A 57,671-nucleotide genomic window follows, 5' to 3' on the forward strand; every position below is an offset into this window, starting at 1 on the left:
GAACACAGAAGTTAAGCTCCTTAACGTCGATGATACTTGGTGGGTGACTGCCTGGGAAAGTAGAAAGTTGCCGGAACGAAGAATGCTGAAGATAACGACAAAAGTCGTTATCTTTGGTGTTTAAAGAAAAAATTAGCGAAAGCTAAAGAAGATATTCCTCTATAGCTCAGTTGGCAGAGCGCATGACTGTTAATCATGATGTCGCTGGTTCGAGCCCAGCTGGAGGAGCCAATTTGATGACCTACTTTTGTAGGTCATTTTTTATTTACTTTTCAAAATTAGGGAGTAATAGTAAACGATGTAAGCGTACATCTGATACTATTGCTCCCTTTTTTGTTACAAACTTTTATATCAAAATGATAGATTAGAAATGTCTTTCAGACGTTTCTAATGTGTCCTTTTGAATAATCGAACACATCATATAAAACTGAAGAAAAGGTAATTAAGTAAACAAGATTTTCGACGAGCCGTCTGCTGTACACGCATTGGCGAATAATGTACAAGAAGAAAAAGAATGTGGGAAACTCTTTGCCACAACTCGAAAATCGGTAATAATGATACTTCGGTAATTCGCCGCTCGGTCACAATGAAGACGGAGTATATCTCAAGATATAATGTGACGTCCCACGTCTTACTTAATTTCCGGAAAATACAAATTTTTTAAAGGAGGGTTGAATATGCAATTTGATTATTTTTATGGCAATGAGGCAGAGCAATTTACTTTTTACAGAATACCAAAAATTCTTATAACGTCGCCTCACTTCAAAAAAATATCCGACAGTGCTAAGCTACTTTACGGTCTTATGCTTGACCGAATGAGTTTATCAATTCGTAATGGCTGGCTTGATGATGATAACAGAGCATATATTTTCTTTACTACGAATGATGTTATGGAGCAGATGTGCTGCGGAACAGAAAAAGCTACAAAAATGCTTACAGAACTTGATAGTGAAAAAGGTATCGGACTTATTGAAAGAGTAAAACAAGGACAAGGCAAACCTGCAATAATATATCTTAAAAAGTTTTATGAGCTTGAAGATACTGCACGTTCAACAAAACTTTCGGAAATTGAAAGTCAAGACTTTCAAGAATCGAAAGTCAAGACTTTCGAAAATCGAAAAACAAGACTTTCGAAAATCGAAAGTCAAGACTTTTGGAAATCGAAAAATAAGACTTTTGAAAATCGAAAGTCAGGACTTTCGGAAATCGAAAAACAAGACTTTCGAAAATCGAAATGTAATAATACTGATATTAATAATACTGATATTAATTATATCTATCCTATCAATCAAGATAATTATAATATACAGAATAGTGATACTCAAACTGAAGAAGAATGGATTGATAGATATACAAAAACAGTAGATGAAATAAAAAAGCAAATTGATTATGACTATCTCATTAATCACGCTGAACGTGATATTGTTGATGAAGTTGTAAATATTATGGCTGAAGTTATGACTGTATATCGTCCGAAATACAAAATTGAGGGTGACTTTATTGAGTATAATGCGGTTGTAAATAGATTTCGGCAAATAACGGCACAAAAACTTGAAATATGCTTGCTTGCATATTCTCGTAAAATTCAGAGAATTAAAAATCCAAAAGCATATTGGATAAGCACATTATACAATATTCCGCTTACCTCAGAAATAGTATTACAAAATATGATAAACAGTGATATATACGAGTCAGGAGGTTAAAAGCAATGCAAATAAAAAAAGATTATACAAAAATGATTGAACAATTTGAAAAAATGGAAAAAGAAAAACAAGCGGCTATACCAACAATCAGCTTTGATAATAACAAGATTGTCCATTTGCCTGTTGATTTACTAAAACCGTTTCCAAATCACCCTTTTGAGCTTTATAGCGGTGAAAGATTTGAAGATTTAGCAGACAGTATTAAAGCTTGCGGAATGATTACACCATTGCTCATTAGAATGCTTGATGATAATACATATCAAATTTTAGCAGGTCATAACCGTAATAACGCCGCTAAAGCAATAGGGCTTGAAACAGTGCCTTGCATTGTATTAACCGATTTAACTGATGATGACGCATTGATGATAATGCTTGATAGTAATACTAATCAACGTAGCATTTCTGAAATGTCAATATCTCAACAGGCTCATATATACGCACTTGATGTAGCCGTAAACAAGCGACAAGGTAAGCGTTCGGATTTGATAAAAAACATAGAACAAAATCTTAAAATATTCAGTAATGGTGCGGATTTAGAAACTTGTACCCCAGTGGGGAACAAGTTAAAAACGGTCGAAATAGTTGGAGATAAATATGGGGTATCAAAGAATACTATTGCAAGACTAATCCGCATTGATACACTGTTACCGCAATTAAAAAAATTTATTGACAATAAACAAATTCCGGTGCGTGCCGGAGTTGAAATGTCTTACTTATCTTCCTTTGAACAAGAGCTTATTGCTAAAATCATAGATGAATACAGCTATCATCTTGACGAACATAAAGCCCAACAGCTTAGAGAACTCTCAAAAGCCCATAAACTTGACAGAATTAACGCAGTTGAAGTTTTTGAGGGGAGATATGGAAAGTCAGTGACACAAAAGCTAAAGTCATTTACAATAAAGCCTAAATTTCTGTCAAAATATTATCCGCCGACTGTTTCTCAAGATGTAATTGCTTCAGATGTTGAGGCAAGTATGGACGTATGGCAAGAAATAAAGACTTTTTATCCCGATAAGTCTGTTTATGATATTAAAAATAATATAATAAATTTGCTAAATAATCAAAAATAGCGGTGAATTTATCTATTTATTTTCTGCTATTTTACAGACCGCTTTTTAACTCAATTTTGAGTTAAAAATGGTATGGCAAGATACGCCTTTGTATGTACAAAGGCAAAAAACACAATATAAAATTGTGTGAAAATTGGGCATAGCCCAAACCCAAAAAACAGATATGATTGAATAAAAGAGGAGTTGATTTAAAGTGGGAAAATATCCGGCATTTTTGAAAATGAGAGTAGCACAGGAGGACCTCGAGATAATAGAGGAAAAGGCGGCACTATTAAAGATTACAAAAAGTGAATTTGTAAGACGTGCAATACGAAATTCACACGTTTATATATTGCCGAGTAAAGAAATCAAAGAATTTACATCTGAACTTAGACACATCGGTGTAAATGTTAATCAAATTGCTATACTTTGCAATATGGGTAAGCTTGAGTGTGTAAATCTTGAAGAAACAAAAGAGGCTATTACAAAGGCTTGGAAAGAACTATACAAGTTAAGAGAGGCAATAAGGAATAAGAATAATCGAGGTGGATTGAGTTTTGAAAAACGCATTTAGCTTAAAAAAACCAGCTTTTTCGGGCATTGGTTTTATAACTGCAATATTCATTTTTGGAATAGCCTTGTTTATAACAATGGAGTATTATCACATATTCACGATTAAGGAAAGTGTAGAAACCGATATATCTCGAGCTTTAAATATATCGGTTACTATGGCTGTTCAAGATATGGATTGGGTGCAGCATAACTCTGTTATGGATACGCAGAAAGCACAGAGAGAATTCAAAACATATCTGACCGAAGATATGAAATTGAATGATGAATATGAGAAATATGCCGATGACGGAAGTTTTCAATATCAGATAATCATTGATGAAACAGATATACAAAAATCACCGGCTAAATATTCGATTACCGGCAGAATAAGAATGCAACCTGTTACTGTTAGAAGTATTCTTCCAAAAAGCTTTGATATTCCGTTTAAACTAAGTTCAAACAACATAAGAACAGATGATTGAATATGTCAGAAAAAGAAAGCAAAATCAGTCGAAAAACAAGATAAAAACCAGAAAAACATCTTGACAGAATAACACAAATATGGCATAATATAGTTAATAAAAGATATAGAACAAAGGAGGATTTTATTATGAAAAAGAGAATTTTAGCAACATTTCTATCTGCAGTAACGCTTATATCTTGTAGTTCTGCATTAGCGGCAGATTACTCTGATGTAAACCAATCGGCTTGGTATGCAAGCTATGTAAATAAGATTTCTGAACTTAATGCGTTTTCAGGATATGAAGATGGTACGTTCAGACCTGATAATCAAATTACACAAGAAGAATTTATAAAAACAGTTGTTTGTTTAATATGCGGAGAGCTTAACGAAAGTAATGCACCGACAGTTAAAAATACTTGGAACAGTAAGTGGAGCTCTTGGGCTGTTCCGTATCTTGACAAGGCATTTGAACTGGGCTTAATAACAGAACAAGATACAATGTTCAAACTTGTAGGAATTCCTTGTAATCGTGGTGAAATGGCTAAGGTTATTACTCGTGCGGTTGAATATCTCAAGGAAGATTCAGTAGCCGATACTTCAACCTACATTACAAAACTTAAAGATTATAGCAGAATGAAAGAAGAATATAAGCCTTATGTTCTTCAAGCTTATGCAAAAGGTATTTTAAGCGGTTATGATGACGGCACTTTCAGAGATGACGGATTGCTTACGAGAGCGGAAGCGTCATCGGTACTTGTACGATTAATTGATAAAAATGAGAGAATTAATTCCGATGAAACGCTATATGACTATTTCGGAAGAAAGGTTACTTGGACAGAGCCGTTGAGAACAGACGTTCCGGAGCAGTATCAAGTAAGTATGTCAGATATAAGTATTTCTCAAGCAATATATGATGAGGCTGTTGTGAATGGTGGTAATATTTCAACAAAAACATTAAGTCGTTCAAAAGCTATGATGTTTGAAGATTTGGTATTACAGTCAATCAAATATGACGGCGATACAATAACGCTTACAGTTCCTGATTATCTTCCTGAAAGTCAAAGATGGGCTATTGAGATTGCCTATTGGGACATTGATAAAGATTATGATTTTACAATGATGAAGAGCTATTATATAGATAAATCGGGAACATATGAATTTAATGATATAAAGGTTTTAGAGCAAATTTCAATAAAAGTATTGCCGCTTAATAGCAATAGCTTTACATCTGGTATATTTATTGATAATGGTGCTAATCTTTCGTTAGAAAGACTTGATAAACCTGAAGTATCATTCAATAATATTCGTACTAATTTTGAATGGGTACAAGGTCAAGGTTATAAGGATTATATAAAGGACTTTGATGGAGAAATTCGATATACGGTTGAATGGTAAAAGTATTGTATTAATCATTGACAAAATGAAATAATAGATATATAATGATAATAGAAAAAGGCAAGACTTCAAACGGTTATGCCAAAGAGTTTATTTTTGAAAAATAACGCTGCTTTAGCGGGCTGGCGTTATTTTTTTATGGAAACTACCAAGAGTAGAAGAATAATCATAAAAGAAATTATGAATTCATTATCCATATCAACCACCTCCTCTCCCGACCGATAATGTGGGATAGTTGGTGGCATAACCGTCCAGCTTTTACACTGTTTTCTGTCTTGCCTTTAACTGCGGATTACTCCGACAAGAGCATTATATATTAAAAACATACAACATTCAACAATTCAAAGCAAACGTAACATAAAAGTAAAATCAAAGTGCAGTATTCATATCTGCACTTTTTTTATTACAGAGAAAGGAAAAATGAATATGAAAAGAAAAACAATAATATTTTTAACAATGATATTTACGGTTGTCTTTTCTGCCATAGCCTCAAGTTATATTGTAAATGCAGATGAACTTGACGGATATACAAAGGTAGATTGGTCTTGGAACAGAGATATGGAAACCACTGATGTCAATTCTGTAATTGTGGGCGGAAATATTCCGTTTTGGCGATATGTAAATAAAACATCTCCGGCAAATAATAATGCGATATGGAAAAGTATATATGGTGATGAATTATCAGATGATGATGTCATAAAAATATGGCGTGGTGATATGGACAAAAAATATGTAGTGGCAAGTGTTGATGTTGTAAACATTCCTGATGAAAACATACGTCAATACATATACGACCATATAGATGAAGATTTACCTGACTTGAAATTCAAGTTTGACATCGATGCGGATGTTGAGGGCGATTCAAACAGTGAAAAAGCAGAAAAGCTATTTGATGGCGATATAGGTTATCGTGTATATCGAGATGGTGACACTTGCCGAATTGAAATGAAATTCAGTCCTAAATTCCATTTGATTGATGGAGAAGATAATGACTTGAATATTGAAGAAAAAGTATTGCCTAATATGCCAAATAAAAAATTACCTAAAGCGTGCTATCCGTATAGCTCCGTTATATTCTCTATGTGGGGATATGAAGGCGGCTCTAATGAGCATTACGGAGCTTTGGAAGTGGTTGAGGGTAACGACCCGAAATATATTTACGGTCAAAGTTTTGGTTACGGTGATATATTAGAAAAAGGAAAAATACCAAACAATATGGTTTATCCAAACTTTGAGGCTGGAGAAATTAATCAAGAGGGAACGTGGGTAGGCACAGTTGAAAGTGATACGCTTGACAGTAATCTTATTCGTATAGGACAACAATATAAGCAAAAAGGTGATTTATGGTATTACAGTTATGGCGGAGCAGTCGGATATAATTTTAAGTTTCCGTTTAAGGTGTCGCTTGGATTGGACTTGCACGGAACAGTAACAAAAAGATTTATAAACAGTATCACAGGTGAAGTGATTTTTGAAGATACTGAATCAATACCTTTTGGAGAGTCTGATAGTATAACCAAAACATATGTATTGGCTGATAATTCGGGTAAAGCAATCATTGATAATTCGGAAACAGAATACATATATGAGCGATATAGAGTCATAAACGGCTCAAATAGTGAAAAAATAATCGAAGATACATCAGCATATGCCAACATAGATTTATCACCAAATACACCGAATAAAACGCTTGAAATATACGTCAGACCTGATACACCTATTGAAACTCCGACTGAAACACCTAATCCTGATAGTGAAAATCGTCCTCCGAGTAATGATGAAGTACCTGATGATGAAATAGAAACAGTGCCTATTGACCCGTCTATTTGTGATAGTGATACAAATACTATTGTTTGGCAAGAACAGACAAAGCATACCGTTTCAACTACTGACGGAAAAAGTCACACTTGTTATCACACATACACATATAAGGCAAAATTAAAAGTAGACAGTATTAAATTATCGCCTGACCCAATAAAAAGCGGTTATGGACTTGACGCAGAAATCAAAACGAGTATAAGCTATGAGCAAACCAATGCACAGAAAAGCTATTCCTGTTCTCAACGCTTAGGAACACGAACACCATCGGACAAACCAAAACCACCGGCTAAAGCCACCGCTCGTCTTGGTTGGACATCAAAAACCTTTGACGGTGATTTTATTCAAGGTAGTATGGTTGATATGAATAAAGTATCAAGTAATAGTACATCTGCTACATTCTCTGCTCCTTATAATAACATTGTAAACGAAAGTAAACTATATACGGACTTATGGTTAAGCGGAACAAAAGAAGAGCCTAAAAGGCATAAAATTGCTTTTGATATTTATGGTGGCGGTGTAGACGGTACTGAATGGTGTACAACCGTTGAAAAAACTTTTATTATAAATGGTGATATGTATGAGGACGCTTATACTACATCAACATACTAATATTAAGAATTAGTGAGAATGGTCTATCGGACTATTCTCACTTTTTCAAAAATTCAAAGGAGGAAAATTAAGATGAAAGTAGAAAGAACAATAGTGATAAAAGAAAATGAAATTTCTGAAGAAGTAGGACAATATGAAAAAGAAATTACTAAACTTTTGGCAGAAATATTAATGAAAACAGAAAATATAATGGTTGACAAAAGTGATAGTTTAGGATATACTTCATAGTATACAAGAGTAGGGACAATAGAATATATCAGATGTACACTCAAAAGGAGTGTGGATTATGATAGAAAACTATTTAGAAAAAATTAAACAAAGATTGAAAGTTGTAGTTCTTCATGCAGTTATATATACTCGATATTCTTCGGACAATCAGAGAAGTGAATCTATTGACGCACAAATAAGATTGATAAGAAAATGGGCTCAAGAGTATAATATTATTATTGATAAAGTTTATGCCGATGAGGCACAAAGTGCAAAGCGAGATGATAGACAACAATTTCAACAAATGATAGCTGATTAAAAAAAACAAAAAGGTTGGCAACTTGTCTTAGTACATAAATTAGACAGGTTTGCCAGAAATAGAATGGATAGTGTAGCATATCGTGTGGAATTGAGAAAAAACAAAAAATATCTGATTAGCACTACGGAACAATTTGATGATACGCCTGAAAGTTGTTTGCTGGAAGGTATCATTGAATCAATGGCAGAGTTTTATTCAAAGAATTTGGCTCGTGAAACAATGAAAGGCTTAACCGAAAATGCCTTGAAAGCAAAACATTGCGGAGGAACTCCACCGTTGGGCTATGAACTGGACGCATTAAATTTCTACAAGATAAATGAATTTGAAGCACAAGGTGTAAAACTCATTTATCAGTGGTTTCTTGAGGGAAAATCATACACTGATATTATAGCGGGAATTAATTCATTGGGTTATCGTACTAAGCGTAAAAGAATGTTTACTCGTAATTCACTGTATGAAATTTTGAGAAATGAAAAATATACAGGAACTTTTGTCTATAACAAGATGGAAAGTAGAGATGAATTTACTGGAGCACGTTCACGCCATAAGTATAAACCTGAAAGTGAAATAATAAAAGTAGAAAATATGATTCCAGAGATTATATCAAAAGAAGATTGGAACAATGTTCAAATAATCTTGAACAGTAGAAAAAATGCCCATACTAATCGTGCTAAAGAAGAATACTTGCTTTCCGGTAAGGTTCAATGCGGTGAATGTGGAGGGAGCTATGTCGGCAAGCGAACAACCAATAGCAGAGGAAATGTGTATTTATCCTATATATGTTGTCGAAAACGAAATTCTAACTATAAATGCAAAAATCATTGTGTAAATCGTGATTGGTTAGAAGAGTATGTATTGAAAATTGTAGATAACTATATATCACATCTCAGTCATAAACAACAACATTGTATTTATAAATTGTGTTTGGAACGTGTAGAAAATTCTCATCAATCAGAAATAGAGGTTCTGAAAAAAGAAGTAAGAAATATAGATAAAGAACTTTTTAGAATTGCAGACGTTATTACAATAGCCAGTTCTTCAACATTGATAGAGAAACTTACATCATTAGAACAACAGAAAGCCGAAATTCAATTACAAATTGAAAATTTGGCAAAAGAAAAACGTAAAAGTTTATCTGAACAAGAAATAGGTTTATTTTTGATAAACTTCAGAAAAATGTTAAAAGAGAGGTCAGCTCCTTACTTAAAAGAGTTGGTGTATCTTATAGTAAATAAAATAATAGTAAATCAAGAAAATGTAATCGTTTACTTGAATGTACCTAATGTAAAAGTAAATAAATAGTAACACTATCAAAAGAGTGTCCTTCAAAATGGCTCCGCACTGGAGGAGCCATTTTGATATCCACAAACAAGAAATGTTTGTGGATGTTTTTTTTCTATGTCAATAGTTGTGGTGAAATCTGTGGAATGGGAAATCACCCATATATGAATGTATATCAACGACCTTGTTTTGCAAGGTCGTTTTTGTAGCTGAACATATGCAGGATACGATTGCGAAACCTTATTTTAAAATTGTGGTATCCGTAAGCATTACGCTTGAGGACCTTGATTTTGTTGTTACAGCCTTTGGTAAAATTGTTTGAATAAGCGGACGTCAAAGGAGTTTAGTATTTCGGTCTGCCAATTCAGCAGTGTTTTAGCGCAATACTTATATTCTTCAATATTACAGCTTTCAGCGGATGAAATCCAGTCAGACATAAGTTGCTTTGCTGTTTGACGGTCATTGGCATCCATAATTTTATAGAATTGCTCCTTAAGATAGTACGCCTGAAGCATTTCATCAGATATGTAAAGCAGAGAATTTGACCGTTCTTTTTTCCAATCCTTAAGCTTGACATTTCGCTTTATGAGAAGCCGTTTTGAGTGTTTGAATAAAAGGCGGTACTTTTTGCCGTAGATTTGTTGTATCCGTTTTCTTACCTTATCGAAAGCCCAGACCATTTGACGGATAAAGTGGTAACGGTCAATAACTTGAGTGCCGTTTTTGAAGAAGGCAAAGGTAATATCGGTGTATTGCTACTACATATCGCTTACAAAATACTTGGCTTCTGTTAGGGAGAAGATCAAGAACTCTGTGAATATCAATGAGAGCAAGACAGTGAGAAGAAGTGATTTTTTTTACTAAAATTCTTTGAAAACCCAAGATATTTTGAGTATAATTTATGTAGAGCATAACAAATTCCTCATTAAATGGTTGGGTGATAATTCCATTATACAGGATATGAAGCTGTTATGCTTTTATTTATCACAACTTTTATAATACAGCCTATTTTTCTTCATACAACAAGTATAATATTTTTGTTGAATTTGTTAATATTAAGTTAACGTCTGTGTGTCACAGACCGCATAGGAACTAGAATTTTCGCAATCTTATTACTAATTTCCGTTTTTTCTTATAGCGTATTATATTAGAATTTTATATAATTAGAATATGAAAAACAAGATTGGAAAGAGGCGATAAAACATGAAACAAAAACATCTCAAAAGAAGAATTGGAACGGTGATTGTCGCATGGATAATGTTATTATCAGGAAGCTTGCCGGTATCGGCGGCGATGCTGGAAATCACAGGCACATTTGGGGACAGGAATGTAGGGAAATGGCTGACTGCTATGGTACTGTCAAATAATGATACGGCTGTCGACCCAATTCCTGAGAATATCACTTACATAACACAGGAAAAAATAAAATCAGATGGTAGTTTTAGCTTGAAACTTCCGATAATGCAGGAAACGGACACTTTCCGTTCCAATTTGCCGATAAATGCAGATACGGGAAAATATTTTTATGTATCAAGCATGAATGGAAGCTCAGACGGAACGGGAAGCGCAGCTTCGCCTGTAAACACAATGCAAAAGGCATTTGAACTTGTGGAGGACGGAGATACAATAGTATTGCTTGACACAGTTCGTGTTTCAAGCTGGGATACCTCAAAAAGTCTGACCGTAACAGGACAAAATCCGATTACGGGAGTTACTGAGGGAGGTATTGACTTAACTGAAATCGTATCTTTAAGGATTTGCGGTCCGGTAAAATTTGAAAAATTGAAGTTTGTTACAAAGGCTGCAGCGAGCATGGATGAAAAGGCGAACCGAATATTTGCCTGCGGAAATTCTCTTGTAATGGGTGAAGGTCTGACCATGACAGAGCCAATTGATATTCTTGGAGGCAATTCGATTGGGAATACTGCAGAGAGTACCGATTTGACACTTCTTAGCGGACGTTATCGTCGCATTTACGGCGGTGGCTGGAATTCTCCTGTAAACGGCGATACTCATATTGTAATCGGAGGCACGGTAAACAGTGAATATTCCGTAGAGGACAGCTCGCAAAATTATTATGATTCAAGAGTGTTCGGTGGAGGTGCGTACAGCGGTTCCGAAGTAGCAGGAGAAACCTATATAACAATTAAGGATAATGCGGCGATTGCGTATGTAGTCGGTGGCGGTTCGGGAAAAGGAACGGACATAAAAGGCGGAGCTACACACATAAGTATTGACGGTGGCAGAGTTATGAATGTGTATGGCGGTACTGTGGATAAAACTACAGTATATGAAGGCGATACTTACATAAATATGAGCGGTGGAAGCGTTGAAGGAATATTCGGTGGCTCAATGAGTCAGACTATGACAGGAAATACTCGTATTGCCGTATCAGGCGGACAGGTGACACGACGCATTTACGGCGGCTGCTATAATGATTGGTCAGGTTCATGGAATTCAAATTTTCATGTTGACGGCACAACTGCCGTTTGGGTTGGCGGTGATGCACGTCTGATTACAGGCGAGGGCTTAAGCAGCGGGAACAAGGACAATTCGGGAATTTTTGCTGCCAGCCGTGCATCAAGCAATTTAACAACAGAAAACTCGTATTTGATTTTTGCTGATGGTACTTATGATAAATGGAAGGATAAAATAGGAGATGTAAGCGGCTGGAGCGGTACTTTTAAGCCGTATAATGATTATTTGGTAAAGGCCGGAAATGGCGGTACTGCTATATTGGACAATAATACTATAGGAGCGCTTGATCTGACAGCAGAGGAAGGGAAAATAGCATTCTGCAACGGACAGCAGACAGAAAACGGAATTTACAATATTAAAGATGCGGAAACCGTCATTGAATTTTCACAGATAGCTGAAGTAACTCCGACACCAACGGCAAGCCCGACGGCAAGTCCAACGACAAGCCCGACAGCAGGACCGATAACAGAGCCAACGGCAAGCCCAACGGCAAGCCCGACAGCAGGACCGATAACAGAGCCAACGGCAAGTCCAACGGCAAGCCCGACAGCAGGACCGATAACAGAGCCAACGGCAACTCCGACAGTAAGTTCGACACCCGAACAGTCGGCAAAACTGACAGAAAACGGAGCAGAGGTTTCGGCAGACATTGCACTGGAAAAATTTGAGGGCGGCGAGCGCGTTTTAGCCGCTGTCTATAATTCAGACAGACAGCTTGTCACGGCAAAAATTATGGAAATTACAGAAAACGGTAATTATAAATTAAACCTTGATTTTACACCTATTCCTACGGAGAGATATACAATTAAACTGTTTGTGTGGAAATTGCACGAAATGAAACCGCTTAACAACGGTTATTCGTTCGGACCTCTCGGCGGTGAATAAGTAAGATAAATAACAAATTTTCATTTATGAAAGGATGGAGAATTATGAAAAAGATTTGTAAATTGCTATCATTTTTATTGATTTGCACTCTCGGAGCTACGGTTCTTAGCGGCTGCGGAGAGAAAAAGAATGTTGCTACAACAACGAACGAAGCTTATGTGATGGACGAAAATCTTAATCCACCGGGAGAATTTCCTGTTTGCAAAGAAAAAATTACTCTGACAGTAGGTATTCCCAAAGATGCATTAGTTACAGATTATGACGAAAATCTTTATACCAAAGCACTTGAAGAAAAAATGAATTGTGATATTGAATTTGTTTATCTGCCGTCAACTGTCGCAGAGGCAAAGCAAAAGGTAGAACTGATGATTGCAGCAGACGGTAAGGATTTGCCGGATATAATTGTGAATGTTCCTATGGAGGACAGTTCTATTTTGAGATATGGTTCAAGAGGTTTCATCAAATCTTTGAATCAATACTATGATAATTCCGCTTATTATTTGAATGATGTTTTAAAAGCAGAAACTAATCTTAAGGATATGATTACTATGGCTGATGGCAATATCTATGTAATACCGCGTTATCAGAAAATCCTGCAAAACGAGCTGGGATATCGTATGTGGATTTACAAGCCGTGGCTTGAAAAGCTAAATCTTTCAGAACCGAAAACTTTGGACGAATTTTATAATGTTTTAAAGGCGTTTAAGGAGAAAGACCCAAATGGTAACGGATTAGCAGATGAGATTCCGTTTATCGGCGCTACAAGCGGCGGAGAAAACTGGTTCTGTGACTTTATTGCAGCAGCGTTCCAACCAATTGATATTCAAAGCAATTATCTATATCCTGAGAATGGAAAAATTAAAGCGGCTTATGTTGAGCCTGAGTATAAAGAGGCATTAAAGTATTTGAATAAGCTTTGTACAGAGGGTTTGCTTTCTCCATCATCTTTTACTTCTGATGGTGCACAGACCAGACAGACAATACAAAACCCAAGTGGCGTGCAAGTGGGTTGCTTTACCTCTATGGCACCGACCTATCTTATCAATGCAACAGATAGAGCGGAAGGATATGATATTCTCGCACCACTTACGCAGGATAACGGTACGGGATATGCAGTATATGCGGCAAGTATCCCGACAAACTCATTCTTTATCACAAAAAATTGTCAGTATCCTGAAGCAGCATTTCGTTTAGGGGATATTATGATGAGTGAAGAAATGTCCATTTGGAACAGATTTGGTAAGAAGGGAACGGATTGGATTGAACCGGAAGAGGGTGATCATGGCATGTTCGAAAGTATGGGATATAAGGCGAAAATCAAGCCTGTATTAGCATGGGGCTCGCCACAAAATTCTCATTGGCAGCAGGGCGCTCCCGCATACCGCAGTTATGAGCTTGCTTGTGCTACAGTAGACAGTGGCTCCAATATATATGAAACAAGAATTGCGGAGCATTTGCAATCCTATCTTGATAAGAAACCTAAGGAATATATAACAAAAATAATTTACACTGAGGATGAAATAAATGCTATCAATGAAATTCAGCAGAACATTACAAGTTATCGCAAAGACAGCGTAGCACGGTTTATAATCGGAGACTGGGATATTGAAAGCGGTTGGGAGGACTATCTCAAGGAAATGAAAGCGATAGGTGTTGATGAAATGCTTGATATTGTGCAGAAAGCATATGACAGATGCAATAAATAGGAGGATATGCCGTTATGAAAACAACAAAGGTAGTTTTGCAAACCCACACAATTAAGAGGACATCCTTAATCGAAAATTTGAAAAAGCATTGGCAGCTGTTTTTATTCTTGATTCTTCCTCTTTTGTACATTATTATCTTTGCTTACGGACCGATGATGGGACTGCAAATAGCATTTAAGGATTTTGATGCGGCAAAGGGAGTATGGGGAAGTCCATGGGTTGGATTGAAGCATTTCAAAAATTTTATCAGCTCATACCAGTTCGCACGTGTACTGAAAAACACATTGGTTACATCGGTGTACTCGCTTGTGGCACGTTTTCCTGTACCAATACTCTTGGCATTGAGTATTAACATCATGAGAAATAAAAGATTTAAAAAAGCTACGCAGATGATTGTATATGTTCCGCACTTTATTTCGGTAGTGGTACTTGTCGGAATGGTTAACCAATTTTTCAATCCGTTTGTCGGATTGTACGGTAATATTTATAAGATGATGTTTGGTACAAATGCGCCCGACCTGCTTTCAAGTCCAACCTCATTTTTACATCTGTATGTTTGGTCGGGTGTGTGGCAGAACATGGGATGGGACTCTATAATCTATCTGGCAGCACTTTCGTCAGTATCACCCGATTTACACGAAGCGGCTCAGATGGATGGCGCATCAAGGCTAAGACGTGTAATAAGCATTGACCTTCCTGCAATTATGCCTACAATTATATTACTGCTTATTATAAATGCAGGTCAGGTTATGAATTTGGGCTTCGAAAAAATATATCTTATGCAAAATGATGTGAACCTGAGATTAAGCGAGGTTATTTCAACTTATGTGTATAAGGTGGGTATATCGGCAAGTGGAGGAAATTATTCGTATGCTACTGCAATAGGTATGTTTAATTCGATAATTAATTTTATTCTTGTTTCGACCGTAAATTGGCTTGCCAATAAGTACGGTGATACAAGTCTGTGGTAAGGAGGTAAGAGATTATGAGCGTTAAAGCAAAGAAAAGTATAAAAACATCTAAACAGGACACTTTGTTTTATGCGGTTATTTATGCTGTAATCCTGTTGATTTTGATAATTCTTCTCTGGCCTCTTATATTTATAGTTTCGTCGTCATTATCCTCTAAAGAGGCAGTAATGGCGGGGCGTGTATTTTTACTGCCCGTTAACTTTAGCTTGGAGGGCTATAAGGCGGTATTTCAGACAAATGAAGTGCTTATCGGATTTAGAAATACAGTGTTATACACTCTGTTCGGAACTATGCTTAATGTGGCACTGACATTAATAGCGGCTTATCCTCTGTCAAGAAAGGATTTGCCGTACAGAAGAATGTGGAGTTTTATTTTCACATTTACAATGATTTTTTCGGGCGGTATGATACCTACATATATGGTTGTAAATAAATTAGGTCTTATGAATTCACCGCTGGCAATGATTTTGCCTACGGCAATGTCGGTATATAATCTTATGATTGCAAGGACATTTATGGAAAACAGCATACCGAGCGAACTTTTGGAGGCGGCAAGAGTAGACGGATGTGACGATATAGCATATTTCTGGAAAATACTGCTTCCGCTCTCAAAGCCCGTAATTGCGGTTATAACCCTTTATTATGCCGTAGCACATTGGAATTCTTATTTTAACGCATTTCTGTATATTACGGATGCAAAGTTAAATCCGCTCCAGATTGTGCTGAGAAATATTTTGCTGGCAAATCAGATTGATACGGCAATGACTACTGATTTTGATACTATGACTTCCAAACAGGGCTTGGCGGATGTTTTGAAATATTCACTCATTGTTGTCAGCACTCTTCCTGTTATGATTATGTATCCTTTTGTACAGAAGTACTTTACAAAAGGCGTTATGATTGGTGCAGTGAAAGGATAAGGTGATTGAATGAGAAGAATAGGAATACTGTTTTTGACCACGGCTATTCTGTTTGTGTTTTGTACAAACAATCTGTGCATGGCTCATGAGAATGACTATTCTCCCACATCTTCCTTAAATCAGGGTTGGCAGCAGGGTATAGAGGGCGGCATTGAGGTTGCTCATGCTATATTCGGCGACAAGCCTGAACTAGTTGGTATGACGGCGGAAATAGGCGATGATTCGTCAGAGATTACAGTTAAGAATTATCTAGGAAAGCAAGGTTGGGTTATTACGCCGAATAAGGGCAATAATGCACGATATATCAATGTGGATATCGATGATTCTATTGCGCACTCGGTTACGGACGGTCAAAGCTATGCTGTGGCTGTTGAATACTATGATGAAGGACGTTCAAGTCTGACAATTGAGTATGACAGTATGAAGTACCAGCCGATTATCCGACAAGAAGCAGGGGAAATGAGCGCAAACACACCGCTTAATGCCTCGGTTAACGCAGGAGAGCGTGAGTATATAATTTTTAACGATACCAAGGTTTGGCGTAATTATCAGTGGTTTTTGCCAAATCCGAGGTTTGCGAATGAGTTGGACGGATACGATTTCCGTGTAGGGATTTATAGTAAATCTATGGGATATTCAAGAGGCGGAGAGGTTACGATTTCAGCAATCAGACTATACCGTTTAGATACCGTAAGCCGTATAAATATTACTGCTGATACGGAAAAGCATATAGGTAATATATTTTTTCAGGGCGAGGAAATAGAGCTTAGCGCGAATATTGATAATACAATATATCCTGTTCACTCTCAGGCGGACGGTGGATATGACCTTGATATTGAATGGACGATACGCGATGAATACGGTACGCTCATTGATACGGCAGAGGATACAGTCAGTGTTGAGCCACTTGATAAACAGAAGGTTACACATAAATTCAAAGTTGATAAATACGGGATTTACCGCGTAGATATTGAGGCACGTGATACAGAGAAAAAGCTTTACAGCCATTGCGGAACTGAATTTTCCTATGTACGGCATGAAAGCGATGATTTTGTGAATAAGCATATGGGTATTCAAATTGCACTTACAAATCCGGAAGATGAACGCATTGTAGAGCTGACGCGGAAAATTGGGATACGCAATGTGCGAATGATGCTGTATTATAATAATTTTCGCCGAAGTGCGAATAATTATGAGCCAACGGGAGTGGGAATACCTATGGCGTTTAAGTCGCTTTTCAGAGCGTTTAAAAATAACGGAATGGAAATTGATATAAATATTCATTCTGCCTCATGGATGGGTGCTCAGTATGCTTTTTCTGAAACAGAGCGTACACCTCCATATACAAAAGAAGGACTTTGCCGCTGGGCAGATTATTGCCGTATGGTAGCGGATATGTTCGGCGATACGGCTGACCAGTTTGAGATATGGAATGAATATAATCTTGGACCTAATCATAGCTTTAATCTCTCAAATCGTCCCGCATCAGATTATGCCAAGCTGTACGAGGTATCTAAGGCGGCAATCAGAGACGTCAACCCTAATATTCCTGTTATCGGATTAAATACTTCCGGTGCACCGATAGAGTGGATTAGCGAAGTGCTGGATACAGGAATAGGGAAGGATATGGATATTTTATCCATTCATCCTTATCAATGGGATGGCGACCCTTTAACTTATTCTGTTCGAGACAGAAATTTGGTTAAAATAAAAGAACTGATGAAAAAGTATGGATTGGAGGACAAACTACTTTGGATAACAGAATATGGATATTCCTCCAACTACGAGGACGTAAATTCTTATTTAGAGCAGGGCGCATACATTGCGCAGGCATATCCGTTGATTTTATCAACGGGAATTGTTGACAGATATTATCACTATTGTTTGCTTGATAAGAACACAAACATTCGTGCAGACAGAGAAAGCAATTTCGGAATTATGCGAGACAGACTGACGTATCCGCTTCCGTATATGGTTCCGTACGGTGCAAAGCCTGCGTACCTCATGGTAAGTCAAATGAACCATATGTATGCTGATTCAGAATATATAGATGAAATCAAATTAAATGACACGAGTATTATTCTGCGCTTCAAGAATAAGAAAACAGGAAAGCAGTTTGGGGTAATGTACTCCAATCGGGAGAATGGACAGCTCGCAACGCTGAAGCTGGGAACAGACAAACTAACGCTTTATGACTCTTATGGAAATGCTGAAGAGATAAGTGGGGTAAAAGGTGTTTACAGTTTTGACCTTAACAAACGCGTACAGTATATTGAAGGAGACTTTACATCATTTGAATGTACTGAGGGTGGCGTTTATCCCGAACAGATCGCTATACCGGTAACTTATGGAAAGGACGCAGATATAAAAATCAAAAATTACAGTGGTAAGCCTGTGACTGTTTCTGCCGATGCTTTAGAAGGCAGTGAAGTTAGGATAAAAGGGTCAGGAACTATAAATTCCCAAGAAGGGAAGCTTACAATTTCCGCAGGCAAAGCGGTGTCCGGAACAGAGAGAGTTCGTCTGCTGATTACGGGAGAAAACAAGGTATGGTATAACGGATATATTTATTTAACCTATCAGGAACCTGTTCAGCTTGAATCTGCTCTTACTGCGGTTTCAGATGGCTGGGAAATGCGATGCAGCATTACAAATACCGGAAATGATATAGTAAAAGGACGACTTACGCTGATTTCTCCAAATGAATGGCATAAAAAAGTACCCGATACCAAGGTTACCTTGCTTCCAAATGAAACAAAAGAATTAAAGTTGCGTTTGCCTGTAGGATTAACTGCGGACGAAACACAGGTTGAAACTGCGTTTGTTGTAGACGAGGAAAGCGGACTTGGCTCTTATATCAGCAAAAACTATAATTTTGCTGCTGCACAGAAGGCAATCAGTCCTATTGTTATAGACGGCAAGGGTAATGAATGGACGGATGGTTTTATGACGCTTAACAGAAATGACCAGTTTAAGAGCTTATTATCGCTGGGAAGCACATATGCAGGTCCTGATGATTTAAGCTGTCAGGCTGCGGTTAAATGGGATAAGGATAATTTATATTTTTATGCAGATGTAACGGATAATATTCATTTTGCAAGTGGCTGCACGCCTGTAAACTGCTGGAGTATGGACAGTATTCAGCTTGCACTTGTATATGACCCTGAGGACAAGCTTGCAAAGAGTGAGTTTGAGGAATTTGCAATGTGCCTTTTAGACGATAAGCCTACGATATACCGACATAAAACAACCTTTACAGGTGATGGAGATTATACAAGTATATCCGACAGCGAGCTTGCTATAGTACGAGAGGGACTGCATACATATTATGAGCTGCGTGTGCCTTGGAAGTCATTAATGCCCGAATTGCAGGAAATTCAGCCGGGAACGGAACTGAAATTCTCTATGGTAATCAATGAAAACGACGGCGTCGGACGTGTGGGCTATATGACCTACGGCGAGGGTATTGTCGGAACAAAGGACAGCACTAAGTTCAAGAGATTGTATATAAGGGAATAGAAAAAAAGAGAGGAGAGAGAAAATGAAAAAGACTTTTTTGAAATTGACATCGGCTTTAACGGCTTTTTGTCTGATATTCGGTACTGTTGCCTCGGCTGCGGCAGTTCAAAGCGGAGGAACTGAAACAGACTACAACTACTACTGGTGTCAGGATTTTAACGATTTACCTGAGGGAACTCAGAAGTCAGGCGGTTTTGCAAGATGGTGGGGCGGAACAGTGGGACGCTATACTGTAAATGAGGAAACGAGCGATTATGCCATAAAATTTACATCATCAGGAAATGGAGTTATGCCTATTGACGAAATGAATGGAGCTGTTACACAGAAAATGCCCCAATTTGATTTTTCAAAGGGTTCAATGGTATTATCGTATGATTTTATGGTTTTGACTGACGGAAACTTTTATTTTGCTATAAGAAGCAGCGCAGAGGGTACAACAAATCCAAATGCGGGTGATAATGATTTGTTTCACGGTGTAAGATTTAAAGATGGCACCGTGTATGGCTATGACTATAACCTTGTTGGTGCAAACACGAAGGTTGACGAAGTTGCCGGAACAAAATCCGACCCTAACAGCGCAATGGTTTCAACAGGAAAAACGTATGATCTAAATAAAAAATATCAAATTCAGATTTCTATTTCATACAATGACAGCAATGGTATAATGACGGCTAAATATTATCTTGACGGTGAACCTTTAATGAATGTAAAAACCAACGAATTGTTGGAATATAAGTTTACAGACGAAGATAAAACAAAGATGCAAAATATGATGAACAGTAAGCTGTACTGGCGTTTTAATGCTCCGGTAAAAAACTCTGAATGCGTTATAGACAATCTGACTGTTCGCAGTGAGGGTAAGACGGATTTGCCGCTTGTAGGCTGGATAGGAGCAAATACTCAAGTCGCAAGTATAGAATATACGGACACGGCGAAATATGACCCCGATTGCAAGCCGTCAGGTTATCCAAGGGCAATAAATAAAATTACGGCGTCACAGACTGAGCTTTCAGACGACAATGAGTATTATACGCTTACAAAATATGATGCGGTAGACAATCCTCTGCTTTTAAAAGCAGGAACTCCTGCTAAATCAAAGGTCGGCTGGAAGAGCAATAACGGAATGAACGTAAGTGGACTGGATATTACTAGCAACAATGAATTTTATATTTTAAAGCTAAAGGATAATTCACTTATTACAAATCTTGCGGGCGAGGCTGTAAGCAGTCCGTACATATGCTTGTGCCGTGCAGCTATGGGGAGTAAAACGATTGTTGCAAGAGAAACTGAAATACTCGACGGAAGCGGCAATACAATTACGCTTGACGCTGACGGCAAGCTACCCACAAATGCGAAGGCTATACGCTTTATAACCGCACCGCAGCTCAGCGATGGTTATCTTAGTGCGGAAAATGTAAAAATGACAGGCACGGACGGCAAAAACTTTACGGGTGAGCAGTCGGAAACAGAACCGAATGTATGGACAATAAATATAACTGAAGATTTAACCGAGGGTACTGAATATACCGTTACCTTAGGCGATTTTTCACAGACTATAACGACAACAGGCAAGGAACCGCCGAGCGAAGATGCGGCGGTTACAAGCGGAGGACAGGGAACGGAGTACGGTTATTATTGGAACCAAAATTTTAACGCTCTGCCTGAGGATATGAGTAAGGCGAAGTCGGTAAGAAAAGTTAATGCAGATTTAACGCGTGCAAACGCTGATGAAGGCGATTATTCTCTTAACATTACAGCTACAAACAGTGCGTTTGCAATTATTGACAATAATAAATCTGTCACAAAACCACTGCCTAAATTCGATTTTTCAAAAGGACCAATGATTTTGTCTTTTGATGTAACAATGAATAATTTAACCTCACCGTTTTATCTTGTGTTAAGAAGCAGTGAAGATGCGGATACGGATATGCTCGGAATTATCAGAATACAAAACACAGGAAGAATTTGCGGCTACACAAAGAAGGCAGATTTAGCGACTGATTATGCCACAAAAGCAGCTGATTTGAGCTTTACGGCTTCAAATAAAATAGCAACTGAGGGGACTACATATCACATACAAACAGCACTTGTATATGATGAAGAAAATCAGGTTTTGACAGTAAAGCAATACTTAAACGGTGAACCTATGACTCTTAAAGATACGTCAACACCAATAGAATACAAGTATCAGGCTGTTGATAAAACGACAATGAATTCGCTTTTAAGCGGCGATATGTTTATGCGCTTTGCAGTACCGACAAAAGGCGGCTCTGTAAAAATTGATAATATAACACTGCGAAGTGAGGGTACAATGAATATAGACGGTGTCAGCTATATTTCGCCTGGTGATACAAAGGCAAATATCATCTTTACCGATAATGCAAGTTATGCACCTGAGAATAGTCCGTCAAGCTATGTGGTTGCGTCAAATGCCATTCCTTTAAATCAGAATTTGACGGGTGATAACGATTATTATACACTTACAAAATACAGTGCGGATAATCCTTTGTTACTTAAAGCAGGAACGGCTGCCGCATCAAAAGTCAGTGGAAAGGGTAACAGTGGAATGACCATAAGCGGACTTGATATTGCAAATGACAGAGAATTTTATATATTAAAGCTGAAATCTCCGTCGGCTGTAACGAGTTTTGCGGGTGATGAGCCTCAGAATATGTATAGCTGTATTCGTCGTGCGGCATTGGGTGAAGGAACGATTGCCGCAAGGGAAACTATAATACTCGACGGTGACGGAAAAACTCTTACGCTTGATTCAAGGGACAGACTTCCTGCGAGTACAAAAACGATAAAATTCATTACTTCCAAATATGTGGATTTAACCGCAGATAAGGTTAAAATGACAGGCGAGGACGGCAAAAGCTTTACGGGCGAGCAGTCGACTGATGAGCCTAATGTCTGGACAATAAATATTGACGAGTTAAGCGAGCTTACGGATTACACCATAACGCTCGGCGACTTCTCGCAAACTGTCAGAACAGACGGCTATGACCCTAATGCGTTTTACTGGTACGAAGGCTTTGACAACTATGACGGAAGCACATTACCAAATGGATTTTCGCAACCGGGAATGGGAATTTCCTTTACAAAAACTGAAATAAGCGGAAATCCGGCATTAAAATATGTGAATGAGTACATACCGGAAAACTCGGGAACATCTAATTTCTCGATTAAAGGTACAGAACCTCTTGATTTTTCAAAAGGCGCATTGCTTTTATCCTACGATGTAACACCACAGTCAAATCTTACATGGCTTGGAGATGGTGCTAAATCAAATATACTTATACCAACTCTTAGGATAGGAAGTACGGAAATTTCGCAGCTTTCAATAATTGAACACGGCGGAATTAAAGCGGCGTATAAAACAGCGCCGACTGCATGGGGCAGAAGTGCATACTTAACAGGCTGGGAAAACAATACTCTTGTTGCAGACACAACCGTTAAATTTCAACTGCTTTTGGAAAAAGAAGGTAATAAGATTACGGCAACACAATATATAAATGAGAAGCCTGTTTATTACACACTCTCAGATGAAGCAAAGCTCGCTTCCGTAACCGTTGACATAACTGAGGAGGAGCTTGCAAAGGAATGGACGCTGACGATGGCAGGCAGACGTTTCCCGAATGGATTGGTATTTGACAATTTCCATATTACCACCGTGGACGGAGTGAAAGCCGGCGATGAGATAACAATTGAGGATAATGCAGTTACGGCACAGATAAATTTGGAAAACACGCTCCAATTTTCAGAGGATGCTCCGTCTATTGTAAAGGAAATAAAAATGCTTAATACTGTGGTATCATCTGATTTTAGGATTAAAAAGTATAATATAGCAACTGACCCACTTTTGTTAAACGGAGAAAACGTTTCAGGCTTTGACATTAACAACACAGGCAACGCATTTGTATTGAGCAGATTACCCGAACGCAAAAGCGGTGAAATATTTGTTATTGAGCTTTCTGACATATCGAAAATCCAGACCTTGGTCGGAAAGAAAATTGATACAACAGTATTTAAGGCAGGAGCAAATCCTGGCGGTCTGAAAAAGACAAGACTTTTAGACAGCGAAGGTGATCAGATGCAGGCAGAAAATGGAATTGTGTCGCCTGCATTAGCTAAAATGGAATTGATATTTACTAAAAATACCAAGATTGAAGCATTGCCGACTATTACAAACGCGGAAAAGAATTATAGTCTGACGGCAGTATTGGGTGAGGACGGCATTTACCGCTTTGACTTTACTGGTGACGGCGCAACGCTTTCACCAAATACGGTTTATACCGTGACATATGGCGATACCTCTGCACAGCTTACAACGGGAGAAGGCATCGTACAGTCAGCCGTTCCTGTTATTGATTCAGACGGTAAGGCAAGCACCATAATAACCAATACATCAGAAACAGCGACAAATGTTTATATAATAAGCGCTTATTATAACAGTGAGGAAGATATAGTAAGTGCTGTGAAATATGAGAAGTTTACTGTAGGCGCAGGTAAAACAGAAAATATTTCTATGAGTGAAGCGCACAGCGCACCGACAGAGTGGGCAGAACAGAGAGTGTTTATATGGGATGGTTTTGAGAAAATGAATCCTTATTGCACTTACGGCAGCAGGAAAAATCAATAATATTGTGCATAAAGCATTAGGTAGGAGGATAATTCAATGAAAAGAATCAGTTTTTTATTTACCGTATTACTCTGTATGCTTTTACCTGTTTCGGTATATGCGGCGGCAGAGGCGGGAATGTTCGATGCAGATGCGCGGCTCACAGTTACAGGAACTGCACCGAGCGGAACGGCTGATGTTTCCGTTTCTGTCCTCGACAATAATTTTACAATACAAGATGCTGATAATGTTAAAGACGGAGCAGTAGTTTATACAAACCAGATAAAGCCAAATAAAGACGGAGAATTTTCACTGCAGATAAATCTGAAGGATTGTCCTACCGGAGAATATCGTATTCGGGTATATCAAAAAGGCGAGAAACTGATTGATGTTATCCGTCCTTACGCAGAACAAGATGACAACAGAACAGCCATTGAAGGTTTAAACCAAGCGGCGGTTTCGGGAGTAAATGACGTTGAGGAATATATAAAGCAAAACCGTGTTAAACTGCAATTTGTATCACCGTTTGACGGTACTGTAAATTCTGCAGTTATTGCAAGGCTTCTTACTGCCGCCGCACCGTTTGATACAAATGACAAATTATCTTGTGTAAGTGCTTATCAGCGTGCGGCAGTTGCCGCAACCGTATCAGACGGCAAAATAACTAATCTGATGGATTATTCGGCTATGATAAAGCCAATGAACGAGAATCCTATGAAAAAGGTTTTATCGGCAGATTATGTAACAGATACTGCAAAGTCGCAACTGGCGCAATTTTTATGCGGACTTGCACCGTTCAATTCTTTGGACAGCTTTGACTTGGCAGTTGCAGACGCACTTATTCTGTCGGTAACAAAAAATCCTACAGGTGCGGGCGATGTAAAAACAGTAATATCATCGCTGCGTCCCGGATATAACACAAATCAACTTACCGCAGAAGTGTGCCGAAAGGTGGCATATAGTACATATCATAATTTTAACGAGCTGAGCGAAGCAATAACTAAAGCACAAAACAGTAGTGTAAGCGAAAAAGGCGGTAATTCCGGCAGTTCCGGCGTAGGAAAAGTCCCTGTAACAGTATTGGGCGGCGGAACCCCTGTTCCAAAGACGGATTCTACAAATTATGGAAATAAGACAGATATAAAAGATGAAACCGTTGATAGCTTTAAAGATATGGAGAGCTTTGAGTGGGCAGAAAGTGCAGTCAACAAACTGTTTTCCGAAGGTATCGTGAGCGGAGACGGCTTAGGTTATTTCAGACCTGAGGATAATATCACACGTGAGGAATTTGTTAAAATGCTGGTTCTGACCTTTGATATATCATCTGCGCATCAGGAGAATATGACATTTAATGATGTAGTAAGTGATGAATGGTATTACCCTTATTTGCAGACGGCATTCCAAGGTGGTATTGTAAAGGGAATAAGCGAATATACTTTTGGTGTAGGAATGTCTGTTTCAAGACAGGACGCTGCCGCACTTATAAGCCGTGCTATGAAGCTTACTGATAAATATAATGCGGATGCGGAATTATTTACTGACGAGGCTGATATTTCAGACTATGCGTTAAAATCAGTTAAGATTTTAAGGCAAATGGGAATTATAAGCGGATATGAGGATGGCTCCTTCAGACCGCTTGGGACAATAACACGTGCAGAAGCAGCAAAAATGCTTTATGAGGGCTGGACGAATGAAACCGAATATGTTTCGGTTTCATCGCCGTCCGATACAAGCGTTACAGAAAAAGAAGCAGATGATTTTGCATTTGAACTTATGAAAAAACTGGGAATATTCAGCGAGGATATTTCTTATCAGGGCAAGGTCAATCAGACTGTTTCGCGCGGTGAATTTGCTATATATCTTGCACGTATGCTGAAGTCGGATAATATTACAGGCAACGGCACAAATGAATTTATAGATGTGTCGGAGGATAATGATTTAAGCATAGCATTGTCGGGACTTAAATCAATGGGAATTGTCAAACCGGACGAAAACGGTAAATTTCGTCCGAATGACACTCTGACAGTAAGGGAAATGTCGGAAATGCTTATAAGAAGCTTCAGAAGCGCAGATATAAATGCACTTGCGGAAAGCTTAGACAATAATTATCTTTCGACGGCAGTACAGCTTAATATGTTAAAGGGAATATCTAATTTTGATACGGCAACATTTGGCGACTGCGTTGTTATGATGTACAATACACTTCATACAGAATACAGACATAATTACGGCGAAACGAAAAGCACTCTTTTGAAGGATATTTATGATATTGAATATATAAAGGGACGTGTAACCGCTAACTGCTTTACTGAAATTTCGGGTACACGGACTAATGATATAGAAAAAATCGGTATAGATGGTGTAAACTATATTTGTAATGATGAAGCACTTCATGAACTTTTGGGCTATCATTTGATTGTTTATTATACTGAAGAAAATGACGAGCGTAGTATTGTTTTTTATCGCACAGATGATAAAACATCAGTAGTGAGAATTGATGCGGAGAATATTGAAAAATATTCTGATTTTACGCTTTTCTATTATAATGGACGAAAAACTGCAAAGATAAAAATCGGACGAGATACTGCGATTATTTATAACGGTATGGTGTTAGAAACTGATTATGACAGTGCGTTTAATATTGATACAGGTTCTGTTACGATAATTTCGTCCGGAAATGTGGATACAGTGATTATTGAAACTTATGATACCGTTCGCGTAACGGGTATTGACGTATCAAGAAAAAAGGTATATGCTGAAAGAATAGAGGATGGTTCTGAGGAAGAACTTGACTTTAATAAGGATTCAGATAAATGGATATTCTTTAAAAGCTATCCCTACGGCAAGGAAGTAAATGAGAATATGTTGCTCGCGGGTGATATTCTCTGCGTTTCAAAATCTTTTGACGGCTCATATATCAGAGGTTGGCAATGCAGTCAAACCGTAAGCGGTAAGGTGGAGAAAGTGGCAGGCAATACAGATGACAGATGGGTAACGATTGACGGTGAACAATATCAGGTTGCTCATTATTACAAAGATAAAATTGTTACAGGCGAACAGACGTCTTTTGTTTTAGATATTGCAGGAAGAATTGCGTCAGTAGGAAAGCAAAGGCAGAGCGACCGCATTTTGGGATATATTTATAGACTTGTAGACGCAAGAAAAGACCACGAAGATAATATCTATGTAAAAATATATAATGTTCAGCGTCAGCATGAGAATCTTGTTCTTGCTGACCACGTAGTTCTGGACGGAGAACGACGGACGAAAGATTATGTTAAACAAATTCTTTGCTCGGGTCAAGATGGTGCTTTGGTCAGACAGCCTGTTTTTTACAGAAAAAACAGTGATGGCGAAATAAAAGAATTGGATTTATCATCGCCCGCAGGACAGGAAAGAGAAAGAGATAATACTCTTGAAGAATTATTGCCCGCCGGTTCTTATTCATGGCTTTTTACTATGAAAAGCTTTGAACGAAAATATGTGATGTCAACAAAGACTTATTATATGAGAGTTCCGCCTAATGATATTGAAGATCCGGACGAAAAGCTTTTTGGTGTGCAGCAATTTTCAAATGTTACATGGTGGAATAATAACAATAAAAAAAGTATTTTGGGATTATACCGTTATGATGATTCGACGCCGTTTGCAAATCTTGTGCTTATGTCCAGCAATGACAACGCAACCTTAAGCAATTCAACCGAAATTACTATGGTAACGGATGTATACGAGCAGTGGATAGGCGATGATGAAGGAGAGTTAGTGATGACTCTGCATGGACTGCAAAAGGGTGCGGAGATTACTGCTTACTTTGATGAGGGTGTATACAAGGACGATATTGAAGAAGGCGATTTAATTCGTTATGCGACAAATTCGGCAGGGTACATTGGAGTTTATGAAAAGATTTATGACCAAAGCGAGAATACCGTACTCTGGAATATGACAGGTACTGCTGACGAATACACCTCGAACACTGTGCCGTCCGCAAATCTGAGATATACTTTCGGATATGTTAACAGTCTTTACAATGCGCCATATACTGACGGATTAAACTCTGTTATAAGCACGGGAAGAAAGCCGGATGAGGCAGAAGATACCTGGCAATTCAATTCAAATGCCACTGCTTCAACAAGGTATGTAGTCTATGACCCTGAACGACGTCAGGGCAGTCGGGTATATATGGCGGGTCTTGATGAAGTGGTTTCGTGGGAGAACTGCCATAATATAGAAAATACAACGAGAGTGTTTGTGCATACACGTCAAGGTTATCTTAGCGCTCTGTTTATTTATAAGTAAGGAGAAGATGAAATGAAATTTAGAGGTAATAAAAAGAAAAGTCATGTACTGATATACTGTATTCTATTTATTTCCATTTTAGTTTTAGTGGGACCTCTATATGCCATTTCATACAACACATTAAAAGACCAAGTCCTTAAAGATAGTCAAGCTGCTGTTAATAGAGGAATGAGCCGTTTGGATATGGAAATTGAAGTGCTTCAGAATATTCGTCTTGAGATGCAAAATGATACTAATTTTATTCGTATGAAAAATCTTCGCTCGTTTGAAGAGGTGCGTCAGTATATTATTTTTAAAGATTTTGCTAATTATTTTAAAGCTCAGACAAAAACATTCGTGCTTGCTTCCGATGCCTATATTTTTTTCCGAAGCAATAACTGCGTGGTTTCAGACAAATATCAATATGATAATATGGAATCAATATTTAATGAGCATATCATAATGGAAGGAATGGACTGGAATCAATTTCGCAATAGCTTGTTTGAGAAAAAGTCAGAATTTGATGCAAGGTATGTAGAAGATTTATATATAGACGGCGAAAAACAGCCGTCTTTGGTTGTAAGTCTTTCACTTAGTCCAAGCATCAATCAGCCGGAGGCTGTTCTTGTATGGATATATAGTATAGCCGATTTGTTTGAAGATATGAATTTGAGTAATTATCAAGAGATTTTTGAATATGTGGCATTTAACGATGAAATTATCTTTGCAGATGGAAATGAACAAAATCGGGAATCCCATCAAATTGTTGACGGCTGTAAAAATATCAATCTGAAAGTAACAATGGATGTTTCGGAGCAATATTTTGACAAGAATATGAGAACGTTCAGAAACTTTTTGATTATATATCTGGCAACCATGATTATTTTTATAATTTGTCTGGAATTGGCTTTGAGTTACTGGAAGAACAAGCCTATAAAACAAATGGTAAAACTTATGGCAAACTTAACAGGTGATAACAGCATTTCTGATAAGGATATTGAATATATATCTGATACAATGAAGCAGATTAATCTTGAAAATCAACAATATTACAGAGATATGCTGAATTTCTTGTTTTTCAAACGGCTGGACGAAAACGAATGCGAATTTATACGAAGCAAATACTCTGATTTTGGCAACCCGTTTTTCTTTGCGGCGTTTTTCGGAGAGAGAATAAATATCCGTATTTTAAATCTGTGTATGGAAAAGTACGGTGTAAAATCACAAAGAATACTATCACCTCAGGAGGGAGAATGTATTGTATTTTTTAACTATTCTAAGGAGATGGATATTGACGCCTTGCGTGAAACTCTTGCCGAAGTTGTGGATATACTGAAAGTATATGATGTTCAGACTTCAATTTTGATAAGTATTCCATGTAATGATGTTTCAGAATTTTACGATGCCTATCAATATATTAAAAACAATTATCGTTTTATTGATTACAGCGGTGTGTTTTTGTTTGAAAACAGCGACAGTAATAACAGTATTAAAAACGACAGAAAGTATTTGTATGACAGTCTGTATAATAATTTAATACAAGGTAATGCTTTTGAGGCAAATCAGGCAGTATATAAGCTTTGGTATCAGGTTATGATTAACGGTTATAACAGTGTAGATCCGATACGAAAAATGTTTTACCGCCAGCTGGGTATTTTGGAGGATGCGGCTGAAAAAGTGAATTACAGAGGAGAGCTTACACGGTATGATAGCAAAAAGAAAATCAATGATTTAGCATTTTCTATTGCGGATGATGTTGAGAATATATGCTCCTTGATTTCTTTGCATGAAAATCAAGAAAACGGACGCATACAGGAAATTATATCTTGGATGAACGAGCATTTTAATGAACCTGATTTTTGTATGACGTCTATGGAAAACAAATTCGGTGTGTCCGGTAAGACAATAGGCAAGATTATAAAGTCTACCACAGGTAAAACATTTCAAGAATATGTGGAGGGGTGCAGAATAGAGCTTGCTAAACGATTAATTACACAACCTGACAGCAATATGAAAGTAGTGGTTCAGGAATGTGGATTTATTAACTACGATACATTTTACAAATTCTTTAAGAAGCACACAGGGGTTTCGCCAAAGCAATGGAAGAATAATATCGACAGGAGTATGTAGATTGTATTTCTTTGTTAAAATGTAATTAATTATTAAGAGAGGTAATAATTATGGAAAGACTTATTAAGATAGGAAAGATAAAGCCAAGAAAGGCATCAGAAATTAAAAATTCTCGTATTGGTATCGGGTTTGAAAAGTTGGACAGAAAAGTGTTTAACCCTGAAAAAGCTTATGACAAGCTTGCGATGATTGGAGCAAAGTGGGTTCGTATTCAAAGCGGTTGGGAAAGAACCGAACAGGAAAAGGGCGTTTATGATTTTGAATGGTTAGATAGTATTGTAGACAATTTGCTTGAACGCGGACTTGTTCCATGGATAAATTTAGCTTACGGCAACGGACTTTATGATGATGATGCGGCAAAGGTTTTTGGCGCAGTCGGTTGCCCGCCCGTAAAAAGCGAAGAAGCAAAAAAAGGCTGGGCAGATTATATTACTGCTCTTGCCGCTCATATGAAAGGCCGCATTTCTTATTACGAGGTGTGGAACGAGCCTGACGGCGAATGGTGTTGGAAGCATGGCCCCAATGGCAAGGAATATGGTCAGTTTGTTGTTGATACATCGGTTGCTTTAAAAAAGGGCGACAGCAGTGCAAAGGTCATAGGCGGCGCAATATGTATGGCAAAACCTTTAGATTTTGCATATGACGCATTCAGCGTTGGAATGGGAGAGCATATAGATGCGATTAGCTTTCACGAATATGTCATAGATGAAACGGTGGTATTCCGCCATGTAAAGGCTTTGCGTGGATTATGCAATAGATTTAATCCCAATATAGAGATTATCCAAGGCGAATCGGGTTCTCAATCGAGAAGCGATGGCAGAGGTGCAATGAGAAAAGGTGCATGGACACCTCATAAGCAGGCAAAACAGCTTTTGCGTCATCTGATGGCAGACTTAATGACTGAGGTGAAATTTACTTCGTATTTTTCCTGCATGGATATGATTGAAGCACTCAACGGCACAGTCGGTGATTTAGTCAGTTATCTTGATTACGGATATTTCGGTGTACTGGGAGCTGATTTTGACGCACAGGGACGTTCTGTTGGAAACTATACGCCAAAACCGTCATATTACGCACTGCAAACAATTTCCGCTATTTTCTCTGAGGATGTTCAAAAGGCGGATTTGCCGATTATACGATGGCCTGAGGTGTCGGACAGATTGTTTGGCTTTGACTGTGATGACCCATCTATTGTAGAGGGCGGATTTAAGTGCGAAAACGGTTCGGCGGCATTTGTATACTGGAACAGTACCAATTTGATGACTACAGATTTTGAATCTACTGTGACCTTCTATACAGCAGGGCTACCGGATAAAATACGATTAGTAGATTTAATGGACGGAACGGTTTATGAGTTGCCTGAAAGTATTTTAGAAAGCAAGGGAGAAGGCAAATATGCAATACATAATATTCCTATAAAGGACTATCCTATGGCATTACTTTTCGGAGATTTTAAAGAAATAAATATATAAATATCAGAATACGAAGATATTTTATAACAATTTAGAAAGGCTATGGTGATTAGCGTGAAGAGAATTTTGTTTCAGGGAGACTCAATTACCGATATGTACAGAGTCAGGGATTTAGACCATTATGCAGGCTGCGGTTATGCAACATTGGTGTCAGCTCAGTTAGGATATGAAAATCCGGGTGAATATACATTTATAAACCGTGGTATAGGTGGCGACAGAAGTATAGACATATTGGCGAGAATAAAAAAAGACGCAATAAATTTAAAACCCGATTATATGAGTATTTTTGTGGGTGTAAATGACGCATGGGCGGAAATTGACACCGGCAACGGAGTATCGCCTGAAAATTACGAAAAATATTTAAGTCTGATTATAGACGAGGTAAAGGTGGCACTGCCGGATATAAAGCTGATGATTTTAGAGCCGTTTGTTTTAAAGTATCTTATTTTGCCGGATAAATATGAGGAATTACGTGCGATGGTTGAAGCAATAGCTAAAGCTGCAAAAAGAACTGCGGAAAAATACAACATAAAATTTGTGCCGCTGATGAAAAAATTTGATGATGCACTGAAATATGCACCCGTAGATTTCTGGACGGCGGACGGCGTTCATCCCAAAGCGCCGGGACATGAGCTTATTAAAAGAGAATGGATAAAGGCATTTAATGAAATAAAGTGATGGGAGGATTGGCTATGCAAAATACCAAACAGAAAAAATCAAATTTCAGAGCATCAGCTGTTCCTCTTGTAACAGTTGATCCGTATTTCAGCGTATGGTCATTTTCAGACACACTTTATGGAGATGCTACCAGACACTGGACAGGGCGTGAAAATCGAATGAACGCAGGTATAATTATTGATAATACTTATTATTCGTTAATGGGTACGTTTCACAGCAGTAAACGTCAGGTTTTCAGCGGACTTGAAGTTATTGAACAGAAAAGCATCAATATAAGCCCTCTTATCACTACATATGAATTTGAAAATGAGCTTGCGCGTGTCAAGCTGGAATTTATAACTCCGCTTTTACTGCGTGAGATTGATATTTTGTCAAGACCATTATCGTACATAGAGTACACTGTGGAAATCAAAGATAAGAACGTGCATGATGTAAGATTTTACTTTGATATTTCGCCGGAGTGCTGTGTTACCGACTGGACACAGGAGGTTGAGCTTAAAAGCAGTGAATTTGGCATTTTCTGTGGCAATACTGAACAGAAAGTTCTCGGGCGAACAGGAGATAATATCTGTATAGATTGGGGATACCTCCATTTAATTCACAAGGACGCACGGTTTATACAACGCGGAATTGACCTTTATAAATGTCGCTTTGTTATGTCTGAAGCAGACACAAAAAAGACTTACAATGCGTTTAATGAGGCAGTCGTTATGGCAGTTGTCACGGAGGAAATGAGTGGCGTAATCGCCATTGCGTACGACGATATAAAATCCATAGAATATTTTGGTACGCATCTTGATGATTTTTATAAAGAGTCTGACGGCAGCTTTAATAATATGGTTAAAAAAGCAGTTTCGCAGTATAGAGAGATTAAGAAAAAATGCGTTTTATTTTCAGAGGAGCTTAGTGAAGAAGCATCAAAGGTCAGTACAGAATACGAAAAAATTATTTCATTGATATATCGCCAGGTAATTGCGGCTCATAAGCTTGTTCGTGACACAGACGGAAATATCTTGTTTATATCAAAGGAATGTTTCAGCAACGGCTGTGCGGCAACGCTTGATGTGTCATATCCGTCAATGCCTATGCTGTTAAAGTATAATCCTGAGCTTGTAAAGGGAATGCTTCTGCCGATTATTAAGGTTGCAAGAAGCGGAAACTGGGATAAAGAGTTTGCTCCTCACGATGCAGGCTGCTATCCATGCCTTAATGGACAGGCTTACGAAAAGGAAAGTGACGCTCAAATGCCTGTTGAGGAATGTGGTAATATACTGATTATGACAGCTGTTCTGTGCAACACATTGGGCAACAATGATTTCGCAGAGGAAAACGAGGATTTGTTGAAAAAATGGGCGGAATATCTCATTGAAAACGGTTATGACCCCGGCGACCAACTATGCACTGATGATTTTGCAGGGAAGTGGCCGCATAACTGTAATCTAAGCATAAAATCAATCATTGCTATAGGAGCATACGGAAAATTGTTTGATGACAGGCGTTTTACAGATATTGCAAAGAAATATGCAGAACTGTGGGTTAAGGACACATATGCTGAAAAGGGGACGCTTCTAGCATTTGACAGAAAAGATACATGGAGTATAAAATACAATATAATATGGGACAAACTGCTGAATCTTGGATTGTTTCCGAAAGAGGTATACAAAAAAGAAGTTGAAGCATATAAGGCAAAGATGTGTAGATATGGTGTACCGCTGGATTGCAGAAGCGATTATGCAAAAACGGATTGGCAGGCGTGGACAACGGTAATGACCGAGGACAGCGAATATACCGAAACGGTATACAGGAAAATTTATGATTACATAAATGAAACCGTTGACCGTGCTCCTGTAAGTGACTGGTACAGCGCAGAGCGCGGACGGCAGTATGTTTTTCAAAATCGAAGTGTTTTGGGTGCTTTGTTTATAAATATTATGTAGAATAGGTGGTAATAAAATGAGTTTTCCGAAAGATTTTTTATGGGGTACTGCAACAGCGGCATATCAGATAGAGGGCGCATGGAATAAGAACGGAAAAGGACTTTCTATCTGGGATCTTTTCTGTGAAAAGACAGGTGCTGTAAAAAACGGTGATAACGGACATACAGCGTGCGATCACTATCACCGTTACAAAGAAGATATTGCACTTATGAAAAAGCTTGAAATAAAAGCATATCGTTTTTCAGTCGCATGGACGCGGATTTTACCGAACGGTACAGGCGAGGTCAATAATAAGGGTATAGAGTTTTATAATAATCTTATTGACGAGCTTATAAAAAACGGCATAGAACCTGTAATGACAATGTATCATTGGGATTTACCCGCCGAGCTTCATTACAGAGGCGGCTGGCTAAATCCTAAAATTGCAGATTATTTTGAGGAATATGCGAAAGTAATCGCTGAAAATTTTACGGACAGAGTGAAAAAGATTATTACAATCAACGAACCTCTCTGCATAATCGGTCTTGGATATGCGGAGGGTATTCATGCTCCCGGTTTAAAGCTGTCACAGCGCGAATATTTAAAGTGCGCCCATAATTTGTTGGTTGCACACGGAAAAGCTGCAAGGGCGTTAAAAAAATATGGAGCTAAAGATGTACAGGTAGGCATTGCACCTAATATGGATAATTTTTATCCGCTTGATGAGAACAATATCACCGATATAAATGCGGCGACAGATAAAATGTTTGAAATTGAGCACCAAAATCCGCGTGCGTGGATAAATCATGTAAATTGGTGGCTTGACCCTGTTATAAAGGGACATTATCCGCTTGAGGGTAAGGGTGAATATGACAGCTTGCTTCCGAAAAATTATGAAAAAGATATAAAAGACATTGCTGAAACAGTTGATTTTATATGCTTTAATCTGTACTTCGGAGCACCCATCACCACCGATAAAAATGGAACTGCAGTTATGGCTGAATTAGATGCGGCTAAAACACAGGTTGGCTGGACTGTTACACCCGATGCTATAAAGTGGACTGCAAAGCTTTTATATGAAAGATATAACGTGCCGATTTATGTGAGCGAAAACGGAATGGCTTGCCATGATACGGTTTCTCTGGATGGTAAGGTGCATGACCCTAACAGAGTTGATTATCTGAACAGGTACTTATTAAAGCTTGGTGAAGCGATTGACGAAGGTGCTGATGTAAGAGGATATTTTGTGTGGTCGTTTATGGATAATTTTGAGTGGGCGGAGGGCTATGACCCACGCTTCGGAATTGTATATGTGGATTACAAAACACAGAAGCGTATTATTAAGGACAGCGGTTACTGGTATGCAAAAGTGATTGAAACAGGCGGTAAAAGTTTATGTGATTGAGGGGATGAAGATTAAATGAAAATAACATGGCTTGGGCAGGCCGGACTGCTTTTTGAATCAAACGGAATAAAGCTTATAGTCGACCCGTATTTGTCGGACAGTGTGGAAAAGATAAATCCCCAAAATTTTCGTCGTGTTCCTGTCAAAGAGGAACTTTTTGGAGAGGACATTGATATTATTGTGATAACGCATAATCATCTTGACCATCTTGACCCCAAAACGCTTGAAAGGTTTTTAAATACAGATCGTGTTTTGACTGTGCTTGCTCCGTATTATGCGTGGCAGGAAGTACGAAAGCTCGGCAGAAATCATAACTATGTTATGTTTAACCGCGGTACGGTCTGGACACAGAACGGTATAACCTTGACGGCAGTGAAGGCAGAACATTCTGACTTAACGGCAATAGGCTTTATTGTAGACGACAGCAAAGAAAAGCTTTACATCACGGGAGATACGCTCTATAACAAAGATATTTTTGCCGATTTGCCACAGGATATTGACACTGTATTTTTACCGATAAACGGTGTCGGCAATAATATGAATATTACCGATGCGAAAAGATTCGCAGTGAAAACAGGTGCAAAAAATGCAGTACCTGTTCATTGGGGAATGTTTGACGAGCTTGACCCAACTGAATTTGATTTAGAAAATGCGGTTATACCGACAATATATGAGGAAGTGAAATTGAAATGAAAGTAACAGATATTAAAACTTTTGCAGTAGATTGTTTTCGCACGAATTGGGTCTTTATAAAGGTTTATACCGATGAAGGCATTGATGGAGTCGGAGAGGCCACGCTTGAATATAAGGAAAAGGCACTTATAGGAACGGTAGAGCATATCAAGGAATATCTTGTCGGACAAAACCCGCTTGATATTGAAAAGCATTGGCATAATATCTATCGCGATGCGTACTGGCGTGGCGGCGCAGTTCTGATGTCGGCATTGTCAGCGGTAGAAATGGCGTTGTGGGATATTCTCGGCAAAAGTCTTAATGTGCCTGTGTATCAGCTTATGGGCGGCAAGGTGAATGATAAGGTTAGGATATATGTAAACGGCTGGTTTGCGGGCGCAAAAGAACCTGAGGAATTTGGAGAAAAGGCGAAAACAGCCGTAAAGCGCGGCGTAACCGCAATGAAATGGGACCCTTTCGGCAAGAACTATCTTAATATTTCAAATGCCGAGCTTGATAAAGCACTTCGTTGTGTTGCATCAGTGCGTGAAGCAGTGGGCGATAAGGTAGATTTGCTGATTGAGGGACACGGACGCTTTAATATTCCGACAGGAATTAAAATCGCAAAGGAGCTTGAACAGTTTAAGCCGATGTTTTTTGAAGAACCCGTACCGCCCGATAATCTTGACGCACTTAAAATGGTTCGTGATAAATCGCCTGTTGCAATTTCGGCAGGTGAAAGACTTTATACGCGCTGGGACTATAAGAGAATGTTTGACATTATGGCGGCGGATTACATACAGCCAGACATTTCGCATGCGGGCGGTATTATGGAGCTAAAGAAAATCGCAGCAGAAGCGGAGAGCAGATATATTCCATTCGCACCACATAATCCATCGGGACCTGTCGCAAATGCGGCAACGCTACAATTGGCGGCAAGCTGTCCTAATTTTGAAATACTTGAAATTATGTATTCAGACGTGGACTACCGAAAGGATATAACAAACGAGAGTTTGGAATATAAGGACGGTTATATCACCATTCCCGATAAGGCGGGGCTTGGTATTGAGATTAACGAGGAGGAGTGTCTGAAACACCCATATCGACCGCATACACTAAGACACTATACGGGTGCATTAACAGATATTCGTCCGGCTAAAACGGAATTTTATTTTTAAGCCCGGCGGTGAAATGTCAAGAGGGCAATCAGCAATAACAAAAGAGTCAATGAAATCATTCTTGGGCAAGTCATTGTAAGCTTCTTTGAATTTACTGACTTGCTTAAGATTGAGGACATGAATCTTTGAATTAAAACGAGCTAATGCAGCATCTTCCCTTAGAAAATAAACAAGGTTATCACCATACACAGAGGTTGCTTCAAGACCTATTAAAACAGAATCTAAGGAGCAAGATGTCATAGCAGAAAGAATTCTTTTTACCAACTGTGAAGAACCGGTATGTGAGTTAGCAACAGAAAAGTTACTATGTTTACTTCCGTCAGGGAGCATGAAATAAACGACATTGGATTTGCTGCTTACATCAATACCGACGTAAAGTGGGTTCATAAAAATCACCTTCTTTCGTTAAAATTTTAAGTGTTCAATCGGTTTGGTAAAACCCATGATTATGGAGCATCAATACTCTCGCATATAAGAATCTGACTTAATAAGGACAGATGCGAAACCACACTGCTAAATGGTTGTCCCAAAGCTTAAGAAAACAGCCGGTCGATTTGAAGTTAACTTCCATATCAGGGGAACAGACTAATTATGAAGCAACCGCAATGGTTCAACAGGAGTGAAAAGAACTATTACCTAATTGACACCAAGTCAATTATATCATAGGTTTACCAAAACGATTGATATTTTGAATATAAAAATATATCTATAAAGATATTATACGAGGAGTGAAAAATATGGAGAAATCGGTGTTTATAACAGGAGCAACGGTTAATACAGGACTTGGAATAGCTGAGAAATTTGCAAAAGAGGGGTATAATCTCTTTCTCGGTAGCCGAAATGCGGAAAATGCAGAAAAAACAGCAAAGGAATTGTCAGAAAAATATGGTGTTTATGCAAAGGGTTATGGTATGAAAATCTTTGATGAAGAAAACACAAAAGAGATTTTTAAAGATATAAAAAACAGCGGATATTCAGTTGACACACTTGTGTTAAACGCAGCAAATTTAGGTATTCGTCAGCAGTTTTTTGATGTTTCGATAGACGACTTTATGAATGTTATAAATACAAATATTGGCTGGAATTTTATGCTGTCGCGTGAGGCGGCAATTCAAATGAAAGAAAACGGTGGCGGTTCTATTGTGTTTGTAAATTCAAACACGGCTTACCGTGCAATCCCCGACAGAATTGCATACAGTGCATCAAAATCCGGAGCACTTGGTATGATGAGAGCACTGGCACTTGATTTGGGTAAGTACAATATTCGAGTAAACGCCGTGCTTCCCGGTATGATAAAAACAGACCGTTGGGAAAGCAATTATAATGATTGCAGAAGCGCACTGTCGAATTATACACCGCTCGGCGACATTGCGGATTTTGAGGATATAGCAAATGCGGTCTGGTATTTTGGAAGTGATAACTCAAAAAATACCACAGGCGCAGAGCTTACTGTTGACGGCGGCAATATGATACAGCTTTATCCGATAGTATCTGAAAAATAATAAAAAACCTATATCGCTCATCTCAGAATATACGGAGATTTTTGTTACCCCAATAAGCTCATCTCTCCCTCTTATTTGTACCGTGTATTCTGTAATGAGCGATATATTGATATTAAGAGTGAAATACAGTGTATGTATGAATAGACTTGAGGACACAAAGCTCAATTAACGAAATAGCTTAAGCTACGGCGATTATGAGGCACAGGAGTACTTTTTGAAGCTTGTAAAATAGCTTTAACATAAAAACAAAAAATTTAATGGGGAAATGCTCGGTAAACAGTGTGGTTACTTAAAGTAATCAAAGGATATAATGCACGTGTGATATTCTCGGTCAAGACCGAAAACGCATATACACAAATAAAAGAGTTACTCTTCTATGCTCACATGAAAGCGAGCGTCGAAAAAATTTTAAACAGCGAAATGGAATATTAACATAATTGCATTATTGCGTAAGTAGTGATATAATTATTTCGGTGATTAATGATGAAGAACTTTTATGAAAAAGTGTATGACATAGTGGCACAGATACCGAAAGGGACAGTTACAACGTATGGGTGTATCGCAATGAGGTTGGGAAACATACGGCTCAGCCGACTTGTCGGAAATGCGTTGCACGCAAATATTGACCCTGTAAACATTCCTTGTCACAGAGTAGTAAACCGTGAGGGAAAGTTAGCACCGATGTATGTTTTCGGCGGAATTGACGCTCAAAAAGAGCGTCTTGAAAATGAGGGGGTTGTGGTTGACGGCGACAAAGTTGATTTGAAAAAATATTTATGGAGATAAATGGCAGTAAAAAAACTGCCCGTTGAGTCTGTCGACAAAATGTCGACAAAAAATCATAAAGTTCCTCAATAGTCGAAACTTTAGATTTTAAGCAATTTCTGTCGCATAGGTCGTCAGAAATGATTTTTAATGAGGTTGCATTTTCAGTAGTTTTGCCTATGGCAAAACTACTCTGTGTGCGTCGAATGTCTTTCCGGTACGCCATCAAGCAACCAAAAATAAAGTAGACAAAACCATAACAGTTTTGTCTACAATTTGAAGGGACTGCGTGCAGTCCCTTATTTGCTTTTTTATTATAAATATGATATTCTAATAAAAAAATTGAATGGAGAAAGTTATGAACATACAGATATTTGGAAAATCGAAGTGTTTTGATACGAAAAAGGCGGAGAGATATTTTAAGGAGAGGAAAATAAAATATCAGCTAATCAATATGACCGAAAAGGGTATGAGCAAGGGTGAATACAACAGTGTCAAGCAAGCGGTCGGCGGATATGAAAACTTAATTGACGAAAAGGCAAAGGACAAAGACACTCTTATGCTTATAAAATATCTTGCCGACGAGGCGAAAGAGGACAAACTGCTTGAAAATCCTCAACTATTCAAAACACCGATTGTCAGAAACAGCAGACAGGCGACTGTCGGCTACAAACCGGAGGTATGGAAAACATGGGAATAAAGCGAGTTCCGACGTATTTCAATGAATTTGTCTGTATCGGCGGTGCGTGTGAAGATAACTGCTGTATCGGCTGGGAAGTCGATATTGACGATGAGAGTCTTGAAGTTTACAAATCGGTCAGCGGTGCATTTGGTGACAGGCTACGCCGTTATATGAATGACGAAAATAGTTTCACGCTTAAAAACAATCGTTGTCCATTTTTGAACGACAAAAATTTATGCGATATTTTTATAAACATCGGCGAGGACAAGCTCTGCACCGTTTGTACGGAATATCCGCGATTTACCGAAATATACGGCAGTTTAACTGAAAAAGGTCTTGGAATGTCGTGCGAAAGTGCGGCGGAATTTATCTTTAAAAGCGACAAGACTGTAAGTTTTGAAACGGAAAAGTTTGACTATGAAGAAGAATGTGACGAAGATTTTTTGAGGGTACTTTTGAATGTGCGTGAAAATATTTTTGACGTGCTAAAAAATCGAAAAATGAGCATATCGGACAGGGTTAAAACGATTTTAAATTATGCGTATGATGTGCAGGACAAAATCAATAACAACAACGTTGACAAAATACCTCAAAGTGTGGATAACTATGATTTTTCGCAAAGCGAAAAGTGTATAAATGACATAAAAGAGTGTGTCAAGCTATGTTTAAGCCTTGAAATTATGGAGGACAGCTGGACGGGTGTAATTGAAAACACGCTCGGAATTTTTGACGATTACGATAATTTAAGCAGTGAATTTGATTTATACATAAGCGGACGCGAATACGAATATGAAAATTTGCTTGTGTACTTCATATACCGATATTTGCTGAAAGCGGTGTTTGACTGTGACGTGCTGACAAAGGTGCGTTTTGCGGCGGTGTCGTATGTGATTATACGTCAGCTTGATATTGCACGTTGGCTTAGAAACGGAAAGGAATTTTCGCTTAAAGACAGAATAAAAAATTGTGTGTTGTATTCAAAGGAGGTTGAGCATTGTCAGGATAATATTGATTTCTTTGACGAGGAATTTTTGTTCAACCCAATCTTTGAACACAACAGATTTTTGAATTTAATTTAAGTTTTTTCGATTTTGTATTGCAAAATATAATAATTGACGAAAAAGAGCCGAGCGTTTTTGTTGCCGGTTTACTTCCGTTTTCTTCTCCGATATGTCTGCCTGTTAAAACGGTACAACCCATTGAACAGCCGATTACAAAGCTTGTAATAATTCTGCATAAGCTGACTGCCTATGTTTACGGCTGAAATCAACGACGTGCTGTTATACGCACCGACAACGGTATTACGGTATTATTATATATTCCTTATTCGGTTTTGCCAACGCCTTTTGTAAAATCGGTCAAACTTGACACATTATAAGTAAAATGCTATAATTAAAATAGATTACTATATACAAAATACGGTGTTTTCAGTATGGAGGAAATTATGACGCATTTGAATTCTGCGGTAAAATTACTTGACAGAGCCGCTGAAAAGTTTAACGATAAAATTGCAATATCAGATGAATGGAGCGAAATTAGTTTCAGTGAATTGCAGAGAAAGGGAAAGGCTGTCGGAACGGCACTTGCAAAGACAACTCCGCAAGGATATATGCCTGCACCTGTTATGGTGTATTTGAAGAAAAGCATATCGTGCTTGGTTTGTTTTATGGGTGCGATGTACAGTGCAAATCCGTATGTGCCTACCGCTTACGATATGCCTGCGAACAGAATACAGAAAATTGTTGACTCACTTCAAGGCAGAGGTCATATAATCACAGATGCACAGGGTATGGAAACTTTAAAGACTATGAACATACCCGAGTCAATGAGTATTCATATATATGAGGAAATCGTTGAGACCGAAACGGACGGGGAGCTTATTGAAAAAACACTTAATTCGGTAATTGATACAGATCCGATTTATATAATGTTCACATCTGGTTCGACAGGTGCACCGAAAGGCGTTACAGTGCCGCACAGAGGCGTTATAGATTATGCAATTTGGGTTGCAAAGACATTTAATATCAATGAAAATTCTATACTTGGAAATCAAGCACCGTTCTATTTTGATAATTCGATATTTGATATATACAGCTGTCTTTTGACAGGTGCAAAAATGGTGATAATTCCTGAGACATTGTTTATGTTCCCTGTAAAGTTGCCAGAATTTGTGCGTGATAATGATATTACGACAATATTCTGGGTACCGACCGTTATGATTAATGTGGCAAATTCGGGAGTGCTTTCGGAGATTGAATTGCCGAAACTTAAAAATGTGGTGTTCTGCGGTGAAGTAATGCCGAATACTCAACTTAATATATGGCGTAAGGCACAACCGCAATGCACATACGCAAACCTTTACGGTCCGACGGAAATTTCGGACGTATGTACTTATTATATTGTTGACAGACCTTTCAAGGACAGTGATTCACTTCCGATTGGTAAGGCTTGCGAGAATATGCGTATTATAATTCTTAACGAGAAGAATGAAATTGCAAAGACGAACGAACAAGGCGAAATATGCGTTATAGGTACAGGCGTATCGCTTGGATATTGGAATAATCCCGAAATTACGCAAAAGGCATTTATTCAAAATCCCGTTAATCCGTATTACGAGGAAAGAATTTATCGTACAGGCGATTTGGCATATGTTAATGATGAAGGCCTCATTATCTACTTGGGAAGAATGGATAATCAGGTTAAGGTAAAAGGTAACAGAATTGAGCTTGGCGAAATCGAAAATGCCGCAATGTGTGTTGGCGGAGTTAAAGGTGCTTGTGCGGTGTTTGACGAGAAAAATCAGAAGATTGTGTTGTTTATAGAAAGTTGCGAGGCATTTAGGCTTAGAAAACTTAATCTTGAACTTAAAAAGTATATACCTAATTATATGTTGCCGGGCGACCTTGTTGTTATGGAAAAATTCCCGCATACCGCAAATGACAAGATTGACAGAGTTACACTAAAGAAATCTTTGGGATAAAGGAAAAGCTATGGAAACAATGATGCAAAGTGCCGTGTGCCTTTTGGAGCAGGCGGCGGAAAAGTTTAAAAATAAGACAGTATTTGAAGATAAGGACGGAAGTATTTCTTTTGAGGAATTGAGAGAAAAAAGCCGTATAATAGGAAGTGAACTTATTAAAAGAGTTGAAACAGGCAGAAAATGTCCTGTAATCGTATATTTGCCGAAAAGCATAAAATCAATAATCAGCTTTATGGGTTCGCTTTACAGTGCGTCACCGTATGTGCCGATTGATTACGCAATACCGATGGCGAGAATGGAAAAGACCGTTGAAAATCTTCATCCGACCGCGATAATAACAGATACGGACGGCAAGGCAAAACTTGAAAGTTTTAATCTTGACACAGAGATACTTATATTTGATGAGCTTGCAGACGGACAAGCCGATGATGCGGCGGTTGATAAGTCGCTGGGCGGTGTGTGCGATCTTGACCCTGCGTATATTATGTACACATCAGGCTCAACAGGTGTGCCGAAAGGCGTTACAATTTCAAACAGAGGTGTTATAGATTATATTGAATGGATTGTCAAAACATTCCCGATTGACGAAAACAGCGTAATCGGTATGCAGTCGGCGTTCCATTTTGACAATTCTGTTTTTGATATGTATACCACTTTTTATACGGGTGCAAAAACTATGATAATTCCCGAGATACTTTTTATGTATCCCGAAAAACTTATGGATTATATGACGGAAAACAAAATTTCCGTTATCTTCTGGGTACCGACCGTTATGATAAGCGTTGCAAACGGCGGTGTGCTTGAAAATGCCGATTTGAGTGCATTAAAACTGATATTGTTTGCAGGCGAAGTAATGCCGAATACTCAACTTAATATATGGAGAAAATATTTGCCCGACTGTATGTATGTAAATATGTACGGTCCGACAGAGGCAACGGATATTGCAACGTATTATATCGTTGACAGAGAATATGAAAATCACGAAACTTTACCGATAGGTAAGGTTTGCAGAAATATGCGTGCATTGATTTTGAACGATGATGATAAGCAATGTGCTGTCGGTGAACAAGGTGAACTTTGCATAAGCGGTACGGGTATTGCACTCGGATATTGGAATTCACCGGAGATTACGGCAAAGGCATTTGTTCAAAATCCGCTTAATACGAAATATCACGACAGAATTTACCGAACAGGCGACCTTGTTTATGAAAATGAAGAAGGCAATATAATTTTCATAGGCAGAAAGGACAGCCAAATTAAATTGAGAGGTAACAGAATTGAACTCGGTGACCTTGAAAGTGCGGCGGCGGCTATTGAGAATGTCGCAAGTGCATGCGCATTGTTTGACGCGGATAAACAGGAGATTGTATTGTTTATCGAAACAACAGCAGAAATTGTCGCAAGAAAGTTTAAGATGGAGCTTAAAAAATATGTTCCGGCATATATGGTACCGGGCAAAATCGTAACTATGGAAAAGTTCCCTCACACACCGAGCGGAAAGATAGACAGAGTCGGTTTAAGAAAAACTTATATAAATTAAAAGGAGATAATTAAAATGGAAGAAATCAAAGAAAAACTAAGAGCATTCATACAGGAGAAATTTGAAATTGATGATGATCCTGATTTTACAGATGATGTACATTTGTTCAACGAAGGTTTTGTCGATTCATTCGGCGCGGTTGAAATAATCCATTTTATCGAACAGACATACAACATCGAAATCACACAAAAGGATATAACACTTTATCCGATGAACACAATCGAAGAAATAGCTGAGGTTGTCGAAAATAAATTATCATAATCAGAAAGGTAACGGATAAATGTGGTATCTTCAGACAGATGTACTTTTAAGACTTTTTATAGCCTGCGGTGCAATGATACTGATTTCAGGACTTTCAAGGCTGATTTTCAAAAAAGATTTCGGACCTAAAGTTCTTGTATTTGCAAGTATAGCAGTTATAGCATATGTTTCGTGGCAGCTTGCCATAGCGATTGTATGCTATACACTTATAACATTTATTTTCGCACGAATACTGAAACCGCTGAAAAAAACACGGCGGTTTTTCTTCGTACTGTTCAGTATTTTGTGTACAGTGCCGTTTTTCTACGGACGAATGACGGAGTTTTTCCCGCAGTTGCCTGTAATAATTACATTTGTGGGAATAGCGTATCATATGCTAAAAGCGGTTGACGTTATGTACTTCGTGTACTATACGGATATGGATATTCCGTTTTTGACGTATGTGAATTATATGTTGTTTTTCCCGACGTTTACGGCAGGCCCGATTTTCAGATACAGAGATTTTCAAAAGGTATATAATAAACCCGTACCGCTAACGACAGACAGATTTATAACTTGCGTAAAGCGATTTATAAAGGGTATGTTTAAGAAAATGGTTGTACTTTACTTTGTAAGCACATTCTTTAACTTCCTTGTCGCAAGCGAAAAACATTGGTATGTAAGCCTTGCGATAGTGGTTTTCAGCTATCTGTTCCTGTTCTTCGACTTGTCGGGTTACAGTGATATGGCGATAGCCGTAGGCTCGGTTATGGGATATACAGTACCCGAAAACTTCAGAAAGCCTTGGGCGGCGGCATCATTTACGCAGTTCTGGCGTAACTGGCACATAACTCTTTCCGATTGGGTCAGAGAACATATTTTTGTTGTATTAAACGGAAAAAAACTCGGAAAACTTGCTTCAGCCGGAATGGGCTTTCTTGTAATGTACGTTATGGAAATGTGGCACGGTTTTACTTGGGTGTACGTTATCGGCGGTATTTATAACGGTTTGTGTCTTGGTCTTGAAAACCTTTTGGGACTTACAAAGGCGGAAAAACGTAAGATGAAAAAGCCTGTCTATATTGCAAGATGTATTATAGTAAATATGCTTTTTGCATTTAATACATTGATGTTTACCGTAACACCTGCACAGTTTTTTGAGATACTTAAAGGATTTATAAGAATATGAAAAAGATTGTAACAATAATTGCGATTGTACTTGCAATAGCGGTCGGTGATTTGGCACTGACTTATAACAATTTCATAGTGAACAGTGATTATTTTGTGAAAAACGATTTTGAAATAACGCAGTATAAACACCCCGAAAAAGTTTGGGATAAGGTGTTTTTCGGAAACAGCGTTGTTATTTCGGCATATATGGAGGACGAGAGCAGTAAAGGATATGTCAATCTCGGTCTTGACTACGGTGTTGTTACCGACTTGTGGGAAATGATTGAGAAGAAGCATATAAATATCGGATCTGAACTTGTTATCGGACTGAATTATTTGACGTTGTATGACGAGTTTGAAACCAATCCGACATATATATGGCATAAAAAGCTGTATGAGCCGTATGCGTATTTTGAGCGTGACAGATTTTATCCTATGATAACAGACGGCTTTGATAAGCTGTTAAACGGCGAAAGTCCTTTGCCGTATAAATATCTTCCGCAGGAAAAGCATATTTATCATGGCGCAATGTCGGATAAAATGCTTGAAAAGACTATGGAAAATTATCAAGACGAATTTTTCAATCTTCCGACGGAGAAGTTTTCAAAGAATGTGGCCGCACTTGAGAAGATTATAAATTACTGTAATGATAATAATATAAGGGTTAGAGCGGTTTGGATGCCGTGGAATACGAAACTTGAACAGCCTGAATTGTTGGGTGAAGTCAAGGCTATGGCAAACGAAGTATTTGATAAGTATAACGTGGAAGTGCTTGATATGGAAACTGCTTTGTCACCCGAATGTTTTTACGATACGGGACATTTGAATTATGACGTAGGGTCGGCTATATTTACACAAAAAATAGACGAGTGGCTGTAGAAAAATCGCCCACAGCACTACTTTTTGCTTGGGCTGGTCGCAGACTGATAGTCTGCTGCTCGCCCATGCAACCGGGGGCAGTACATATGTACAGCACCGCAAGTTGGCTGTGAACAATTTTTGGAAGGATCTTTATATGAAACAAAAATTAAAAACAATAGGAACATTTTTAATATACCTTGCAATGTTCATTTTAATATGTATATTCTTTACCGGTCACGGTACATTTATATATGAGGCATTTTAAAAGGAGAAAGTTTATGAAAAAACTTATACCAATATTTCTTGCAGTGCTTTGTCTTACGGCGTGCGGAAATGAACAGGTAAAAAATCCCGATACATTGTCTACAGCGGTAATTTCGTCCTCGGACAGTGTTACGGCAAAAAACACTTTAAACAGTTTAAATGAATCAACCGTTGCAACATTGACCGCCGATAAAATCGACGCGTCAAACATCGGTGATTTGTCGGATTATGATGTTTTGTACATTGATAAAAGCGTTGTTGAAACAGGCGGTTTTAATGCAAGTGCAGTTGAGGAATATGTATCAAACGGCGGAAGTGTTTTCCTTGACAATGATGTGTATAACGTATTTGATAAGGACTTTATCGGTGCGGAGGACTTTGTAACGATTGATTCTTGTCCGGTTGATATGATTTATCCCGAGAACAGCGATAAAGGAATAAAGAAAATTCAGTCGCTTTTGTCTGATTTTTCGATGTTGTACAGAAATTATGCCGATTATAATGATGTGCTTGTAAATCAAAATTACGGAGTCGGCGTTGTTCCGTCAACAGCGGAATGTATTGCGTCAAAGGATAATGTGGGAATTTATACGGTAAATCAGTACGGAAACGGTTATGTGTTCTTCACCAATCCGCTTTTACCAAATTCATTTTCCGTAAACAATCTTTCTCCCGATGATACCGGCGAATACCTTTCAGCAACAACGGTCGGTGCAAATAAATTGCTCAGAGATTATTTTGCGGAATTTGTTTCGCTTAAAAATTACGGATATGCCGTTGAACACGTTTTGGGCAGCTTTGCAAAGCCTGTTGCCTCGTGGGAGCTTCACTATGAGGATATTACGGGTATAGATAACGGCTCGGCGGAAATTTTTGAGGAAATGTGTGAAAGATACGGTCAAGTACCGTCATTCACGCTTGCAAGAAATCCGTATATTTGGTTCAGACGTGCCGAAAGTGTGACGTATGCACTGAATAATAACGGTCAATTTGCAATGGATCCGTATGAAAATGCGTATTCATCGGGAACGCACTTTGTAACCGCAAAGGAATGGCTGTCACTTGATTATGACGATAACACAATCAGCTATTTTGAGGACAGCCACGATTATATAAAACGTGCTTATCCGTGTCCGACGGACTTTAACGGTGACGGCAAGATGGACTTGATTTGCGGAAGTGCGGACGGAAAACTGTACTATTTCGAGGGTACGGGAATGAAATCGAATTACGAACTTGACGTTGCGACTATGTTTACCGATATGGACGGAAATCAAATTTCGGTCGGTGCATATTCATCACCTACAACTGCCGATATTGATAATGACGGTGTTGATGAAATAATTACAGGTGATGAAAACGGAAGTATCCATTGCTTTAAAAGATCTGACGGTATGGTGCTTGACGATCAAGGCATCATTCTTGAAACAGGACTTACCGACGCAATGCCGTCAATCGATGATTTGAACGGTGACGGCGTGCTTGATATGGCGGTCGGCTCACGAAACGGCGAAATGAGAATATATTACGGCGATATGGGTGAGTACAGTGTTTTGTTTAATGCTTACGAAACCGTTGATACAGGTCAAAGTTGGTGTTCGCCTTGTATAGCCGACGCAGACGGTGACGGCGTGAATGAGCTTTACGCAGGTACGTTTGAGGGATATATCGCGAAGTTTGAAAATAATGTTTTTAACGGTTATATTGAAGGCAATGAAAGCAATTATAAGGGTAATAATAATCTGAAATTCGGTGCGAACAGTGTACCGCGATTTTATGATATTGACGGTGACGGCAACAAAGATTTGGTTGTCGGCTCACTTGAATACGGTATGGCTGTGCCTATAGACAGCGATTATTTTCCGTATCGTGAAAAATTGCAGAAACAGCTTGACGGCTTTAAGGACAGAGGAATCTATGTCGGTGTACACGCACTTTCAAATGAATATGCCGACAGTACGCATGACCAAAGGGAGCTTGAATATCAGAAAAATGCGTTTGAGTCATACGGACTTCCATGGATAGGCAGTGGTGTAAATCAGCATACATGGAGAACAAGTAAAATCGGTTATGACACGCATTTTGATAATATGAGCGGTTATGACGGAACATACAAGAGTCAGTTTGATGCGGGACTTTATTGGAACAGCGGTTCGCAGACTCCGAACAGTATCGCTGTACCGGAAGTAAGCGCGGAAAATTCAATTCTTGTTCCGTTCTATCTCGATAACGGTCAGCTTATGCTTCAACCGTCAAATACACCGAACGGAAACAGCGAATTTTCGGCGATTTCCGCAAAGTATGAAGTGCCTATTCTTTTCTACAATCACTGCGATTACGTTTACCGTGAGCAAGACAGCGAGGAGGAGAAGATTAAAAAGGTTGATACGCTTGTAGATGATTACGGCTATAATTTCGTACAGGAAAATCAGCTTGCAAAGATGACTGCGGCGGCATATAACAGCAGGGTCAGTGCAAAGTGGGATAATGATACTTTGTATTTGTCGGCGGCGGCAAAAAATGAGGATATTCCGCTGTATGATAAGAATTATCAAAATTCTACCGGCGTAAAAGTGATTTTTGCCGACGGTGTTACGGTTGATGAATTTAATATAGACGCAAGTGTTGCATATAAAAAAGATAACTGCATTTATACGTCACTTGATAAAGGCGTAAAGATTTCAAAGAACGGTGAAAATAAAGATATAAATATCACTTCGGTGAATGTACCTGCAAAAATTTCAAAGAATGATAATGGTGCAACGATTAAATTCTGTGACGGCGGTATGATGACTGTTGAAGTTGCCGGTAATGCGCGTACAACGTCAAAAGGCTGGGAAACAACTCAACAAGAGGGTAAAACACTGTTTAGAAAATACGGAAAAGCAGAAACTTTGAAAATAACAAAATAAAAAAGTGCCAAAAGGCACTTTTTTTATATGATTTTTAAAAATTAAGTCATTTTTACTGTCCCCAAACATTTCTTAAATGCTCGGCGTACATATCTTGTATTTCTTTAATTTCGCCAAGTCCCGTAAGGTCACACTCGACATTGAAACCGTTATTTTCAAATTCTTCTTTCCATTCGACAGCCATATCATTTTTCGCGTGGTCGCCGCATACAAGCATAAACGGGAGTAGTGTTACATTCTTTATATCGGTTTTCATTGCGTGGGAGATGACTGTTTCAAGGTCGGGAAAACCCTCAACAGTACCGACAAATACGTTGTTCATATCGGCATTTTTAAAGTGATAATCAAGGGCAGGGTAGGCGGCATTCGCAAAATGGTCGCTGCCGTGTCCCATAAAAACGTAAAGTCTGTTTTTGTCGGTAAGTCTGTGTTTGAAAATATCAACAATGTTGTAATAGTCACTCGTTTCGGTAACAAGCGGACGAGAAATTCTGATTTTCATTTTGTCGTTAAATTTCTCAATCATTCTGCAAGCTTTGTCGTATTCAATACCGCACATAATGTGAGTAGGGACACAAAAAATATCTGTGTAACCGCTTTTATATAATTTTTCAAGTGCTTCATCTACAGTATCAATTTCTATTCCGTCACGTTCACGTAGCTTTTTAATAATCATACCGCTTGTAAATGCACGGAAAACATCTGTTTTAAATTCATATTTAAGCTTTTTTTCGACAGCACCGATTGTTTTTTCAAGCGTATCGCGGTGGCTTGTGCCAAAGCTTATGACAAGTATTGCAGTTTTCATATTTTCTCCTTTATTTTCTGTTCATATAATTCTAAACTTTCTTTTGCAATTTCGAGCATTTCATCGGAAACCATAAAATTTAATATTTCTTTTTTAGTGTCCCTGCTTTCGCTTATTAAAATACTTCTGTATTTCTCTATTATAGGTAAAATGCTTGCGTAAAATTCTAAATCGTTTGATTTAATTTGGCTGATTTTTTTCGCAAGTGCCGGTGATTTGCCGTTTGTCGAAACAGAAATCGTTATGTCATCGTAGTTTTTTGATGACGGTAATATAAAATCGGAATGCTCTGTGTCATCAGATAGGGACACTAAAATGTTGCGCTTTTTTGCGTCATTGTAAATCGTTTGATTTACTTCTTTGTTGTCTGTTGCGGCTATGACAAGAAAAGAATTTTCTATGTCACTTGAGGAATATTCTTTTTCAAGTCGTTTGACGTTTGGAAATCCGTCTTTAAAAACAGGACTTACTGCAGTTACGTCTGCACCGTATTTTAAAAGCGTTTTAACCTTTCTTTCCGCAACATTTCCACCGCCTGCAACGGTACATTTTCTTCCGCGTATATTCAGCATTATCGGAAACATCAGTTTTCCTCCAACCACTTTGCAGCCTCGACCGCGTAGTAGGTTATAAGCATTTTTGCACCGGCACGTTTCATTGCGGTAAGGCTTTCAAGGACGATTGACTTTTCATCAATCCAACCGTTTTGTGCGGCGGCTTTAATCATTGAGTATTCACCGCTTACATGATATATTGCAAGAGGGACACTAAAAGTATCGCTGACCGTTTTTGCAATGTCAAGATACGGCATACCGGGTTTCACCATGATTATGTCCGCACCTTCGTCAATGTCAAGCTGTGTTTCGATAATTGCCTCTTTTTTATTTCTGAAATCCATTTGATAACTTTTTCTGTCCCCAAACGACGGAGCACTGTCAGCTGCGTCGCGGAACGGTCCGTAAAATGATGATGAATATTTGACGCTGTATGCCATTATAAGTACGTCCTCAAAGCGGTTTTCGTCAAGTGCCTGACGTATTGCACCTACTCGTCCGTCCATCATATCCGACGGTGCAACAATATCCGCACCTGCTTTTGCACAAGCCACCGACGCTTTTGCTAAAAGCGGTAAAGTCTTGTCGTTGACGATACAGTCGTGTTCAATAACACCGCAGTGACCATGCGAAGTGTACTCGCAAAGACAAATATCGGCAATTACGATTAAATCGGGATACAGTTCTTTTGTAAGGCGGATTGCACGTTGAACAATGCCAAATTCATTGTATGCCTCACTGCCGAATTCATCTTTTGTTTTCGGAATACCGAAGTAAAGCACCGCACCGACACCTGCCGAAACCACTTCATCAAGTGCGGACGGCAGGTCGGTAAGCGAGTATCGCTTGATGTTCGGCATTGACGGAATATCTTCTGTTTCGCCGTCAATTATGAACATCGGATATATTAAGTCTGTTTTGTCAATCGAAGTTTCGTGTACAAGGTCGCGAATTTGTTTTGTCACACGAAGTCGTCTTGGTCGTCTGATCATTTAGTGTCCCTCCTGATACAGTCGATAATGCTTTCTGCGGTTGCATTGTCGGCTGTTTTATAAATTTTAAGCCCGCATTTTTCGGCGGATTTTGTTGTTTCGTTTCCTATTGAAATCAGCTTTACATTTGATGTGTCTGCCATTTCGGAAAATGCCTTTGCGGCAGAACCGCTTGATAATATGACATAGTCAGTATCGTTTAGACATAAATTCAAAAGTTCCTGTTTTGAGTTGTCGGTTTCTGTTCTGTAAAGGTGCATATCGGTGAAATTAACATTATTTTCACTTAAAATATTCGGTATGGTGCTTACACCGTTTTCGGCTCGAATTAAAAGAATATTGTCGTTTTTGCTGCACTTTTCGCACATTAGGCGAGCAAGCTCAAGTCCCGAATGAATTTGAGGAACCATGTCGGCATATATGCCGTAACTTTCAAGTGCGTCGGCTGTTTTTTTCCCGACAACAGCGAATTTAGTGTCCCTTAAAGTGCGTATATCGGTTTTTGATTTTTGTAAATATTCAAAAAATATTTTAACACCGTTTGCACTTGTAAATACTATATGTGAAAAGTGTGCTATATCCGCTTTTGAAAACAAGTCGAAATTAATCGGAACTGTTTTGATTAAAGGAAGCTCCGTTATGTCAAAATCGGTCGCCGCATTTTTTATGCTTTTGTTCATTAACGGTGTTGCGGTTGTGAGTATTTTTGTATTTTTTTGTTTAAACCAATCTTGCTTTAAATTCACCACATCACCGACAAGAATTATCGCCGGAGAAGTCATTTGTTTTGCCAATGCAGATAAATTATTTAGTGTCCCCGTAACACATTTTTGACGCGGCGTTGTGCCGCTTGAAATTACGGCAACAGGTGTATTTTCCGATTTACCGTTTTCAATAAGCTTATTGCTTATATTTTCGGCAGACGAAAGCCCCATAAGAAAAACAAGCGTTCCGCTGAGTTTTGCAAGTGCGCTGTAATTAACCGTTTCATTTCCGACTTTTTCGTGACCTGTTATAACGTGAAATGAAGTTGCAACTCCGCGGTGAGTGACTGGAATACTGCAATATTCGGCGGCACTGTAACAAGAAGAAATACCGGGTACAATTTCGTAGTCAATATTATTTTCGATCAGCGCGATAATTTCTTCACCTCCGCGACCGAAAATAAACGGATCGCCGCCTTTCAGACGTACAACATTTCCTAAACGGCTGTGTTCAACAAGGGTTTTGTTGATTTCCTCCTGTACCATGTGATGATTGCCTGCGATTTTTCCGGCATAAATCAATTTACAGTCGTTTTTTGCATAGCTCAATAAAGTCGGATTTGCAAGGTGGTCGTAAATTATGACGTCCGCTTTTTTTATACATTCAAGACCTTTCTGCGTGATTAATCCGCTGTCACCGGGGCCTGCACCTACAAGATATACCATTTGATTTACTCCTTAATTTTATCAAGCGTTATTTCAGCCATTTTTTTGCCGAGTAATATCGGATCGTTTCCGAACATTTCAAGATAAATTTCTTTGTCGTTTTCTTTGAAAAACGTACACATTTTAATTTCTTTACCGTTAAATTCAGCCGACGCACCGCACGGTGCATGACAGCCACCGCCTGTGTACTGCAAAAATGCGCGTTCGCATTTTAATTCGGTCATTGCGACTTTATCATTTATCGCCTGTGCGTATTTATCGGCTTTGCCGACGACAGTTTCAATGGCAAGAATACCCTGACCTGCGGCGCATATGAAATTATCGCCGAGATTTTCGATTTTAACGTCGGAAACGGCAAGACGGTTTATTGCGGCACGAGCCATAATAACCGCATCGTATTCACCGTTTTTGACTTTTTCAAGACGAGTGCCGATATTACCTCTGATTGGCTTAAAAACAGCGTTCGGGAACAGTTTTTCAGCCTGTGACTGGCGTCTTGCACTGCCTGTACCGATTATTTTTATATCGGATAATTCAGTGTCTCCAAAATGAACAAGCACATCACTTCTGTCGTCGCGAAGAAGTGCGGCACTTATCGTAAGACCGTTGCAAATTTCTGTCGGCATATCCTTTGCACTATGCACCGCCATATCTATTTCACCGCTTAAAAGTGCGGTTTCGATTTCTTTTATAAAAACACCTTTTCCGCCGAAACTTTGGAGCGACTTATCAAGCTGACGGTCACCCTTTGTTGAAATGCCGACAATTTCAAAAGTGTCGTTTGGAAAATGCTCTTTCAATTTTTTGATTACAGCCTCTGTTTGCTTGATTGCAAGCTGGCTTTTTCTTGAGCCGATTTTTATTATACTCACGTTAATTTCTCCCTAAGCAAAATAATAAATTCACTGAATTTTGCATAATTGTTGTCTGATTTCAGATTATATATTTTATGGCGAAAAGTGTTCTTTTCGCTCTCGTTTTCAATTTTATTCTCTGCCGATTTGAATAATGTTTCGCTTTCGGAAAAAAGTTTCCATATACGAAATTCATCAATATATTTTTGAAGAATTTTTTCGGCTTTCATAATTTCCTGTTGTTTAATTCTGTTGTTATTGTCCGCGATTTCGGTTAAATCGTCAATATTTTTGTAAACTGTGTATTCATCCTCGAATATCTCAATGTCACGAGGTACTGCAAGGTCGATAAAAACTCGCTTTTTACAAGTCTTTATTGCGTTTTTTGTTCTGCTTTTTTCAAGTACGATATGCGGACTGGATGTGGCACTGATTACGGCGTCATACATATCAAGATTATCATAACGCTTGTCGTAATCAACGGTAATCGCACCGTCAATGTGGTTTATAATGCCGTCATGCGTACGCGAAGTGGCATAAATATTTACACCGTCAAGGGACAGTAAATCTTTAAGAACGATAGAGCCTGTTTTTCCGCTTGCACCGATAATTAATATGTTTTTGTTATTTAGTGTCCCCAAAATATTTTGACACTGTTTTATTGCAATAGTTGCCGCGGAAACAGGAGTTTTCGATAAAAGCGTTTCCGTTTTAACTTTTTTTGCACCCGTTACGGAAATACGGAAAAGTGTGTTGAGATATTTTCCGCAACACAAATGTTCTTTTGCAAATTCGTGCGCGTCTTTAACCTGACCTAAAATCTGATCCTCACCGAGAATCATGGATTTAAGCCCCGACGCGGTAAGTGCAAGATGACGCGAACAATCGTCGCCCTCATATATGCTTATGTACTTTTTAACAAATTCATCGGTTAGGGACACTAAACAGTCAATGAATTTATCTTTCATATTATACCCCGCAAGATAAAATTCACAACGGTTGCAAGTGGACAAAAGCACACATTCTTCAGCGATATTCTGTTTTATATACTTTAAAATTTCAGCCTGTTTTTTCTTTGTAAAAGATACTTTCTCACGAATTGATATTGGAGTATTTTCGTGGCTGATACTCACTGCAAGCAGTTCCATTATCCCATAACCTTTCTGATTATTTTCTTACAATAACGGTTGTAAAATAACCGTATGATTTGCCTTTTTGTATTTTTTCGATAATTTCGTTTTCCATACCGATACAGCTTGAAACAATCGCGTTGTTTTCAAGTCTGTACTTTTTTAAAATGTCGTATATTACATCTGTATCGTTGCCCGATTTCATAATCACAACCGTATCAAAATCGGCAATATATTTTTCAAGTAAATTTGATTTAAGCGAGGGAATAATCGCAACCGATTCGTTTCCCTCGCAAAGACTTATTTGTGCCTTGTCCGCAGCGGCACAAAATGAAGTTATACCGGGTATAATTTCAAGTTCAAAGCCTGCATTTTTCACTGCATTGTGAACGTATGTGCAGGTACTGTAAACCGAAACGTCACCGAGAGTAACCATTGCAACATCTTTTCCGTCTTTTAACGCCGATATAATTTTTTCGGATGAATTTCTGCGGGACTCCTCTCTGATTTTAGTGTCCCCGCTCATGCGAAATTCAAGTTCTGAAATTTCTTTTTTATCCGTATCAAATTCCTTGCGGATTATTTCAAGTGCAGTTGATTTTTCTCCGTATTTTTTAACGGGAACGGCGATTATATCAGCCTGTTCCAATGCACGAAGCGCACCGAGAGTTATATATGAACCGTCACCTGCACCGACTCCGACGGAATAGAATTTTGCCATAGTTATTTACCCCTTATAAGATTTAAAATTTCTTCTCT

The 57,671-nt window shown here is 38.5% G+C and carries 45 protein-coding genes, 1 tRNA gene, 1 rRNA gene and 1 pseudogene (1 of these 48 running past the window's edge); 37 read left to right on the plus strand and 11 right to left on the minus strand.

The window, feature by feature from the left end:
- The 11 genes and pseudogenes from rrf to LKE05_RS00055 form a co-directional block, all read left to right on the plus strand.
- Positions 1-76, plus strand: a 5S ribosomal RNA gene (rrf, locus tag LKE05_RS00005); the annotation flags it as partial.
- 79 nt (positions 77-155) lie between these two features.
- Positions 156-231, plus strand: a tRNA-Asn gene (locus LKE05_RS00010).
- Between the two features lie 446 nt (positions 232-677).
- A complete protein-coding gene (locus tag LKE05_RS00015; RefSeq protein WP_308455593.1) occupies positions 678-1,703 on the plus strand; it encodes a replication initiator protein A in 1,026 nt (341 codons plus the stop codon).
- A gap of 5 nt (positions 1,704-1,708) precedes the next feature.
- Complete coding sequence (locus LKE05_RS00020; RefSeq protein WP_308455594.1) at positions 1,709-2,776, plus strand: ParB N-terminal domain-containing protein; 1,068 nt, start codon at positions 1,709-1,711, stop codon at positions 2,774-2,776.
- Between the two features lie 193 nt (positions 2,777-2,969).
- Positions 2,970-3,329: a MobC family plasmid mobilization relaxosome protein gene (locus tag LKE05_RS00025; RefSeq protein ID WP_117968938.1), complete on the plus strand. Its 360-nt coding sequence runs from the start codon at positions 2,970-2,972 to the stop codon at positions 3,327-3,329.
- A complete protein-coding gene (locus tag LKE05_RS00030) occupies positions 3,313-3,789 on the plus strand; it encodes a hypothetical protein (RefSeq protein WP_117968939.1) in 477 nt (158 codons plus the stop codon). The genes LKE05_RS00025 and LKE05_RS00030 overlap by 17 nt, the downstream gene beginning before the upstream one ends.
- 128 nt (positions 3,790-3,917) lie before the next feature.
- Entirely contained in the window at positions 3,918-5,165 is a 1,248-nt protein-coding gene (locus LKE05_RS00035; protein WP_308455596.1) for an S-layer homology domain-containing protein, read from the plus strand.
- A 426-nt stretch (positions 5,166-5,591) separates the two neighbouring features.
- Positions 5,592-7,595, plus strand: a complete 2,004-nt coding sequence (locus tag LKE05_RS00040; RefSeq protein ID WP_308455597.1) for a hypothetical protein — start codon at positions 5,592-5,594, stop codon at positions 7,593-7,595.
- A 72-nt stretch (positions 7,596-7,667) separates the two neighbouring features.
- Positions 7,668-7,823 (plus strand): hypothetical protein, encoded by a 156-nt coding sequence (locus LKE05_RS00045; RefSeq protein ID WP_308455598.1) that lies wholly within the window; start codon positions 7,668-7,670, stop codon positions 7,821-7,823.
- Between the two features lie 58 nt (positions 7,824-7,881).
- Positions 7,882-8,361: pseudogene (locus LKE05_RS00050) on the plus strand (recombinase family protein); the annotation flags it as partial.
- On the plus strand, positions 8,341-9,423 hold the full coding sequence (locus LKE05_RS00055) for a recombinase family protein (protein ID WP_308455702.1): 1,083 nt from the start codon (positions 8,341-8,343) through the stop codon (positions 9,421-9,423). The pseudogene LKE05_RS00050 and the gene LKE05_RS00055, both read left to right, overlap by 21 nt.
- A 154-nt stretch (positions 9,424-9,577) precedes the next feature.
- On the opposite strand, the gene LKE05_RS00060 is transcribed toward LKE05_RS00055, so the two are convergent.
- Positions 9,578-9,739, minus strand: a complete 162-nt coding sequence (locus tag LKE05_RS00060; protein ID WP_373367859.1) for a transposase — start codon at positions 9,737-9,739, stop codon at positions 9,578-9,580.
- A complete protein-coding gene (locus tag LKE05_RS14060; RefSeq protein WP_373367862.1) occupies positions 9,699-10,109 on the minus strand; it encodes a transposase in 411 nt (136 codons plus the stop codon). Before LKE05_RS14060 ends, LKE05_RS00060 begins: the two co-directional genes overlap by 41 nt.
- Here LKE05_RS14060 and LKE05_RS00065 point away from each other — a divergent pair.
- The 15 genes from LKE05_RS00065 (at position 10,041) to dgoD (ending at position 38,228) form a co-directional block, all read left to right on the plus strand.
- Complete coding sequence (locus tag LKE05_RS00065; protein WP_308455599.1) at positions 10,041-10,196, plus strand: hypothetical protein; 156 nt, start codon at positions 10,041-10,043, stop codon at positions 10,194-10,196. The genes LKE05_RS14060 and LKE05_RS00065 overlap by 69 nt on opposite strands.
- A gap of 409 nt (positions 10,197-10,605) precedes the next feature.
- A complete protein-coding gene (locus LKE05_RS00070) occupies positions 10,606-12,765 on the plus strand; it encodes a PT domain-containing protein (RefSeq protein ID WP_308455600.1) in 2,160 nt (719 codons plus the stop codon).
- Between the two features lie 44 nt (positions 12,766-12,809).
- Positions 12,810-14,471, plus strand: coding sequence for an extracellular solute-binding protein (locus LKE05_RS00075; protein WP_308455601.1), 1,662 nt, complete (start codon positions 12,810-12,812; stop codon positions 14,469-14,471).
- A gap of 14 nt (positions 14,472-14,485) precedes the next feature.
- Positions 14,486-15,442, plus strand: a complete 957-nt coding sequence (locus LKE05_RS00080; protein WP_308455602.1) for an ABC transporter permease — start codon at positions 14,486-14,488, stop codon at positions 15,440-15,442.
- A gap of 14 nt (positions 15,443-15,456) precedes the next feature.
- Positions 15,457-16,362, plus strand: a complete 906-nt coding sequence (locus LKE05_RS00085) for a carbohydrate ABC transporter permease (RefSeq protein ID WP_308455603.1) — start codon at positions 15,457-15,459, stop codon at positions 16,360-16,362.
- 9 nt (positions 16,363-16,371) lie between these two features.
- Positions 16,372-19,881: a glycosyl hydrolase gene (locus LKE05_RS00090; RefSeq protein WP_308455604.1), complete on the plus strand. Its 3,510-nt coding sequence runs from the start codon at positions 16,372-16,374 to the stop codon at positions 19,879-19,881.
- 22 nt (positions 19,882-19,903) lie between these two features.
- A complete protein-coding gene (locus tag LKE05_RS00095) occupies positions 19,904-24,523 on the plus strand; it encodes a hypothetical protein (protein WP_308455605.1) in 4,620 nt (1,539 codons plus the stop codon).
- A 36-nt stretch (positions 24,524-24,559) separates the two neighbouring features.
- Complete coding sequence (locus LKE05_RS00100) at positions 24,560-28,798, plus strand: S-layer homology domain-containing protein (RefSeq protein WP_308455606.1); 4,239 nt, start codon at positions 24,560-24,562, stop codon at positions 28,796-28,798.
- A gap of 12 nt (positions 28,799-28,810) precedes the next feature.
- The gene (locus LKE05_RS00105) at positions 28,811-30,907 is read left to right on the plus strand and encodes a helix-turn-helix domain-containing protein (protein WP_308455607.1); all 2,097 of its coding nucleotides are present in this window, start codon (positions 28,811-28,813) and stop codon (positions 30,905-30,907) included.
- A 50-nt stretch (positions 30,908-30,957) separates the two neighbouring features.
- The gene (locus LKE05_RS00110; RefSeq protein WP_308455608.1) at positions 30,958-32,379 is read left to right on the plus strand and encodes a GH39 family glycosyl hydrolase; all 1,422 of its coding nucleotides are present in this window, start codon (positions 30,958-30,960) and stop codon (positions 32,377-32,379) included.
- Between the two features lie 42 nt (positions 32,380-32,421).
- Positions 32,422-33,057, plus strand: a complete 636-nt coding sequence (locus LKE05_RS00115) for an SGNH/GDSL hydrolase family protein (RefSeq protein WP_308455609.1) — start codon at positions 32,422-32,424, stop codon at positions 33,055-33,057.
- A 14-nt stretch (positions 33,058-33,071) separates the two neighbouring features.
- The gene (locus tag LKE05_RS00120; protein ID WP_308455610.1) at positions 33,072-34,994 is read left to right on the plus strand and encodes a glutaminase domain-containing protein; all 1,923 of its coding nucleotides are present in this window, start codon (positions 33,072-33,074) and stop codon (positions 34,992-34,994) included.
- 16 nt (positions 34,995-35,010) lie between these two features.
- Positions 35,011-36,378 carry a GH1 family beta-glucosidase gene (locus LKE05_RS00125; RefSeq protein ID WP_308455611.1) on the plus strand — a complete coding sequence of 456 codons (1,368 nt, stop codon included), beginning with the start codon at positions 35,011-35,013 and terminating at the stop codon, positions 36,376-36,378.
- A 15-nt stretch (positions 36,379-36,393) separates the two neighbouring features.
- The gene (locus LKE05_RS00130) at positions 36,394-37,071 is read left to right on the plus strand and encodes an MBL fold metallo-hydrolase (RefSeq protein ID WP_308455612.1); all 678 of its coding nucleotides are present in this window, start codon (positions 36,394-36,396) and stop codon (positions 37,069-37,071) included.
- Positions 37,068-38,228 carry a galactonate dehydratase gene (dgoD, locus tag LKE05_RS00135; protein ID WP_308455613.1) on the plus strand — a complete coding sequence of 387 codons (1,161 nt, stop codon included), beginning with the start codon at positions 37,068-37,070 and terminating at the stop codon, positions 38,226-38,228. The genes LKE05_RS00130 and dgoD overlap by 4 nt, the downstream gene beginning before the upstream one ends.
- Here the strand turns inward: dgoD and LKE05_RS00140 are convergent.
- Entirely contained in the window at positions 38,187-38,615 is a 429-nt protein-coding gene (locus LKE05_RS00140; RefSeq protein ID WP_308455614.1) for an IS110 family transposase, read from the minus strand. The two genes, dgoD and LKE05_RS00140, sit on opposite strands and share 42 nt — an antisense overlap.
- Before the next feature lie 350 nt (positions 38,616-38,965).
- Between LKE05_RS00140 and LKE05_RS00145 the strand changes: the two genes are divergently transcribed.
- From LKE05_RS00145 to LKE05_RS00195, 11 genes are all read left to right on the plus strand, one after another.
- Positions 38,966-39,730 (plus strand): SDR family NAD(P)-dependent oxidoreductase, encoded by a 765-nt coding sequence (locus tag LKE05_RS00145; RefSeq protein ID WP_117968354.1) that lies wholly within the window; start codon positions 38,966-38,968, stop codon positions 39,728-39,730.
- Between the two features lie 480 nt (positions 39,731-40,210).
- Complete coding sequence (locus LKE05_RS00150; RefSeq protein WP_117968353.1) at positions 40,211-40,516, plus strand: MGMT family protein; 306 nt, start codon at positions 40,211-40,213, stop codon at positions 40,514-40,516.
- A 337-nt stretch (positions 40,517-40,853) separates the two neighbouring features.
- Positions 40,854-41,195, plus strand: coding sequence for an arsenate reductase family protein (locus tag LKE05_RS00155; RefSeq protein ID WP_308455615.1), 342 nt, complete (start codon positions 40,854-40,856; stop codon positions 41,193-41,195).
- The gene (gene fliB, locus LKE05_RS00160) at positions 41,186-42,256 is read left to right on the plus strand and encodes a flagellin lysine-N-methylase (RefSeq protein ID WP_308455616.1); all 1,071 of its coding nucleotides are present in this window, start codon (positions 41,186-41,188) and stop codon (positions 42,254-42,256) included. The genes LKE05_RS00155 and fliB overlap by 10 nt, the downstream gene beginning before the upstream one ends.
- 17 nt (positions 42,257-42,273) lie before the next feature.
- A complete protein-coding gene (locus tag LKE05_RS00165; protein WP_308455617.1) occupies positions 42,274-42,441 on the plus strand; it encodes a hypothetical protein in 168 nt (55 codons plus the stop codon).
- Between the two features lie 180 nt (positions 42,442-42,621).
- Positions 42,622-44,157 carry an amino acid adenylation domain-containing protein gene (locus LKE05_RS00170; RefSeq protein ID WP_022229445.1) on the plus strand — a complete coding sequence of 512 codons (1,536 nt, stop codon included), beginning with the start codon at positions 42,622-42,624 and terminating at the stop codon, positions 44,155-44,157.
- 10 nt (positions 44,158-44,167) lie between these two features.
- Positions 44,168-45,697: an amino acid adenylation domain-containing protein gene (locus tag LKE05_RS00175; protein ID WP_308455618.1), complete on the plus strand. Its 1,530-nt coding sequence runs from the start codon at positions 44,168-44,170 to the stop codon at positions 45,695-45,697.
- Positions 45,698-45,712: 15 nt separating this feature from the next.
- Positions 45,713-45,958: an acyl carrier protein gene (locus tag LKE05_RS00180; protein WP_022229447.1), complete on the plus strand. Its 246-nt coding sequence runs from the start codon at positions 45,713-45,715 to the stop codon at positions 45,956-45,958.
- 19 nt (positions 45,959-45,977) lie between these two features.
- Positions 45,978-47,126 carry an MBOAT family O-acyltransferase gene (locus tag LKE05_RS00185; RefSeq protein WP_022229448.1) on the plus strand — a complete coding sequence of 383 codons (1,149 nt, stop codon included), beginning with the start codon at positions 45,978-45,980 and terminating at the stop codon, positions 47,124-47,126.
- Positions 47,123-47,986: a hypothetical protein gene (locus LKE05_RS00190; RefSeq protein ID WP_308455619.1), complete on the plus strand. Its 864-nt coding sequence runs from the start codon at positions 47,123-47,125 to the stop codon at positions 47,984-47,986. Before LKE05_RS00185 ends, LKE05_RS00190 begins: the two co-directional genes overlap by 4 nt.
- A gap of 260 nt (positions 47,987-48,246) precedes the next feature.
- Positions 48,247-51,144 (plus strand): FG-GAP repeat domain-containing protein, encoded by a 2,898-nt coding sequence (locus LKE05_RS00195; RefSeq protein WP_308455620.1) that lies wholly within the window; start codon positions 48,247-48,249, stop codon positions 51,142-51,144.
- A 52-nt stretch (positions 51,145-51,196) separates the two neighbouring features.
- Here LKE05_RS00195 and LKE05_RS00200 read toward each other — a convergent pair whose 3' ends face one another.
- The 8 genes in view from LKE05_RS00200 to LKE05_RS00235 are tightly spaced (at most 19 nt apart) and all read right to left on the minus strand, a layout consistent with a single transcriptional unit that may run on beyond the window.
- The gene (locus LKE05_RS00200) at positions 51,197-51,952 is read right to left on the minus strand and encodes a sirohydrochlorin cobaltochelatase (RefSeq protein ID WP_308455621.1); all 756 of its coding nucleotides are present in this window, start codon (positions 51,950-51,952) and stop codon (positions 51,197-51,199) included.
- A complete protein-coding gene (locus LKE05_RS00205) occupies positions 51,949-52,536 on the minus strand; it encodes a precorrin-2 dehydrogenase/sirohydrochlorin ferrochelatase family protein (RefSeq protein ID WP_147514020.1) in 588 nt (195 codons plus the stop codon). Before LKE05_RS00205 ends, LKE05_RS00200 begins: the two co-directional genes overlap by 4 nt.
- Positions 52,536-53,498 carry a porphobilinogen synthase gene (hemB, locus tag LKE05_RS00210; RefSeq protein WP_022229453.1) on the minus strand — a complete coding sequence of 321 codons (963 nt, stop codon included), beginning with the start codon at positions 53,496-53,498 and terminating at the stop codon, positions 52,536-52,538. Before hemB ends, LKE05_RS00205 begins: the two co-directional genes overlap by 1 nt.
- Positions 53,495-54,928, minus strand: coding sequence for a uroporphyrinogen-III C-methyltransferase (cobA, locus tag LKE05_RS00215; protein WP_308455622.1), 1,434 nt, complete (start codon positions 54,926-54,928; stop codon positions 53,495-53,497). The genes hemB and cobA overlap by 4 nt, the downstream gene beginning before the upstream one ends.
- A 5-nt stretch (positions 54,929-54,933) precedes the next feature.
- Positions 54,934-55,800 (minus strand): hydroxymethylbilane synthase, encoded by an 867-nt coding sequence (gene hemC, locus LKE05_RS00220; RefSeq protein WP_308455623.1) that lies wholly within the window; start codon positions 55,798-55,800, stop codon positions 54,934-54,936.
- Positions 55,797-56,930 (minus strand): glutamyl-tRNA reductase, encoded by a 1,134-nt coding sequence (gene hemA / locus LKE05_RS00225; RefSeq protein WP_308455624.1) that lies wholly within the window; start codon positions 56,928-56,930, stop codon positions 55,797-55,799. Before hemA ends, hemC begins: the two co-directional genes overlap by 4 nt.
- 19 nt (positions 56,931-56,949) lie before the next feature.
- Complete coding sequence (gene cobI, locus LKE05_RS00230; protein ID WP_308455625.1) at positions 56,950-57,633, minus strand: precorrin-2 C(20)-methyltransferase; 684 nt, start codon at positions 57,631-57,633, stop codon at positions 56,950-56,952.
- A 2-nt stretch (positions 57,634-57,635) separates the two neighbouring features.
- Positions 57,636-57,671, minus strand: partial view of an ATP-binding cassette domain-containing protein gene (locus LKE05_RS00235; RefSeq protein ID WP_022229458.1) — the 3' portion only. The gene runs 807 nt beyond the window's last position; the window shows 36 of its 843 coding nt (coding positions 808-843); its start codon lies off the right edge, out of view; it ends in the stop codon at positions 57,636-57,638.

This window comes from Hominilimicola fabiformis, from assembly GCF_020687385.1.
GTDB lineage: Bacteria > Bacillota > Clostridia > UBA1381 > UBA1381 > Hominilimicola > Hominilimicola fabiformis.

Excerpts from the sequence above, each read along its gene's own strand:
- LKE05_RS00080 (WP_308455602.1), top strand. The coding sequence starts at position 14,486 with ATGAAAACAACAAAGGTAGTTTTGCAAACCCACACAATTAAGAGGACA.
- LKE05_RS00085 (WP_308455603.1), top strand. The coding sequence starts at position 15,457 with ATGAGCGTTAAAGCAAAGAAAAGTATAAAAACATCTAAACAGGACACT.
- LKE05_RS00175 (WP_308455618.1), top strand. The coding sequence starts at position 44,168 with ATGGAAACAATGATGCAAAGTGCCGTGTGCCTTTTGGAGCAGGCGGCG.
- LKE05_RS00100 (WP_308455606.1), top strand. The coding sequence starts at position 24,560 with ATGAAAAGAATCAGTTTTTTATTTACCGTATTACTCTGTATGCTTTTA.
- hemB (WP_022229453.1), bottom strand. The coding sequence starts at position 53,498 with ATGATCAGACGACCAAGACGACTTCGTGTGACAAAACAAATTCGCGAC.
- LKE05_RS00180 (WP_022229447.1), top strand. The coding sequence starts at position 45,713 with ATGGAAGAAATCAAAGAAAAACTAAGAGCATTCATACAGGAGAAATTT.
- LKE05_RS00110 (WP_308455608.1), top strand. The coding sequence starts at position 30,958 with ATGGAAAGACTTATTAAGATAGGAAAGATAAAGCCAAGAAAGGCATCA.
- LKE05_RS00185 (WP_022229448.1), top strand. The coding sequence starts at position 45,978 with ATGTGGTATCTTCAGACAGATGTACTTTTAAGACTTTTTATAGCCTGC.
- fliB (WP_308455616.1), top strand. The coding sequence starts at position 41,186 with ATGGGAATAAAGCGAGTTCCGACGTATTTCAATGAATTTGTCTGTATC.
- LKE05_RS00125 (WP_308455611.1), top strand. The coding sequence starts at position 35,011 with ATGAGTTTTCCGAAAGATTTTTTATGGGGTACTGCAACAGCGGCATAT.
- LKE05_RS00190 (WP_308455619.1), top strand. The coding sequence starts at position 47,123 with ATGAAAAAGATTGTAACAATAATTGCGATTGTACTTGCAATAGCGGTC.
- LKE05_RS00205 (WP_147514020.1), bottom strand. The coding sequence starts at position 52,536 with ATGTTTCCGATAATGCTGAATATACGCGGAAGAAAATGTACCGTTGCA.
- LKE05_RS00200 (WP_308455621.1), bottom strand. The coding sequence starts at position 51,952 with ATGAAAACTGCAATACTTGTCATAAGCTTTGGCACAAGCCACCGCGAT.
- LKE05_RS00115 (WP_308455609.1), top strand. The coding sequence starts at position 32,422 with ATGGTGATTAGCGTGAAGAGAATTTTGTTTCAGGGAGACTCAATTACC.
- LKE05_RS00070 (WP_308455600.1), top strand. The coding sequence starts at position 10,606 with ATGAAACAAAAACATCTCAAAAGAAGAATTGGAACGGTGATTGTCGCA.
- LKE05_RS00140 (WP_308455614.1), bottom strand. The coding sequence starts at position 38,615 with ATGAACCCACTTTACGTCGGTATTGATGTAAGCAGCAAATCCAATGTC.
- LKE05_RS00105 (WP_308455607.1), top strand. The coding sequence starts at position 28,811 with ATGAAATTTAGAGGTAATAAAAAGAAAAGTCATGTACTGATATACTGT.
- LKE05_RS00020 (WP_308455594.1), top strand. The coding sequence starts at position 1,709 with ATGCAAATAAAAAAAGATTATACAAAAATGATTGAACAATTTGAAAAA.
- cobA (WP_308455622.1), bottom strand. The coding sequence starts at position 54,928 with ATGGTATATCTTGTAGGTGCAGGCCCCGGTGACAGCGGATTAATCACG.
- LKE05_RS00120 (WP_308455610.1), top strand. The coding sequence starts at position 33,072 with ATGCAAAATACCAAACAGAAAAAATCAAATTTCAGAGCATCAGCTGTT.
- dgoD (WP_308455613.1), top strand. The coding sequence starts at position 37,068 with ATGAAAGTAACAGATATTAAAACTTTTGCAGTAGATTGTTTTCGCACG.
- cobI (WP_308455625.1), bottom strand. The coding sequence starts at position 57,633 with ATGGCAAAATTCTATTCCGTCGGAGTCGGTGCAGGTGACGGTTCATAT.
- hemA (WP_308455624.1), bottom strand. The coding sequence starts at position 56,930 with ATGGAACTGCTTGCAGTGAGTATCAGCCACGAAAATACTCCAATATCA.
- LKE05_RS00075 (WP_308455601.1), top strand. The coding sequence starts at position 12,810 with ATGAAAAAGATTTGTAAATTGCTATCATTTTTATTGATTTGCACTCTC.
- LKE05_RS00145 (WP_117968354.1), top strand. The coding sequence starts at position 38,966 with ATGGAGAAATCGGTGTTTATAACAGGAGCAACGGTTAATACAGGACTT.
- LKE05_RS00095 (WP_308455605.1), top strand. The coding sequence starts at position 19,904 with ATGAAAAAGACTTTTTTGAAATTGACATCGGCTTTAACGGCTTTTTGT.
- LKE05_RS00055 (WP_308455702.1), top strand. The coding sequence starts at position 8,341 with ATGAAAGGCTTAACCGAAAATGCCTTGAAAGCAAAACATTGCGGAGGA.
- LKE05_RS00195 (WP_308455620.1), top strand. The coding sequence starts at position 48,247 with ATGAAAAAACTTATACCAATATTTCTTGCAGTGCTTTGTCTTACGGCG.
- LKE05_RS00150 (WP_117968353.1), top strand. The coding sequence starts at position 40,211 with ATGATGAAGAACTTTTATGAAAAAGTGTATGACATAGTGGCACAGATA.
- LKE05_RS00090 (WP_308455604.1), top strand. The coding sequence starts at position 16,372 with ATGAGAAGAATAGGAATACTGTTTTTGACCACGGCTATTCTGTTTGTG.
- LKE05_RS00040 (WP_308455597.1), top strand. The coding sequence starts at position 5,592 with ATGAAAAGAAAAACAATAATATTTTTAACAATGATATTTACGGTTGTC.
- LKE05_RS00155 (WP_308455615.1), top strand. The coding sequence starts at position 40,854 with ATGAACATACAGATATTTGGAAAATCGAAGTGTTTTGATACGAAAAAG.
- LKE05_RS00130 (WP_308455612.1), top strand. The coding sequence starts at position 36,394 with ATGAAAATAACATGGCTTGGGCAGGCCGGACTGCTTTTTGAATCAAAC.
- LKE05_RS00035 (WP_308455596.1), top strand. The coding sequence starts at position 3,918 with ATGAAAAAGAGAATTTTAGCAACATTTCTATCTGCAGTAACGCTTATA.
- LKE05_RS00045 (WP_308455598.1), top strand. The coding sequence starts at position 7,668 with ATGAAAGTAGAAAGAACAATAGTGATAAAAGAAAATGAAATTTCTGAA.
- LKE05_RS00015 (WP_308455593.1), top strand. The coding sequence starts at position 678 with ATGCAATTTGATTATTTTTATGGCAATGAGGCAGAGCAATTTACTTTT.
- LKE05_RS00170 (WP_022229445.1), top strand. The coding sequence starts at position 42,622 with ATGACGCATTTGAATTCTGCGGTAAAATTACTTGACAGAGCCGCTGAA.